Annotated in this window: 56 protein-coding genes and 2 riboswitches (1 of these 58 running past the window's edge); of the genes, 2 read left to right on the top strand and 54 right to left on the bottom strand. The window is 26.9% G+C overall.

Annotated features, from left to right (window positions below; all coding sequences use genetic code 11):
* The 14 genes from J2S18_RS11655 to J2S18_RS11590 all read right to left on the bottom strand — a co-directional run.
* On the bottom strand, positions 1-118 hold the 5' end (the start) of the coding sequence (locus tag J2S18_RS11655; protein WP_307487097.1) for a LacI family DNA-binding transcriptional regulator. Its footprint begins 902 nt before the window's first position; only the first 118 of its 1,020 coding nucleotides appear in the window; it begins with the start codon at positions 116-118; its stop codon lies off the left edge, out of view.
* Positions 119-319: 201 nt separating this feature from the next.
* Positions 320-1,327 carry a LacI family DNA-binding transcriptional regulator gene (locus J2S18_RS11650; protein ID WP_307487096.1) on the bottom strand — a complete coding sequence of 336 codons (1,008 nt, stop codon included), beginning with the start codon at positions 1,325-1,327 and terminating at the stop codon, positions 320-322.
* 41 nt (positions 1,328-1,368) lie between these two features.
* Positions 1,369-3,372 carry a heparinase II/III family protein gene (locus J2S18_RS11645; RefSeq protein ID WP_307487095.1) on the bottom strand — a complete coding sequence of 668 codons (2,004 nt, stop codon included), beginning with the start codon at positions 3,370-3,372 and terminating at the stop codon, positions 1,369-1,371.
* An 88-nt stretch (positions 3,373-3,460) separates the two neighbouring features.
* Positions 3,461-4,480, bottom strand: coding sequence for a sugar kinase (locus J2S18_RS11640; RefSeq protein ID WP_307487093.1), 1,020 nt, complete (start codon positions 4,478-4,480; stop codon positions 3,461-3,463).
* A 6-nt stretch (positions 4,481-4,486) separates the two neighbouring features.
* The gene (locus tag J2S18_RS11635; RefSeq protein WP_307487091.1) at positions 4,487-5,119 is read right to left on the bottom strand and encodes a bifunctional 2-keto-4-hydroxyglutarate aldolase/2-keto-3-deoxy-6-phosphogluconate aldolase; all 633 of its coding nucleotides are present in this window, start codon (positions 5,117-5,119) and stop codon (positions 4,487-4,489) included.
* Position 5,120: 1 nt separating this feature from the next.
* Positions 5,121-5,900, bottom strand: coding sequence for a 2-dehydro-3-deoxy-D-gluconate 5-dehydrogenase KduD (gene kduD, locus J2S18_RS11630; RefSeq protein WP_370873847.1), 780 nt, complete (start codon positions 5,898-5,900; stop codon positions 5,121-5,123).
* A 10-nt stretch (positions 5,901-5,910) separates the two neighbouring features.
* The gene (gene yajC, locus J2S18_RS11625) at positions 5,911-6,195 is read right to left on the bottom strand and encodes a preprotein translocase subunit YajC (protein WP_307487090.1); all 285 of its coding nucleotides are present in this window, start codon (positions 6,193-6,195) and stop codon (positions 5,911-5,913) included.
* A 5-nt stretch (positions 6,196-6,200) separates the two neighbouring features.
* A complete protein-coding gene (locus J2S18_RS11620) occupies positions 6,201-6,611 on the bottom strand; it encodes a PTS sugar transporter subunit IIA (RefSeq protein ID WP_307487089.1) in 411 nt (136 codons plus the stop codon).
* A 45-nt stretch (positions 6,612-6,656) separates the two neighbouring features.
* On the bottom strand, positions 6,657-7,469 hold the full coding sequence (locus J2S18_RS11615; RefSeq protein WP_307487162.1) for a PTS system mannose/fructose/sorbose family transporter subunit IID: 813 nt from the start codon (positions 7,467-7,469) through the stop codon (positions 6,657-6,659).
* Positions 7,459-8,253 carry a PTS mannose/fructose/sorbose/N-acetylgalactosamine transporter subunit IIC gene (locus J2S18_RS11610; RefSeq protein WP_307487087.1) on the bottom strand — a complete coding sequence of 265 codons (795 nt, stop codon included), beginning with the start codon at positions 8,251-8,253 and terminating at the stop codon, positions 7,459-7,461. Before J2S18_RS11610 ends, J2S18_RS11615 begins: the two co-directional genes overlap by 11 nt.
* A 76-nt stretch (positions 8,254-8,329) precedes the next feature.
* Positions 8,330-8,824, bottom strand: coding sequence for a PTS sugar transporter subunit IIB (locus J2S18_RS11605; RefSeq protein ID WP_307487086.1), 495 nt, complete (start codon positions 8,822-8,824; stop codon positions 8,330-8,332).
* 17 nt (positions 8,825-8,841) lie between these two features.
* Positions 8,842-10,032: a glycoside hydrolase family 88 protein gene (locus tag J2S18_RS11600; RefSeq protein WP_307487084.1), complete on the bottom strand. Its 1,191-nt coding sequence runs from the start codon at positions 10,030-10,032 to the stop codon at positions 8,842-8,844.
* Between the two features lie 23 nt (positions 10,033-10,055).
* Positions 10,056-10,886, bottom strand: a complete 831-nt coding sequence (gene kduI, locus J2S18_RS11595) for a 5-dehydro-4-deoxy-D-glucuronate isomerase (RefSeq protein ID WP_307487082.1) — start codon at positions 10,884-10,886, stop codon at positions 10,056-10,058.
* Between the two features lie 295 nt (positions 10,887-11,181).
* Entirely contained in the window at positions 11,182-12,567 is a 1,386-nt protein-coding gene (locus J2S18_RS11590) for a uracil-xanthine permease family protein (RefSeq protein WP_307487080.1), read from the bottom strand.
* 119 nt (positions 12,568-12,686) lie between these two features.
* Positions 12,687-12,788, bottom strand: a riboswitch (purine riboswitch).
* 207 nt (positions 12,789-12,995) lie between these two features.
* Here J2S18_RS11590 and J2S18_RS11585 point away from each other — a divergent pair.
* A complete protein-coding gene (locus tag J2S18_RS11585) occupies positions 12,996-14,099 on the top strand; it encodes a DEAD/DEAH box helicase (RefSeq protein ID WP_307487079.1) in 1,104 nt (367 codons plus the stop codon).
* Between the two features lie 86 nt (positions 14,100-14,185).
* Here the strand turns inward: J2S18_RS11585 and J2S18_RS11580 are convergent, their stop codons facing one another.
* Positions 14,186-14,524, bottom strand: a complete 339-nt coding sequence (locus J2S18_RS11580; RefSeq protein WP_307487077.1) for a hypothetical protein — start codon at positions 14,522-14,524, stop codon at positions 14,186-14,188.
* Positions 14,525-14,826: 302 nt separating this feature from the next.
* On the opposite strand from J2S18_RS11580, the gene J2S18_RS11575 reads away from it, so the two are divergent.
* Positions 14,827-15,330, top strand: coding sequence for a CarD family transcriptional regulator (locus J2S18_RS11575; RefSeq protein ID WP_307487161.1), 504 nt, complete (start codon positions 14,827-14,829; stop codon positions 15,328-15,330).
* Positions 15,331-15,445: 115 nt separating this feature from the next.
* Here the strand turns inward: J2S18_RS11575 and J2S18_RS11570 are convergent, their stop codons facing one another.
* From J2S18_RS11570 to J2S18_RS11380, 39 genes are all read right to left on the bottom strand, one after another.
* Positions 15,446-15,883, bottom strand: a complete 438-nt coding sequence (locus tag J2S18_RS11570; protein WP_307487075.1) for a hypothetical protein — start codon at positions 15,881-15,883, stop codon at positions 15,446-15,448.
* A gap of 213 nt (positions 15,884-16,096) precedes the next feature.
* Entirely contained in the window at positions 16,097-16,327 is a 231-nt protein-coding gene (locus J2S18_RS11565) for a TIGR04540 family protein (RefSeq protein WP_307487073.1), read from the bottom strand.
* 158 nt (positions 16,328-16,485) lie between these two features.
* Positions 16,486-19,236 (bottom strand): polysaccharide lyase family 8 super-sandwich domain-containing protein, encoded by a 2,751-nt coding sequence (locus tag J2S18_RS11560; protein ID WP_307487071.1) that lies wholly within the window; start codon positions 19,234-19,236, stop codon positions 16,486-16,488.
* 254 nt (positions 19,237-19,490) lie between these two features.
* Positions 19,491-20,492, bottom strand: a complete 1,002-nt coding sequence (locus tag J2S18_RS11555) for a LacI family DNA-binding transcriptional regulator (RefSeq protein WP_307487070.1) — start codon at positions 20,490-20,492, stop codon at positions 19,491-19,493.
* Positions 20,493-20,678: 186 nt separating this feature from the next.
* A complete protein-coding gene (gene rbsB / locus J2S18_RS11550) occupies positions 20,679-21,584 on the bottom strand; it encodes a ribose ABC transporter substrate-binding protein RbsB (RefSeq protein ID WP_307487068.1) in 906 nt (301 codons plus the stop codon).
* 20 nt (positions 21,585-21,604) lie between these two features.
* The gene (locus tag J2S18_RS11545; RefSeq protein ID WP_307487066.1) at positions 21,605-22,540 is read right to left on the bottom strand and encodes an ABC transporter permease; all 936 of its coding nucleotides are present in this window, start codon (positions 22,538-22,540) and stop codon (positions 21,605-21,607) included.
* A gap of 27 nt (positions 22,541-22,567) precedes the next feature.
* Positions 22,568-24,070, bottom strand: a complete 1,503-nt coding sequence (locus J2S18_RS11540) for a sugar ABC transporter ATP-binding protein (protein WP_307487064.1) — start codon at positions 24,068-24,070, stop codon at positions 22,568-22,570.
* Between the two features lie 14 nt (positions 24,071-24,084).
* Complete coding sequence (gene rbsD, locus J2S18_RS11535; protein WP_307487062.1) at positions 24,085-24,480, bottom strand: D-ribose pyranase; 396 nt, start codon at positions 24,478-24,480, stop codon at positions 24,085-24,087.
* A gap of 5 nt (positions 24,481-24,485) precedes the next feature.
* Positions 24,486-25,415: a ribokinase gene (gene rbsK, locus J2S18_RS11530; RefSeq protein ID WP_307487060.1), complete on the bottom strand. Its 930-nt coding sequence runs from the start codon at positions 25,413-25,415 to the stop codon at positions 24,486-24,488.
* Between the two features lie 200 nt (positions 25,416-25,615).
* Positions 25,616-26,785, bottom strand: a complete 1,170-nt coding sequence (locus tag J2S18_RS11525) for an ABC transporter permease (RefSeq protein ID WP_307487058.1) — start codon at positions 26,783-26,785, stop codon at positions 25,616-25,618.
* A complete protein-coding gene (locus J2S18_RS11520) occupies positions 26,778-27,674 on the bottom strand; it encodes an ABC transporter ATP-binding protein (protein ID WP_307487057.1) in 897 nt (298 codons plus the stop codon). Before J2S18_RS11520 ends, J2S18_RS11525 begins: the two co-directional genes overlap by 8 nt.
* A gap of 111 nt (positions 27,675-27,785) precedes the next feature.
* Complete coding sequence (locus tag J2S18_RS11515) at positions 27,786-28,130, bottom strand: cupin domain-containing protein (protein WP_307487055.1); 345 nt, start codon at positions 28,128-28,130, stop codon at positions 27,786-27,788.
* Positions 28,131-28,205: 75 nt separating this feature from the next.
* The gene (locus J2S18_RS11510; RefSeq protein WP_307487054.1) at positions 28,206-29,705 is read right to left on the bottom strand and encodes a cobyric acid synthase; all 1,500 of its coding nucleotides are present in this window, start codon (positions 29,703-29,705) and stop codon (positions 28,206-28,208) included.
* A 13-nt stretch (positions 29,706-29,718) separates the two neighbouring features.
* Positions 29,719-30,861: a hypothetical protein gene (locus J2S18_RS11505; RefSeq protein WP_307487052.1), complete on the bottom strand. Its 1,143-nt coding sequence runs from the start codon at positions 30,859-30,861 to the stop codon at positions 29,719-29,721.
* Positions 30,851-31,933 (bottom strand): threonine-phosphate decarboxylase CobD, encoded by a 1,083-nt coding sequence (cobD, locus tag J2S18_RS11500; RefSeq protein WP_307487051.1) that lies wholly within the window; start codon positions 31,931-31,933, stop codon positions 30,851-30,853. Before cobD ends, J2S18_RS11505 begins: the two co-directional genes overlap by 11 nt.
* Positions 31,934-31,935: 2 nt before the next feature.
* Positions 31,936-32,880, bottom strand: coding sequence for an adenosylcobinamide-phosphate synthase CbiB (gene cbiB / locus J2S18_RS11495; RefSeq protein ID WP_307487050.1), 945 nt, complete (start codon positions 32,878-32,880; stop codon positions 31,936-31,938).
* Between the two features lie 21 nt (positions 32,881-32,901).
* Positions 32,902-33,669: a cobalt-precorrin-6A reductase gene (locus tag J2S18_RS11490; protein ID WP_307487048.1), complete on the bottom strand. Its 768-nt coding sequence runs from the start codon at positions 33,667-33,669 to the stop codon at positions 32,902-32,904.
* Complete coding sequence (gene cobJ, locus J2S18_RS11485) at positions 33,669-34,394, bottom strand: precorrin-3B C(17)-methyltransferase (RefSeq protein ID WP_307487047.1); 726 nt, start codon at positions 34,392-34,394, stop codon at positions 33,669-33,671. The genes J2S18_RS11490 and cobJ overlap by 1 nt, the downstream gene beginning before the upstream one ends.
* Before the next feature lie 4 nt (positions 34,395-34,398).
* On the bottom strand, positions 34,399-35,388 hold the full coding sequence (gene cbiG, locus J2S18_RS11480; protein WP_307487046.1) for a cobalt-precorrin 5A hydrolase: 990 nt from the start codon (positions 35,386-35,388) through the stop codon (positions 34,399-34,401).
* 3 nt (positions 35,389-35,391) lie between these two features.
* On the bottom strand, positions 35,392-36,138 hold the full coding sequence (gene cobM, locus J2S18_RS11475; protein WP_307487044.1) for a precorrin-4 C(11)-methyltransferase: 747 nt from the start codon (positions 36,136-36,138) through the stop codon (positions 35,392-35,394).
* Positions 36,139-36,153: 15 nt separating this feature from the next.
* On the bottom strand, positions 36,154-36,819 hold the full coding sequence (locus J2S18_RS11470; RefSeq protein WP_307487043.1) for a cobalt-factor II C(20)-methyltransferase: 666 nt from the start codon (positions 36,817-36,819) through the stop codon (positions 36,154-36,156).
* Positions 36,820-37,401 carry a precorrin-6Y C5,15-methyltransferase (decarboxylating) subunit CbiT gene (gene cbiT / locus J2S18_RS11465; RefSeq protein ID WP_307487041.1) on the bottom strand — a complete coding sequence of 194 codons (582 nt, stop codon included), beginning with the start codon at positions 37,399-37,401 and terminating at the stop codon, positions 36,820-36,822. It abuts the gene before it with no gap.
* Positions 37,402-37,415: 14 nt separating this feature from the next.
* The gene (gene cbiE / locus J2S18_RS11460) at positions 37,416-38,018 is read right to left on the bottom strand and encodes a precorrin-6y C5,15-methyltransferase (decarboxylating) subunit CbiE (protein ID WP_307487039.1); all 603 of its coding nucleotides are present in this window, start codon (positions 38,016-38,018) and stop codon (positions 37,416-37,418) included.
* Positions 38,015-39,109 carry a cobalt-precorrin-5B (C(1))-methyltransferase CbiD gene (cbiD, locus tag J2S18_RS11455; protein ID WP_307487038.1) on the bottom strand — a complete coding sequence of 365 codons (1,095 nt, stop codon included), beginning with the start codon at positions 39,107-39,109 and terminating at the stop codon, positions 38,015-38,017. Before cbiD ends, cbiE begins: the two co-directional genes overlap by 4 nt.
* A gap of 8 nt (positions 39,110-39,117) precedes the next feature.
* The gene (locus J2S18_RS11450) at positions 39,118-39,741 is read right to left on the bottom strand and encodes a precorrin-8X methylmutase (protein WP_307487036.1); all 624 of its coding nucleotides are present in this window, start codon (positions 39,739-39,741) and stop codon (positions 39,118-39,120) included.
* Between the two features lie 49 nt (positions 39,742-39,790).
* Complete coding sequence (locus tag J2S18_RS11445) at positions 39,791-41,098, bottom strand: cobyrinic acid a,c-diamide synthase CobB (protein ID WP_307487035.1); 1,308 nt, start codon at positions 41,096-41,098, stop codon at positions 39,791-39,793.
* A gap of 19 nt (positions 41,099-41,117) precedes the next feature.
* On the bottom strand, positions 41,118-41,951 hold the full coding sequence (locus J2S18_RS11440; RefSeq protein ID WP_307487034.1) for a sirohydrochlorin cobaltochelatase: 834 nt from the start codon (positions 41,949-41,951) through the stop codon (positions 41,118-41,120).
* A 142-nt stretch (positions 41,952-42,093) separates the two neighbouring features.
* A riboswitch (cobalamin riboswitch) is annotated at positions 42,094-42,280 on the bottom strand.
* Positions 42,281-42,357: 77 nt separating this feature from the next.
* Positions 42,358-44,256, bottom strand: coding sequence for a tyrosine decarboxylase (gene tdc / locus J2S18_RS11435; RefSeq protein WP_307487032.1), 1,899 nt, complete (start codon positions 44,254-44,256; stop codon positions 42,358-42,360).
* The gene (tyrP, locus tag J2S18_RS11430; protein WP_307487030.1) at positions 44,240-45,676 is read right to left on the bottom strand and encodes a tyrosine-tyramine antiporter; all 1,437 of its coding nucleotides are present in this window, start codon (positions 45,674-45,676) and stop codon (positions 44,240-44,242) included. The genes tdc and tyrP overlap by 17 nt, the downstream gene beginning before the upstream one ends.
* Before the next feature lie 156 nt (positions 45,677-45,832).
* Positions 45,833-46,012: a hypothetical protein gene (locus J2S18_RS11425; RefSeq protein WP_307487029.1), complete on the bottom strand. Its 180-nt coding sequence runs from the start codon at positions 46,010-46,012 to the stop codon at positions 45,833-45,835.
* Positions 46,013-46,212: 200 nt separating this feature from the next.
* On the bottom strand, positions 46,213-50,568 hold the full coding sequence (locus tag J2S18_RS11420; protein ID WP_307487028.1) for a S8 family serine peptidase: 4,356 nt from the start codon (positions 50,566-50,568) through the stop codon (positions 46,213-46,215).
* 494 nt (positions 50,569-51,062) lie between these two features.
* Positions 51,063-52,007, bottom strand: coding sequence for a TRM11 family SAM-dependent methyltransferase (locus tag J2S18_RS11415; protein WP_307487026.1), 945 nt, complete (start codon positions 52,005-52,007; stop codon positions 51,063-51,065).
* A gap of 21 nt (positions 52,008-52,028) precedes the next feature.
* Complete coding sequence (locus J2S18_RS11410; protein WP_307487025.1) at positions 52,029-52,712, bottom strand: pseudouridine synthase; 684 nt, start codon at positions 52,710-52,712, stop codon at positions 52,029-52,031.
* Between the two features lie 132 nt (positions 52,713-52,844).
* Positions 52,845-53,225: a lactoylglutathione lyase gene (gene gloA, locus J2S18_RS11405; protein ID WP_307487023.1), complete on the bottom strand. Its 381-nt coding sequence runs from the start codon at positions 53,223-53,225 to the stop codon at positions 52,845-52,847.
* Between the two features lie 121 nt (positions 53,226-53,346).
* Positions 53,347-53,955, bottom strand: a complete 609-nt coding sequence (locus J2S18_RS11400; protein ID WP_307487021.1) for a manganese efflux pump MntP — start codon at positions 53,953-53,955, stop codon at positions 53,347-53,349.
* Positions 53,956-54,376: 421 nt separating this feature from the next.
* Positions 54,377-54,832, bottom strand: coding sequence for an arginine repressor (locus tag J2S18_RS11395; RefSeq protein ID WP_307487019.1), 456 nt, complete (start codon positions 54,830-54,832; stop codon positions 54,377-54,379).
* Between the two features lie 110 nt (positions 54,833-54,942).
* Positions 54,943-55,887, bottom strand: coding sequence for a carbamate kinase (gene arcC, locus J2S18_RS11390; protein WP_307487018.1), 945 nt, complete (start codon positions 55,885-55,887; stop codon positions 54,943-54,945).
* A gap of 177 nt (positions 55,888-56,064) precedes the next feature.
* A complete protein-coding gene (arcD, locus tag J2S18_RS11385) occupies positions 56,065-57,507 on the bottom strand; it encodes an arginine-ornithine antiporter (protein ID WP_307487016.1) in 1,443 nt (480 codons plus the stop codon).
* 72 nt (positions 57,508-57,579) lie between these two features.
* Positions 57,580-57,671: hypothetical protein (locus J2S18_RS11380; RefSeq protein WP_307487159.1), on the bottom strand; the 92-nt coding region annotated here is incomplete at its 5' end.

The raw sequence follows: 57,671 nt of genomic DNA, 5'->3' as shown, positions 1-57,671 counted from the left end.
CTATTTTAAGTTTTGTTTCAGTAGACATTCTATCACTTTTCCCATTTAGATAAAAAGATACTGTGGTTTTTGAAGTTCCAGCCATGCTCGCAATATCTTTTATTGTTATATTTTTCATTACATTCCACCTTTCAAATGCCTTTATAACAAGATTCAATTATTTTAAAAGGGTATTATTATAAAAAAAGCTATGAATTAAAAAATAATCTTAAATCCATAGCTTTTAGCTTAAAATAAATTAATTTTTCAGTAAATTTTCTAGATTACTTTCTAAATGAATTATTTATTCTAACGTGTTCTTATTTTATAAACCTAAGTTTTATTTTTTTAGGTTTGTTGATTCATTCCAGTTAATATTACAAGGAAAAATTAATGACTTAGAATCCTCTTTACATTCTTCTATCATATCAATTAAAATCCTTGCTGCATATTTTCCTTCTTCATATGTAGGCTGAGATATTGTGCTAATGGTAGGAGTTGCATATCTAGTCCACTCCCAATCATCAAATCCTATTAATCCTACATCATTTGGTATATCAAATTCTTGAGTTTTTATATAATCATAAGTTCTTTGAAGAACCTTTCCATTAATGGCAAAAATCAAGTTCTTTTTATTTAAATCTAAATTTTTTCTTACTGCTTTTTCAATATCATCTGACTCAATGTTATTATCTATTACTTCAACTTTATAGTTTATATTAAGTTTTTCTAAAGTATCTATAAAGCCATTTTTCCTCTCAAGTCTAGCCATTAAAAGATTAGGATCTTCTGTTATAAGAGTAAAATTATTATATCCTTTTTCAGCTAAATTTCTTACTGCTTCACTTGTAATATGATAATTATTTGTTTTTACGAAATTACCTTTAAACTCTTCATCAACAGAATCTAGTAATACTAATTTCTTTCCTCTAGCTTTTATCTTATCTATAAGCTTTGAAAATTTTGCAGTAGCTTGAACTATAAATCCATCTGCTCCCATATCTAGCATTCTATTAATATACTCTTCTTCATATTCAAAATCAAAATTACTGCTTCCAACAATTATTTGATAATCTTCTTTTCTTGCTACTTTATCTATTCCTTTTACTATAGTGCTACTAAATGGATTGCATATGTCAGCAACTACTACACCTATTAAGTTCATTTTTTTAGAGGTTAAACTTCTAGCCACAATACTTGGGCTATAATTTGTCTCTTTTATAACTTCCTCAATTTTGGCTTTTGTTTCCGCAGACATTTTTTCAAACTTTCCATTTAAATAAAAAGATACAGTTGTCTTTGAAGTTCCTGCCATGTCTGCTATGTCTTTAATTGTCACCTTTTTCATTATATTCACTCCTAAATCGGTTTACTGTCCTTTATAAATTATTAAGATTTCATCCTAATTCTAATGTAAGTTTCTCCAACTTTATGAAGAACTACAACTTTTCCATAAATAGGAACATCTTTATAATAATAAATTTTTCCTCCTTTATAAGTTTCTTTATTGAATACTATAACAATATATTCTTCATTATCAGATATGACAAATTCTTTTACTATAACTAAATCTTCATCTATTTTCTCCAAATTATTAAATTGATGTATTTGTCCGCTCTTCATTTTTATAGGACTATTTATAATGATATCATAATTCACATTAAAATTGTTGAATTTTATTTTTTTTACTATTTTTGAATTATTAGTAACTTCGTTATAACATTTTGATATTAGTCCATTTTTTCTTTCAAACATTTCCTTACTATATAACTTTAAAATATCTCCATTATTATCTAAGGAAACTTCTTTTTCATTAATTGAAACCTTAACTTCATTATCCAAGTTATATATACTTTCTAAAGTATGATTTCCACTGCACTTTACATCATTTACAATAAGCCAAATTCCCTTATTTATATATAATACCTTCCTATTTATTAAATAAGGTGTTCCATCCTTTAATGTAGATGTATAAGGCATTTCAACATAACTTATTCCATCTTTACTTTCAAAATAATTTTTCATAGAATCACCATAACTATGGTAGCTCCATGATTTATTTGGAACTCCATGGGGATCCCTATCTATAACACAAACATTATGTGCCTTATAGGATTTTAAATATTCTCTTAATGGATCTTCCTCTACATAAGTATATCTACCACAATCAACTATATATGGTTTACCATTATGATGAATTGATATATGTCCTAAATCAACATGACCATGACTGCTACCTAATGTGCCATTTTGAAGATAAGTAAAATTACTATTTTCATTAAAGCTATCCCTTAAATAAATATTTCCTGAATCTTTGAATATTTTATTTATTTCCTCTGGCTCTCTTTTATTTATCCTATTAAATTTTTCGTAGCCTTTTTTCCCTAAAGACCATATACTCATTAAATCCATATCTTTAAAGGCTGCCCCTTTTAAAAGTTCATTATTAAATAAAACTGCCCCTTTAACTATAACATCTCTAACATCTGTTACATCGCTATCTCCTTGTGCTTCTTGACTTGAATTTGGAGCTTTTGAATACATTAAGTATTCAATCATGCTATTAATTTTTTTATTAAAATCTTCATCTAATTTTAAATTTAATTTTTGACTATAATTAATAAGCTTCATTGAACAATTTATAACTTCCACATGATACATTAAAGATTGCTCCCAGTGAGATCCATCATCAAATACTTGCATTTCTATTTGAGTATATAATTCACTTTCTGCCCATTTTTTAAGTTCCTTATCTTCAAAAAATTCATCAAGCCATAAATATATAGATACTATTGAAGTTGTTTGTAAAACTCCCCAATTACTTAATGTATACTTCCCAATATAGGCATCTTTTAAATACTTAACTTGTTCTTTTATACTTAGTACTATTTTTAATATTTCATCATCATTTAACTTATTCTCACTTATTAAGTGTATTAATATTTCAATCCAAGCTAAACATCTTATTCCTGTATCTATAGTTCTTATTGTATTTCCACCTTTTATAGTAATTTCATTATTATCTATCCAATTAAATATAAACCATTTTAATTTCTCAATATATTTTTCATCTTTTTCTATATAATAAGCCATTAAAAGTTTATTTAAATATTCATGTCTATTAAGCATAAATATCCACTCATTATCACCATTTGGAGTATAGTTCCAGTTAAGTGGCTCTATTTTATATGGAATATTACATTGTTCCATATCCCAAGTATTATCAAATACAAATGAATTGTTAAGTAAAAGATTTGCTCCTATTAACTTTTTTTCATATTCTTCCTTTGTATTTTTTTCTATATAATCAATAACAAACTTTTTATCATATTCATTAAAGTAATTTTCAACTCTATCTTTTAAAACCCTTATTTCCTCACCATATTTTTTCATATATAAATCCTCCTAAACTTTTATATTATTTATAGTTTAGAAAAAGCTGCAAACAAGTTTCCTTGCCTGCAGCTTTTCTAGCTAGAACTTATCTATTTACACTACCTAAATTTTTATTACTAATTAAATTATTTACTTCATTAATCTTTGCTAAACTTACATCACCTTTTTGTGCATGTTTTAAAACTGCTGTAGCTATTCCAAATTCAACAACCTCATTTTTATCCTTTACATTATCATCTAATAATTGTCTAAGAACACCTGTTGCAAAGGCATCTCCACCACCAATTCTTGAAAGCATTTGAAATTCATACTTTGGTGATCTATAAATCTCTCCATCTGCAAATAATATTCCTGTTAAAGAATGAATATTTAATGAGTTTGCCTCTCTAAGAGTTGTAGCTACATACTTAACTCCAAGTTCTTCGGTCATATATTTAAACTTTTCTTTTAATACTAAGTCAGTAACAGCATCTTTTGAAGGATCTAATACTTTAAAGTTTTTTGTATCTTTTGTAATCCATCCAAAACATACATAGCTATCCTTAACTATAGGCTTTAATATTCTAACAAATTCATCATAATCTTTAAATAACTTAGTTCTGTAATTTAAGTCTACACTAACTTTAACTTTTCTTTTCTTAGCTTCATCTACAATTGTAGTTGCTAATTTTCTTGTTTTCTCTCCAAGTCCAAAAGTTATTCCTGAAACATGAAGTAGCTCTACATCTTGAAATATGTCATCAAAATTAAAATCTTCTGCATTTAATTCAGTAATTGAAGAATTTTCTCTATCATAAATTACATTTGCGCTTCGTGCACCATATCCTTCTTCATAATAATATAATCCAAGTCTATTTCCTTTTGTTATTATATTATTACAATCAACCCCATATGACATAAGAAAGGCTTTTGCTGAATTTCCTATTGTATTATCGGGTACTGCTGATATCATACTAGTTTCTACCCCTAAATTTTTAAGACCTATTGCTACATTAGCTTCTGCCCCGCCAAAACATATGTCAAGGTTTGTAGCCTGATCTAATCTTAAATTATTAGGTGGAGTTAATCTCATTAGTAATTCTCCTAAAACTAAAACCTTCCTCATTTTTAATTACCTCTTTATATCTTTTACTAATTTAATATATTTTTCTGTTTCTTTTTTAATTTTTTCTGGATCTTTTAATTTTGTTATAGCACTTCCTATACTAACAACTTCAGCTCCATACTTAAACCATTCACTAATATTATCATAAGAAACACCACCAGATACCATAACTCCAATATCTTTAATTGGTGCCTTAATATCCTTAATTATTGAAGGTTTAAAGGCAGATCCTGGGAATAACTTAACAATATCTGATCCCCATTCTCTAGCATCTAAAATTTCTTTAACTGTAAAACATCCAGGTATATATGGAACTCCATATCTATTACACATTATTGCAGTTTCCTTGCTAAAACATGGACTTACAATAAATTCAGCACCTTTTAATATTGCAACTCTAGCTGTTTCTGCATCAAGTACAGTACCTGCTCCAATTACAACATCTTCATTTTTATCACTAACTAAAGTTTTTATTACTTCATCTGCATCTTTAATTGTAAATGTAACTTCTACCACTTTACATCCACCATCTATAGCTGCTTTAGCTGCATCTATTCCTTCTTTTGCAGTATCTGCTCTTAAAACTAATACGAAAGCTTCTTTTTCTATACTATTTAATCTACTAATCTTCTTAATCATACTATCTTACTAACCATCCACCATCTACAGCGATAACGTGTCCATTTATATAGTCTGATGCTTTACTTGATAAAAATACTACTGTTCCCATAAGGTCTGAAACTTCTCCCCATTTTTCAGCTGGAATTCTTCCAAGTATTTCAGCATTTCTCTTTTCGTCAGCTCTAATTGGTGCTGTGTTAGCTGTCTTAATGTATCCTGGTGCAATTGCATTTATTTGTACATTATGCATTGCTAATTCATTAGCAAAAGCACGAGTTATTCCAACAACTCCATGTTTTGAAGCTGTATAAGGTGGTACAAACTTTCCACCTTGGAATGATAACATTGAAGCTATATTAATTATTTTTCCATGTCCTTGTTCTACCATTACCTTTGCAACTTTTCTTGAAAGATAATAAACAGCATTTAGATTAATATTCATAACTGCTTCCCAGTCTTCATCCTTATACTCAAGTAGAGGTGCTCTTCTTATAGTTCCAGCATTGTTAACTAATATATCTATTTTTCCATATTCTTTTAAACATGTATCAACTACTTCATTAATAGTTTCCTTTTTAGTTAAGTCTCCTTTAACAAAAACTATCTTTCTTCCTGCACCTTCAACTAGTTCTTTTACTTCTTGTACATTATCATCAAATGAAGTTACTAATAAATCTGCTCCTGATTTTGCTAATGCTTCAGCATAGGCCATTCCAAGTCCAGTATTTCCACCAGTAACTATAGCTACCTTACCTCTTAAATTGAAAAAATCTAATGAAAATTCTTTTAAATTGTTCATAATAAACCTCCTATTGTTCCTTTAAAGCTCCAATTATACTAGCTTTATCTATTTCTATTACTGTTTTTTCTGCTATTTCAAGCTTTACTATGTTTTTATTTATTCCTCTTATTCTTCCATAAATTCCTGATATAGTTACTATCTTATCCCCTATTTTTAAAGAAGAGAGAGCTTTTTCTCTCTCTTCTCCTTGTTTGGCCATTCTTTTTTTATTTATTAATGGCATAATCATAAGAACTACTACTGGATAAGCTGCAAATAATACTATTAACCATATAACTAATTTATTATCCATATTATTTAAGCTAAATCCTTTCTGCAGATAACTGATGCCATATCTCTAACGCCCTCTAATGAAGATCCAATTGTTTCTCTAATATCTTCATCAGTACTAATAACTACTGTTTTCATAACTATATCAAGTATACATCCAACTGATACTCCACCTATAACATACTGATTGTCACTTTCTTCGTTTAAAAGTACTTCTCTTGAAGTTATTTGGAAAGGTGCTCCCCCTGTAATATCAGCGAAAATTATTAAATCTTTGTTTTCTTTAACATATGCATTTATTTTTTCAGTAAATTGTTCATGTGTTAACTCTTCACTTAAATTTATAGCATCTATATTTTCGTCTACTCCAGTTAATAATTTTATAGCTGATTTTGTTCCTGTTGGGTATTCCCCATGTCCTACAATTAAAATCTTCATATATTCTACCTCTCTATCTACTACTATTGTGTTTATTTTTCTTAATTATGCTATTAATCCTAGAGCTGATCCTACAACTCCTAATACAATTGTTAATCCTACAACATGGTAAGTTGTCCATTTACGTTTTTTAATTAAATAGAAAACTAAAATTGTAAATAATGCTGGTAACAATGCTGGTGCTATTTTATCTACCATTTCTTGAATAGCAACTATCTTTTCTTTTCCATCTGGCATTGCTGCTGCATATTTAATTGGAATTGAAATCTTAACGAATGATACTGCAAGTCCTGAGATAACTGTAACACCTATCATACTAGCGATTTTTGAGATTTCTCCCATTTTTTCACTTAAAGTTTCAATAACGCTTGTTCCTAATTTATATCCCCATAAACCGGTTAACAACTTAATTGTAAGTAATATACCATTCATTGCTAAGAAGAATAGTAATGGTCCTGCTACTAATCCATCTTGAGCTAGTGATGCTGCAATTGTTGAGAAAAGTGGTGCTAAACAGAATTGTGATAAGGAATCACCTATACCAGATAGTGGTCCCATAAGTGCCATTTTTATACCTCTGATTTCATCAGCAGGTGTGTCTGATTCAAGCATTACTAGGTGTAAACTTGTTATAAATGGTAAGAAATGTGGGTTTGAATTGAAAAACTCAACATTATCATTTAAAGTTTCCTTTAAGCCATCCTCATTATTTTTATATATTTTCTTTAAAGCTGGATATAAAACATTTGCATATCCAAGTCCTTGATAATTTCCATAGTTAAATCCATTTTGTAAGAAATATGATCTTAGGGATGTTTTAACGTAATCACTCTTTTTTAAAACTCTATTAGATGCCATCTTCAAATACAACCTCCTCTTCTTCATTTCCTCCATTTGATCCACCGTTATGTTTAATTCTGAAGTATTCCATTAAAGCGAACATTGTTCCAATGAAAGCTACTCCCATTACTGGTAGATGTAAGTAAGCTACAGCTATATATCCAAGTAATACAAATGGTATTAATTCTGTCTTTGCCATAACTGATAAAATCATTGCAAATCCTACTGCTGGTAACATTTTACCTGCAACTGAAAGTCCTGTTATAAGCCATGCTGGTATAAGTTCAATTACCATCTTTAAGCCTTCTGCACTATATGCACCTGCAAAGCCTATTATAAATCCTACGATTGCAAATACTACTATAGTTGCATTTGCTGCTATTCTAAACTCTTTAAAGTTTTTCTTTTCTAAACCTTTACTTGCAAAAGCAGTTAATCCTGTTGCAAATGTATAAGTTGCTGTAATTAAGAATTGGAATGCTACTGCAAATGGGAATGATAATGCAAGAGCTGTTCCAGGAGTCATACCTTGTCCCTTCATAGTTATTGCCATTATTGCACCAACTATTCCAGGTCCCATTGGGTTTGGAGGAACTGTTCCACCTGCTCCAACACCGAATCCCATAAATGCTAGTTCTCCAACAGCACCCATTGCAAGTCCAGTAGGAATATCACCAAGAATAATTCCTACTCCAAATGATAAAATAATACATCGATTTGTATAAATACCTAATAACATACCTGATAAACAAAATGCTGTCCATAAACCTATCAAAGTACATTGAAAAATTGATATTTCCATTATTATACCTCCCATAATAAATTATGTTTATTATTACCTCCTAAAATTTCTTTTAGGAGGATTTTTTCATATTAAATTAATCTAAGTATTTTGTTATATCAACTTGAACTGCTCCGTCATTTCCAGATGGTGTAGTTTTTGTATTAAATATAACTCCATATTTTTCTGATAATTCTTTAAGAGCTTTTTTATCTTCTTTTCCTAAATAAATTGAACGAGTAACTTGCTCTTTTCCTTCAGCATTATGAATGTTTCCTAAATTTATTTCCTTAACTGGAACTCCACCTTCAACTAGCTTTAATGCATCTTCTGGAGTTTTGCAAACTATAAACATTTTTTGCTTTGGTGATGCTTTAAATATTACATCACAAGTGTGTTGTATTGAGAAAAATCTCATTGCAACTGACTTAGGTACTACTGTTTTCATTAGAGTTTGTTGAATTTTATCAGTACTAGCTTCATCATTAGCAACTATTACTGTATTAACTCCTAATGCATTTAACCACATTTGACCTTGTCCATGGATTAATCTTTGATCGACTCTCATCATTTCAATATTTGGTGTGTTCATTTATATCTCTCCTCTTTTTACCAATATAATTCCCAATCTGTATAAAATCTTATTAAAGCTTCTAAGTAATAATAGTCTCCCCATATATTACCTTCGTCTACTCCTTTACCTGAATGCCATGAATAAACTCCGTGTAATAAAACCGGTTCACCTTCCCCAATGTTAGGGTTTGTATAGTTTTCTATTAATGATCTTAGTATTGTATGCATTGCATATTTGTAAACTTCCTTATCACTATCAACTTCTGGAAGATACTTATTCATTTCATGCATACCACATACTGCAATGGCAGCTGCTGATGAATCTCTTGATTGATCATCTCCATCATTAAATATTAGATCCCAATAACAAATATTATCCTTTGGTAATCTATTTAAGAAGTAATTTGTCATTCCTTTATAAAGGTTAAAGGCATGTTCATTTCTTGTACTCTTATAATTTAATGGTATTCCATATACTCCCCATGCTTGTCCTCTTGCCCAAGCTGAATCATCATTATATCCTTGTCTAGTAACTCCCTTAATTGGTGTACCATCTTCTGGATTCATATAAAAAGTATGGAAAGCTGAGGCATCATCTCTAATTACATAGTTACATGCTGTTTCGAAATGGTTTTCAGCAACTTGTCTATATTTTGCATCATTTGTTTCATCTGTTGCCCAGTATAATAAAGGAATATTTAATAAACAATCTATTATAAATCTATAATGATCTTTATTTCCAAGTTCTCCCCAAGCTTGAATAAACTTTCCTTTTTCTTGATATCTTGTAATAAGTTTATTTGCTGCTTTTATTGAAGCTTCCTTTGCAATTTCTGATCCTGTTAACTTATAAGAACTAACACAAGATAATGAATAAAGGAATCCTAAATCATGGTGATCTAATTCAATATCCTTATCAACTCTATTTTTAAATGATAAAACATTTTTTTCAGCAAGTTCTTTATATTTATTTTCTCCTGTATATTCGTAAGCAAGCCATAATAATCCAGTCCAAAAACCATCTGTCCATTCTATGTTTTCAATAATTGGATATTTGTTTTCCTTTGTTGCTGAATATGGGAACTTATCTTTAAAGTATCCCATATTCACATCAATTTGCTTAATAACCTTTTCTATAGCTTGTTTAACTTCATTTTTTGTTAGGAGCTTTGTATTTAAAAATTCTTCTCTTTTTTTAATTGGTTCAACATTTATATTTTTAATCATATCTCTCTCCTACAATTAAGCTATTATTTTAATGTATCCATTGATATATGGTCCATATCATCAAAAGTTTGGTTTTCTCCACACATTCCCCAAATGAATGTGTAATCGCTTGTACCAACTCCAGCATGTATTGACCAGCTTGGTGATATTGTTGCTTGTTCATTCTTCATTACAATATGTCTTGTTTCTGTTGGCTCTCCCATTAAGTGGAATACTCTTGTATTTTCATCCATATCAAAGTAGAAATAAACTTCCATTCTTCTTTCATGAGTGTGACAAGGCATTGTGTTCCAAGCACTTCCTTCTTCTAATACAGTCATTCCCATTAATAATTGACAGCTTTCGCATACATTTGGATGAACATATTGATATATTGTTCTCTTATTAAGACTTTTTGCATCTCCAAGCTTAACTGGATTAGCTTTTTCTATTTCAATCTTAACAGTTTTATATTCTTTATGAGCTGGAACTGAATTTACATATAATTTTGCAGGATCTTCTGGATTTACTGATTTAAATTTAACTTCTTTATTTCCTTTTCCTACATATAATCCATCTCTTTTATTTAATTTATATTCAACACCATCAATAGTTACTATTGCAGCTCCACCTATATTTATTAATCCAAGTTCTCTTCTTTCTAAGAAATAGTCAACGCCCATTCCCTTACCTGCTTCAAGAACTAGTTCTTTATAAACCGGTTTGATACCTCCAAATATTATTCTATCAACATGACTATAAGTTAATTCAATATTGTCATCTACAAATATCTCTTCAACTAAATAATGTTTTCTTAATTCTTCTGTATCATATTTTTTTGAATCCTCTGGATGATTCGCATACCTATAATTCATAATTTCCTCCTTAAAGCTCTACTTAGTAAACCGTTTTTTATAAACCGTTTTACTTAGCTTATGACTATATTATATTTAGTTCTGTAAACATTGTCAATATATATTATACATATTTTTTTTAAATCCTGTACATTTTTTTTAATTTATGTATTCGTTTCAATTTTTTAATACATATTTTGTATTTCAATCAATTTAAAGGAATATTCTTTTTAAATTTTACTATGATTTTATAAAAAAGCATAAATAAAACTCTAGATATTTAACCTAGAGTTTTATTTTTATATTTCATTTTAAATTATACTTGTAGCTCATTCATATTTTCTTTATATTCTTCTTCTTTTTCCTCTCTTATTATATCAACCATAGGATCTTCTTGTTCTTCTTTAAGAACTTTATTTAAAATAAGTGCCACAATAGTTCCTGTTGATATTCCTGATGAAAAAATCATTTTAATTCCTTCTGGAAGTTGTGCTATAAATTCTGGTCTAAAGGTAACTCCAAGACCTAATCCAATTGAAGTTGCAATAATCAATAAATTTCTATTGTTTATTTTTATACTACTTAAAGTTTTTATACCAGCTGCTGCTATTGTTCCAAACATAACTATTCCTACCCCACCTAAAACAGGTTGTGGCATAATATTTATAAGTGCTGCAAATTTTGGAAAGAATCCAAGTAATACTAAAATTATTCCAGCCATCATTGCAACAAATCTACTACCATTTTTAGTAAGAGGAATTAATCCAACATTTTGACTAAAAGTTGTATTAGGGAAAGAACCTAAAAATCCAGCAATTAAACTTCCCACTCCATCTGCAAGTACTCCCCTTTGTATAATTTTATTTTCTGCTTTAACTTCTGTTACTTCACATATTGACGCTAAGCATCCAACTGTTTCTATAACAGTAACAAAATACGCTGGAATAAATGTTAATACATATTTCATGTTAAAATCCATTCCATATCCTAAAATGTTAGGAAGTGCAAACCAACTTGATTCTCTTACTAAAGTAAAATCCACCATACCTAATGGAATGCATATAATATATCCTACAGCCATTCCTATAAGTATTGATGCACTGCTTATCATTCCTTTTCCGTATCTATTTAAAAGTAATGTTATTATTAATACAAGCATTGCAATAGAAACATTTTTTAAATCTCCATAATTTGAGCTTCCTACTCCACCAGCTGCCCAATCAATTGAAACTGGTAGTAAAGTTAATCCAATTAAACATACAACTGTTCCTGTTACAATTGGTGGAAATAATTTCATTAAAGGTTTTATAAAGAAACTTAATATAAATTCTAATATTGATCCTAATATAGTAGCTCCAATTATTCCTGGAAGTCCTGCAACAGACCCTACTGCAATTGATGGTGCAACAAAGGTAAAATCCGTTCCCATTACACAAGGTACCTTTGCTCCAAAAGGACCAACTCCCCTTGATTGTATAACTGTTGCAATTCCAGATGCTAAAATTGAAGCGCTAAGTAAAGCAGTTGAAATAACTCCATTAAATCCTAGTGCATTTGATATTACAAGGGGTACTGCAATAATCCCTCCAAAGGCTGCAAAAATATTTTGAAATCCTAAAAGTATTTGTGCGCCTAAACTTGGCTTATCGTCAATACCATAGATAAGTTTGTACTCATTTGTACTTTCTTTGCTTTTTTCCATTTACTTCATTCCTTTAAAATATATTTATCACTGCTCTCATATTTTTAATTTTATAAAAAAAAACGCCTCAAATTAAATTTGAGGCGAATGATTTTAATAGTGTATAGCTATACTATATATTAAAACTAATTCTTCCTCGTAGTCTGCTAATTTACGGCTAGCAGGTAGAAACTTTCGGACCATATTTCCGACGATATACGAGCAGTTTCTATGATATGTTCTATATTATATCATAAAAATATATTTTTGGATTAAATTTTTAAATTATAATGAAAATATAATATAATTAGAATTAACTTAAATCTTATGATATTATTAAACAATCTAATAAATTAGATATAATTTAAACTAATATTAATTTTAAATTATTTAGAATTATTTAAAACATATCTAATAAATTAAATTATTACAAATGAAAGAGGAATTTTATGAACTTTAAAGACTTAAAAATAAATGATGAATTAATTAATATATTAAAAAAACATGGAATAAAAAATCCAACTCCAATTCAAGAAGAAAGTATTCCATTTATAATTGATGGAAAAGATATTATAGCTGAAGCTCAAACAGGAACTGGTAAAACTTTAGCCTTTTTACTTCCTATTTTTAAAAATATTTCTGTAAATTCACAAGGAATACAGGCACTTATTATATCTCCAACTCGTGAACTTGCTATACAAATAACAGAGGAAGCATCAAAACTTAAAGAAGGAAAAGACATTAATATATTATCAGCATATGGTGGAAAAGATATTGGATCACAATTAAAAAAATTAAAAAACAATATACAATTAGTTATTGCAACACCAGGCAGACTATTAGATCACTTAAAAAGAGGTACAATTAACCTTAAAAATCTTAAAACCCTTGTTATTGATGAAGCAGATCAAATGTTATTTATGGGTTTTAAAAATGAAGTTGAAGCTATAATGAAAGAAACTCCTAAAAAGCATCAAACATTATGTTTTTCAGCAACAATGGATTCTAAAGTAAAAAAGTTAGCTTATAGATACATGAAGGACCCTGTTGTTGTTACAATAAAAAAGGAAGAAATCACTCTTAAAAATATAAAACAAAATGTTGTAGAAACTACAGATAGGCAAAAAGAAGACTCACTATGTTCAGTTTTAGATTCTGATAATCCATTTATGGCTATAATTTTTTGTAGAACAAAAAGAAGAGCTGATAAATTAGAAATGGACCTTCATAGTCGAGGATATAACTGCAAAAAAATTCATAGTGACATACCTCAACCTAAAAGGGAAAGAATAATGAAATCTTTTAGAAATGCAGATATTCAATATTTAATAGCAACTGATGTGGCTTCCCGTGGACTAGATGTAACTGGTGTTAGCCATATTTATAATTATGATATTCCTGAAAATGTTGAAAGTTACATACATCGTATTGGAAGAACTGGTAGAGCATCTGAAGATGGGTATACTTGTATGTTTGTTGCTCCAAAGGATATGAAAATGTTAAATGAAATTGAAGATGCTATAAATTTTAAAATTCCTAGAAGATCCATATAAATTTTAATATTATATAATGTAGCTCTATTTTAAAATGTGCAAAGATTTTTCTTTGCACATTTTAATAAAAAACTATTTCTAATATACTATTTTAATTGCTTTAATTTTTCTAAATCTTCTTTTAATATACTTATATCTTCAAATTTAATATTTTTAGGATTAGTTGTTAATGGAAATTCTCTTACCCATATATTACCATCAATCTTTTCTACTTTGTTTACCTCTTTACCTGGATCCTCATCATAAACTTCTTCTATTTCACTATCTGATGTTAATATTACAATTCTTCTGCAAGGTTCTTCCTCTTCACCATAAATATTAAAAAAACTATTATATGTATCAAAAGATTTTACAGCTGTAACTAATTTAACTTGTAATCCTAATTCCTTTGCTGCTTCAACCACATTAATATAATTATCATTCATTGTAAATATCTCCTCTTTTTAAAATTTTTCATACATTTACTATAGCATATTATATTATTATTAGGCTATCTAAAATCAATACTCACCTAAAACATAAACTATTATTAAACCCTTTCTTTCCTTATTGTTTCCTATGTGAAATTTAATATAACATTATAAAATATTCCTTCATAATTTAACCAAAAAATATATTTATTTTTTTACTTTCCATTTAATTGACATTGGTATTTTAGTATGATAAAATAATAATTTCGCCAAATTGCAAAATATATGATATACTATTATTAGAAGGACATTTGGAGGTGCTTTATTTGTTTAATGTAGGCGATAAAATTGTTTATCCTAGTCAAGGTGTCGGAGTAATTGATGTTATTGAAGAGAAGGAATTCTCTGGTAAATTGCAAAAATATTATAAGATACATCTAATTAATAATAATCTAAAACTTCTACTTCCAGCTAATCGTTCTGAAATTTGTCACTTAAGATTAATAAGTGATTCTAACCACTTAGACAAAGTTCTTAATAATATTACTAAATTCACCACAAACTTAGAAGAATTAATTAGTAATAATTGTAAAATGAGATTGCAGAACAATACCCTAAAATTTAAATCTGGTACTTTAGAAGATTTTATTGAAGTTGTATCTGACCTTACAATAATTAGTAAGGATCATAATCTAAATACAAGTGAAAAACAAATGCTAAATACAACAAAAAAGTTTTTAATTAATGAAATAGGATTAAGCAAAAATATATCTAAAGACGAAGCAACAAATTTATTAAATAGTTCACTTGCTTTAATATAGATTATGTAAATATTAATACATTTCAGAATAAGTATAATAATTTATTATACTTATTAATTATTTAAACTAAAAAAAGTCTGTAGAAATATTTCTACAGACTTTTTTAGTTAAAGTATTATTGTTCAGTTTCTTCAACTGCCACTTCTTCTTCATCTTTTTTATTTATATCATTTAAGAATGAATTCAAATCCATAAAAGTGCTTTTTGCAAATTCTAAAAATACATCTTCATCAATTTCCTTAAATTCTCTACTATTAACAACTACTAAATCTCTCATTAAAAGATTAACATCAATTTTTCCAACAACTTTAGCAGCATTTGCACTTGTTAAAGCACTTAAAACACCTTCACATTCATTTCTATTATTTATAATAGCATTATTTGATTTAGGTAATTTTTCTTTATAATCTAATGTAATACATTCATAAAATTCACCATATTCATCATATACCTCTAAAGCTATATTATCAGTGTCTAAATATCTTTCCATTACACAAGTTAAATTTAAACCATCCCATTGAATTTTTTTATTAAATATTCTTATATTTGCCATACTAAATTCTACCTTCTTTCAAATATATATACTTTAATCTTAAGTGGATTTAAAATAATTTTCTCTAACTTTAAAAGAAGTTAGTTATACTCACTTAATTTATTTTTCTTTGCTTGTTTATTATACATTAAAAAAGAAGATTTTAAAAATATTTTTATAAACTTAGGCTTTTATTAAATCATCTTCAATATGTATTAGTCATAAACTTATAATCTAATTATTAGCCATTATTTTATCTATAATTTCTATTCTTTCATCCTCTAATATATTAGCTAACTTAACTGGCATATGTCCATCTTTGTATACACTATTTTTATTAGCATTAACAATTTTAGTTATTTTATCTTCTAACTTTTCATAAGTCATAAGATTATCTAAATATTGATCAACTAAGTCCTTTAAGCAGGTTGCTAATTCTTTTGGATTTTTGTAAACTACTCTCATAATGTACTCCTTCGTTTTTGTATTTTAGTTTTTTATGTCATAAATAACATAAACATTATATCATATTTATTATATTAATAATTTATATAGGATGTAAACATATTATAATAAAAATGTGTAGAAATTATCTACACATTTTATTATAAACCATTTATTATCTATTTATTTCTCTTTTTCTTGAAAATTGTAATTCCAGCTCCAACTAATGATGCTCCAATTCCAAGTATTCCACCCATACCAGCTGTAAGCCCTGTTGATGGAAGTATACTATTTGAAGATTTATCTTTAACTGAATTATTTGATTTTTCATTTTTATCTTTCAAATCATTAGATTTATTATTATTCTTATTTTCAACTACTTTAGATCCATTTGAAGTTTCATCTTTTGATTTACCTTTATCTTCATTATCTTTAGAATTTTCCTTTTTATTATCATCTAATTTAACAGCTAAATTAATACTTCTTCCACCTGCATCTTTGGTATTTACATCAAAGGAAATTTTTCCATCCTTTAATTTTACATTTGATATTCTATCATCTTTAGAAATAACTTTAGCTCCTGGCTTACTTATTTCTACTGAAATCTTATCTCCTTCAAATGTAGGATCAGATACTGCAATATTTAAAACCTTATCTTTATCCTCTTTAGTAATTATTGATGATTTTTTATTTGAAGTTATTGAACCTGACGTATTTTTCCCATCTGCCCAGAAGTTTGCTCCTTCTATATTTAAACCATTATGCTTTACTCCACTTACTTTATCATCATTTCTTAAAATTTCAATTTTAGAGTTTTTTGAATACTCTTCAACTTGTTTTTCTGACTTTCCTGGTAATAAAACATAACTATATTCTTTATTTTTTATATCTTTACCATGATTAATGTACATAGTTAAATAATTATTTGTTACTTCCTTATTTACTGATGAAGTTCCTTTATTTATATCTAACCAATTACCATTTCGTTTATCCCTTATTAAATTTATATCTTCTCCCTTAGGGAAATAATATCCTATACTTGAACCATTATTATTTCCTTGAAGATAGGCCCATTTTGCATTTTTAACTTCTCCTTTGTTTCCTAAGGAATTAACTTCTGTTTTGCCATTTACAACAAACTTATTTGATCCATCTTTCTTTATCTTTCTATTTTCTACTATTGTTTCTACTCCATAATTATCCTTATCTGTTATTCCAGAACCTAATGAAACAATTTCATCATCAAACATAAACCAAGATTTATTTGCAGTTAATGAATCATTTTTATTGCTTATTTTCATTCCAGAAACTCCATACTTTCCAAGTTTACTTCCACCTGACCAGTTACTATTTGTAAGTTCATAATAAACTTTATCTTGAAGAGATGATGCTGGGTCAACCCCTTCAAGTATCTTTTTATCTTCTCTTTTTCTCTTATCTATAGTTGTTCCTGGAAGTCTATATGGATCAACTGTTGGCCAAAAATCTTCTGAAAACTGAGTTAAATCATTATTATAAAGATATGTCATTCCATCCCCTTGGAACCAAGGCTTTAAGTTTTCTTTATTCATAAACTCATATTTACTAATTCTAGTTGAACTTCTTGAAATAGCTAATGAATAATTTGACCTTTCATGAATAGTCTTATCCATCATATTTAATTCATAATCATGATCTCCTTGCTTTGTTGGTACTATGCTATTATCCTTCATCATCTTATAAAATTTGTTTGTTGAATTTATTGACTTAAACTTTGTACCAAAATCGATTACATCAGATGCTTCATTAGCCCATTCCTTAACTAAACTTAATATTTTTCTTGATGTAACTTTATCAGAAATCATTGAAAGTTTCATCATACCTTCCATAATTCCAGAAGTTTTATTATATCCATTATCCTTTTCTCTTGATATTGATCTTCCACATACCATATCCATAACATAGCCTTTATAAACTATAGGGTCAAAACTTTCAAATATCCACTTATATATATTATCTTTATTTTCTGATTTTATAGTCCATGGTGTTCCTTCTAATAAATACATTAAATTTGAAACTTTATTTATTAAAACAGCCCCATAAGATCCAGTATAGGCTATTACTCCATGTTGCACATAAGAACCATCTGGATAAAAACCATCACCACTAGTTACATAATTAAAAACGCTTACAATACCATCAGATGCTTCCTTTATTTTTTTGGGATCCTTTGAAATAACTCCTTGAAGAAGCTTATTTAAACATGTATCTGCTAAATTAGCTCCAGTAAAATGTTTACCTCCTGGATCAATTCTTGGTATAAATTTTTGTATTGCATCCATATAATTTTTTATTTGTTTTTCTGATAGATCATCATACATTAATATAACTGCATCATTTAATCTTCCTGGTATACCGATTTGCCAATCCCACCAATTTCCATATTGTTCAACCTTATTATTGTATGCGTTTTCATTTATCCAATCTAAAGCATATATTATCTTTTTCTTAAGAGCTTCACTATGATAGTATTTATTGTTAGGTAAATTATAAGCCTTTGACATAGATATTACATTATCTAACATTTTAACTATTTCAGCTGGATTCTTTTTATAATTGCTATAATTTTTCCATAACCATTTGTTTTGCTTATCCATATTCATAGTTTGTAAAACTTTAGTAGTATTAGTTTCATAAGAAGATATTTTTTTAGCTATAACAGGATTATTTACATCAATTGTGTCTCCACCTGTTAAATCATTTTTCCATCTTAATCTAACCTTTTCAATTATTTCTCCTTGATTTTCTTTCTTTTCAGCAGAAATTTTTTTATCTTTACCATTTACAGTAGCTGCATTTACAGTAGTAGTTCCTAAAACACTTGTTACAGTCATTGTAGAAACTAAAGCTGTTAATACTAACATTTTTGTTATTTCTTTGCTTTTCCTCATAAAAAGCCATCCCCTTTTGTTAAATTTTATAGTAATTTTATAATCACATATTTAAATAATATTATATAGTAAACCGATTTGCAATATGTATTTACAAATTTAAAGACTTTTCTTATTGTTTTTTATTTATATAATTCTATGTTTTAAACTAGTATTGATTTTAGATATGACTTGTAAGATCAACCCTCAACTAAACCATAGACTTATATAAAAACAATAAAAGAGCACTTTATAAATGCTCCTTTTAATCATAATTATTTAACTGTACTTCTTTCAATAAGATAAGGTTGTAATTTTATTATTTTTTCTTTAATATCTTTTTTATCTATTAAATCTATAAGTAACTTTATTCCCTCTTCCCCCATCTTATATATTGGCTGTGCTATTGTTGTAAGTTCTGGCTCAATAAATTTACAAATATCTATATTATCAAAGCCTAATATACTTATATCCTCTGGTATTTTATATCCATTTCTAAGTAAATATTTTATTCCTCCAATTGCCATAACATCACTACTATAAAATATAGCATCAATATTTAAATTTTTCTTCATTAACTTTTCTGTAGCTTTAAAACCACCTTCTAAAGAAAATTCTTCCTCTATATTAAATTCCTTATTATAAATTCCAAATTCAATAACCTTTTCAATATAAGTTTTTAATCTTATATTAGCAGTTCTAAGTTCTTTATTTCCACCTATAAAGGCTATTTTTCTTTTATTTTTATTATAAAGATAATCCATTCCTAAATTTATTCCTTTAGCATTATCACAAAATACCCCATTAAAATTCTCAAAATTTTCTATAATTCTATCAACTATTACAAAAGGAACTCCTTGGCTTTCTAATAATTTAAAAGACTCACTTTTATCATCAATTGGAGCTATTATTAACCCATCTATAGCCTTACTCATAAGAAGTCTAATATGTTCTGCCTCTCTTTTTTTACTATTTAAAGTATTACATAATATTATACTATATCCCTTTTCTTCTGCTATCTTTTCCATACCCTTTGCCATTTCACTAAAAAATGGATTTTGAATATCTGGAACTAAAACTCCAATACTATAAGATTTTTTAGTAATTAAACTTTTTGCTAGATAATTTGGTATATAGTTTAGTTCTTTAGCAGCCTTAAATATTTTTTCTTTTGTCCCTTTTGATATATTATTTTCTTTATTATTAAGTACCATTGATACTGTGGTCTTTGAAACATTAACTGCTTTTGCTATATCCAACAATGTTGTCTTTTTCATATTTTCCCTCCCACAAGTTTATTATTAGAATTATACCATATTTTTCATTTATATGTTAAATTTTAAAATTATGTTTTAAACTAGTATTGATTTTTATAGAATTATGAAATTATTTTAATAATTAATTAAATTTTCATTAGTTAAATTTAAAAAGCCTGATTTTTTTAATTTCAGGCTTTTACTTTTTTATTTTGTATAAATTTTTAAATCTGCTGCTATATTATTTTTAACTTTTTCTCCCTTATAAATCTTTGCTGCAAGTTCCACTCCTAAAGCTCCAATTTCATCTGGTTGCTGTGCTATTGTAGCCTTCATTTCTCCTTTATCTACTGCCTCTTTAGCATCTTCATTACCATCAAAGCCAATTATCATAGTATTAAGACCAGCTACCTTTACTGCCTTTGCAGCTCCAAGTGCCATTTCATCATTATGAGCAAATACAACTTGTATATTAGGATCTCTTTGAATTATATTTTCCATAACTTGAAGTCCCTTTTGTCTATCAAAGTCAGCTGCTTGAATTGATATAAATTTAGCCTTCTTATCTTTATCTAAAATATTATGAAAGCCCTGTCCTCTATCTCTTGTTGCAGAAGCTCCTGGTATTCCTTGTATTTCAACTATATTTATATTTTTCTTATCCTTAAATTTATCAAGTACAAACTTTCCAGCCATTTCTCCACCTACAACGTTATCAGATGCTATATGGCTTGTAACAAAACCTCCATTAGCTTGTCTATCTAATGTTATTACTGGAACCTTTGCTTTATTTGCAACCTTTATTGTATTTACAACAGCATCACTATCTGTTGGATTTATAAGTAGTGCTGTTACTCCAAGTTGAATTAAATCCTCAACATTTGCTCTTTCCTTCGCTGGATCATTTGTTGAGTCTAAAACTATTAATTCAAACCCTAACTTCTTAGCTTCCTTTTCTGCTCCTTCTTTCATTGAAACGAAAAATGGATTATTTAAAGTTGAAAGAACCATTCCAATCTTTTTAGGGTTATCTTTTTTCATGCATCCAGTTAGTGAACCTAAAACTAACACTACAATTACAAGAATAGCAATTACTCTCTTTTTTATTCGCATATTTTTTGCCTCCCTAAATTTTATTTCTTTCTACTTTTTTTATCTAATAATACTGCTATTAATATAACTAATCCTTTTACTATTGATTGATAAAAAGGTGAAACATTCATTAAGTTTAATCCATTATTTAATACACCTATTATTAAAGCACCAACTATTGTTCCTGAAATTTTACCTTCTCCACCTGATAGAGAAGTTCCTCCAATTACAACAGCTGCTATTGCATCAAGTTCAAATCCTGTACCTGCATTTGGTGATGCAGAACCTATTCTACTAGTTATTATAACTCCTGCAATTGAAGCTACAAAACCTGATATAACATAAGTCATAACCTTTATTTTATCTGTATTTATTCCTGATAGCTTTGCTGACTCTTCATTTCCACCTAAAGCGTATAAATATCTTCCAAATCTAGTTTGTGATAATGCATATATTGAAATTATTGCTATTATTATTGTTATAATAACTGGAACTGGTATAAAGCCTAACTTTCCATTACCTATTTCTAAAAACTTTTCTGGCAATTTAGATATTGGAGTTCCATTTGTAAATACTAAAGTTGCTCCTCTAAATATTGTCATTGTTGCAAGGGTTACTATAAATGCTTGTAATTTTCCCTTTGCTATTAATATTCCATTAACTAGTCCAATTGCTATTCCAACTATTGAAGCTACAATTATTGCTAAAAATATATTTCCAGTTGATTTAATTATTGAAGCTCCAAGGGCTCCACTAATTGCAAGGGTTGAGCCAACTGATAAATCAATACCTCCTGTTAATATAACAAAGGTCATACCTATTGCAATAATTGCATTAACTGAAACCTGTGTAAATACATTTGATATATTTGCTAATGTTAAAAAGCTTGGTGTTACAAAAGTTATAATTATACATAAAAGCACTAATCCAATTAAAGATTTATATTTATCTAAATATTCCTTGTAGTTTTCCTTCATAAGAAATTCTCCTCTCACCTTTTAAAATTAATTTACTCCAACTGCTAATTTCATTATTTTTTCTTGTGTTGCCTCACTTCTTAATACTTCTCCAGTTATATGCCCTTCACTCATAACCATTATCCTATCACTTATTCCAAGAACTTCTGGCAAGTCTGAAGAAATTATAATTATAGCTTTTCCACTTTCTTTAAGCTCATTTAAAAGCTCATATATTTCCTTCTTAGCACCAACATCAATACCTCTAGTTGGCTCATCTATTATTAAAACCTCGGGTTTAAGCATAAGCCACTTTGCTAATATAACCTTCTGTTGATTTCCTCCACTTAAATTTTTCATTAACTGCTGTGGATTTGGTGTTTTAATTCTTATCTTATTTATGAATTCATTTACATCTTCCATTTCACTTTTTTTGTTTAATCCTCCAAGTTTATTCTCATAACTTTGAAGATTTGAAATAGTCATATTATCTGCTACTGATAAACCTAAAACACAGCCTTCTTTTTTTCTATCCTCTGAAAGATAACATACTCCATTTTTTATTGCCTCTTGTATGCTTCCTCCCTTTAATTCTTTTCCATTAACTTTAACTGTTCCACCACTTTTTTTGTAAGCTCCAAATATAGTTTTTGCAAGTTCTGTTCTTCCAGATCCCATAAGCCCTGCAATTCCTAATATTTCTCCCTCTTTAACATTAAAGGTTGCATCATAAACTCCCTTTTTAGAACTTAAATCTTTAACTTCTAAAATAACCTTTCCTTTTTTTGTTTCTCTATAAGGAAATTGATCTTCTATCTTTCTTCCAACCATCATTGTTATTAACTTATCATTATCTATATCTTTAACCTTTGCATTTCCTGCATATTTTCCATCTCTTAAAACTTCAACTCTATCGCAAATTGCAAATATTTCTTCCATCCTGTGTGATATGTATATAATTGCTATTCCTTTTTTCTTTAAACTTTCTATTACTTTAAATAACTGTTTAGTTTCAACATCTGTAAGGGCTGTTGTCGGTTCATCCATTATTATTACTGCTGCATTTTTAGTTAATGCCTTTGCAATTTCAATCATTTGCTTTTCCCCAACATTTAAATTTGAAACAAGCTCCTTTGGATCTACATTACAACCTATTTGATCCAAAAACATTTTACTTCTTTCTTCTAAAAGCTTCTTATTTATTTTTCTTGTTCCTTTACTTATTTTTTCATTTCCAAGAAATATATTTTCGCAAACAGTTAAATTATTAATAACGCTAAGTTCTTGATGTATTATTGTAATTCCTAATTCTTCAGCAGCTTTTATTCCTTTAATATTTACCTTTTCTCCTTGAATAAATATATCTCCACTATCTTTTTCATATACACCACTTAGTATTTTCATAAGAGTTGACTTTCCTGCTCCATTTTCACCCATTAAAGCAGTAACCTCTCCTCCATAAGCAGTTATATTAACATTGTCTAGAGCCTTAACACCAGGGAATGATTTACTCACTCCCTCCATTTTTAACATTGGTTTTTTTAAACCCATAGTAACTCCTCCTTTTAAAATACAACTCCTGACTTTAAAATAATATTTGCATAAGGTGTTTGTTCTCCTGTTCTTATTACAGCCTTGCAATTTTTAAGTTCCTCTTTTAATCCTTCATGACTTAAAAATGTTATTTTAACATCTCCAATTTCCTTTTTTATTTCTTCAAAAAGTTTTGTACTTATTTTTTCTGTTTCTTCTGCTATAATTACTTCCTCTATTTCAAGTTCTAAAAGTACAGCTTTTAATGTATCTAAAAATGTAGGTAAATTTTTAATTAATGCTAAATCTATTCTCTGTACATCCTTTGGTATAGGTAATCCACAATCTCCTATAGCTAAAGAATCTGTATGTCCCATCTTTGATATTACTGTTCCTATTTCACTATTTAATAATTTTGTCTTTCTCATAAATGTTACTCCTCTCCATAAACTTCAATTACTTCTTCTATTTTCGCAATTGAAGGTTGTGCTCCTTCCCTTTGAACTGTTATTGAAGAAACCTTGTTACCAAATTTAACTGCCTTTAATAAATTTTCAAAACTTAAATTTTCTGTATTAAGTTTAAAACTTAAACCTCCAATAAAACTATCTCCTGCTGCTGTTGTATCTATTGCTTTAACTTTAAAAGCTGGTACTACTTGTCCATCATCTTTACTTATAACAGCAGCTCCCTTTTCTCCTAAAGTTATAATTACAAACTTAACACCTTTTTTTAATAATTCTTTAGAAGCTTTTTTAGCTGTTTCTAAATCATTAACCTTTATTCCTGTTAAAACTTCTGCCTCTGTTTCATTTGGAATAATTATATCTGTATATTTTAATAATTCATCATTTATTTTTTTAGCTGGTGCTGGATTTAAAATAGTTATAATATTATTTTCTTTTGCTATTTTAAAAGCTTTTAATGTACAATCTTCTGGAGTTTCAAATTGAGATATTAATATATGGCTTTTCTTTATTTCCTCCTTAGATTTTTCTATTTCCTCTTCATTTAATGTCATATTTGAACCTGAAATAACAACTATTGAATTATTTCCATTATTATTTACTGTTATCATAGCCATACCTGTAGGTTCTTTATCATCTTCAAATATTAAATTAGTATTTATTCCTTCTTTTTCTAATAATCCTTTTAATATTTCTCCATTATCATCTTTTCCTATTTTCCCAATCATTGAAACTAAATTACCAGATCTCTTTGCAGCAACTGCTTGGTTAGCTCCTTTGCCACCTGCTATTTTTTCAAAGGATTTTGAAAGTATTGTTTCACCTTCCTTTGGCATTTCATTAACCTTTATAACTAAATCCATATTTATACTTCCAAGTACACAAACTTTGTTCATATTTTTCATCCTTCCTACTAAATCGTTTCACTAAATCGATTAACTATATAATAATATACTTGTAAACGTTTTTCAATATATTTTTAAAATTTTTATAAAAAAAACTGTCACATTAATTCTTTAATGCAACAGTCCATTTATATTTACGAAAAAACTAAATACTAAGTTTATAGTAAATAATGAAAATATTTTCATTGAAATTATTTTTTATATTTCAAATTTCCAGAAAATAATTTCAATAAAGATAATAATAATATAATCCAAATTATTAAAATAAATAAACTCGAATTATAGTTTATGTATGTACATCCAGTTAAAATAGGATATTTATTAGTTATTATATCAATTGGATTATTTAAAAAAACAAAGAATACACTTAGTATTTTCATTACTCCTGTTTTTGCTAAAAATGAATTTATAAATAAAGCTATAACTGGAGTTAAGACAGTTATTATTAGTGAAATTATATTATTTTTAGTTAATAAAGATATAAGTGTACAAAATAATACAGTACAAATTATAAATAAAACTTGAAAAATTATAGCTTTTATTAAAAGATTACCCACACTAATATATGTTGAAGTGTCAGGCAATGCTGAAATATATTGGTTATAGGATTGGTTTAATATTATACTATTTTCAAACTTTGGATTTACAAATATAGGAGTTTTATAATTACCAAAAGAATATATAATCCCAGAAATAATAAATACAATTAAATCAAATAATAAAAAAGTAGATACTAATAATATTATAGCAGCAAAAGCTTTGCTAAAAATAATTTTACATTTTTGAATTGGTAATAATAAAATAGTTTGTATATTATTATTAGAATACTCATTTGATATAATATCAGAAATTGTAATAGAAATTATAAAAAACATAAAAAAAGTACTCATTATATATATGAAAGTTGTCAAAAAATCATAACTATTAGAACTATATTTAGAAGTTGGTTTTATATTATTATTTATTAATACATTATTCATCTCTATTCGTGTATTTGAAATACCTTTTTCTGTTTTATTTTCATTTAATTTTTTAGTTTCTAGTAATTTATTTTGCTCTTGTAAAGATTTCTTCCAATTAAAATTTTTATTTTTTAAATTATTATGATTATTAATCATTGACTCTAATTGATTGATTCGTTTCTCTATAGGAAGTTTATCTTTACTATCATTTTTTAAATGAGAATCTTTTTCCTTTAATTGATTAAGTGTATTTATATCCTTATTTAAGGAGTAATTGCTAGTTTGAAAAAAACATAAAGAAATAAGACCAAAACTTAACAATGACAAAATTATTATCAACATCATTAATTTTTTATTTTTTATTAATTTAAATAATTCATTTTTTACTAAACTAATCATTATAATCCCCTTCCATTAAATTTAAATATTTTTCCTCTAAACTTTTTTCTTTAATAATAATACTAGATAAATTAATATCATTATTAATTAAAAAACTTAAAAATGAAGTCAGTCTTTTGTTTTCACATATTATTTTTATTTTCTCATTAGAAATTTCAAAATTAATTAATTTTAAATTATTGTTTTTAATTAAATTTTCAATATTATAGATTTGGGAAGAAATTAAAATTTCTTTACATAATTGATTTTTTATACTTTGAATAGATTTTATTGTTCCATTTTCAAGAAATGCAACTTCATCACAAATCTTTTCAATTTCATCTAATTTATGAGATGAAATAAATACAGAAATATTTTTTGTTTTAACTAATGTTTTTAACATATTTCTAAATTCTATTACACCATTAGCATCTAAACCATTTGTAGGTTCATCTAAAATTAATATTTTTTTATTTCCTATTATAGCTTGAGCAATACCTAACCTTTGTTTCATACCTAAAGAAAAGTTTTTTACTTTTAAACTATTTGTATATTTTAAACCTACTAAATCTAATACTTTATCCACTTCATTTTCATTAATTTTCTCTATTCTTGCTATTTGCATTAAATTTTCTCTAGCAGAGAAAAAAGAATAAATTTTTGGACTTTCGATTAAAGCGCCTAAATTTTTTAAAGCTTCTATTCTATTTTCATTTATATTTATATTATTTATCAAAACTTCACCCTTATCAGGTTTAATTAAACCACAAATAATTTTCATTGTAGTACTTTTACCTGCACCATTTGGGCCTAAAAAACCAAAAATTTCATTTTCTTTTACTTCTAAGTTTAAGTCTTTAAGTATTTCTTTATTATGTATTTTTTTATAAATTCCACGTAATTTTAACATAAAATCCTCCCTTTTTTATCCTATAAATAAATTATACATCTTTAAAAACAAAAAAAAGATTTAAATTAAAATTTTTAATTTAAATCTTTTTTAAATATACTTTTAACTATTTTATTTATACTCAGCTCCTGCATTTGTTTTAGTTACTTGGACTGCAATCATTTCTTCAACAGTTCCATTAATGATTTCATGCCATTCTCCTGTTTTTACAAATACAGTGCTTCCTTCATTAACATCATATCCTTTATCATTAACTATCATCTTGCCTGAGCCTTTTAAGAAAATAAATATTTGCTCTCCAGCTGGATGTCTATGCTCCTTTAATACTTGGTTAGGCTTAAAATAATAAACTTCTGATGTTATATCTTCTCCTGCAAAAACTGGTACTTTAGGTACTACATTATTATTGTACTGTTCTAATGTTCCATCTAATAAATGTTTTTTTATAGCTTCCATAATATAAACTCTCCTTAAATAAATTTATTCTACATATAATTAATTTTTATCTTAAAGAGGTAATATTATTCACTATTAAAATATTATTTTTTCTAATTTTTCTATATCTATATTTTCTTCTAAAAGTTTTGCCAGTTTATTATATTCATTGTTCTTATGCTCTTTATAAGAATAATGCTTTTTACTATTAAGTTCTATATTATTTTTCTTTCCTATATAATTTAGTAACTTTAAATTAAATTCATCAGAATCAAAAATTCCATGAAGATAAGTTCCAACAACTGTTCCCTTTTCATTAACTGATCCAACAATTCTATTATTTTCATCACAAATAAAAGGTATTATTTCATCATCATATTCATTAACTCCATTATGTATTTCATAACCTTCTAATTTTATACCTTCAAATTCTTCTCCAAAAGGTGTTTTTCCATTAACTTTTGCCTTAATTTGAAGAGTTGTTTTATCTTTATTAAATTTAGTTTTAAACTTTAATAAAGCTAATCCTTCTTCTTCTGATACATTTCCTTCTATTTGGTTATTATCTATAACCTTTTCTCCAAGAATTTGATAACCACCACAAACTCCAAAAACTAAAGTTCCTTTAGAATTTAACTCCTTTATTTTATTAAAGATTCCATTTTCCTTTAATATTTTTAAATCTTCAATAGTATTTTTACTTCCAGGAATTATTATCATATGAGGGTTTTTAAGGTCATTAATATTATTAACATACCTTACATTTAAATCCTCATTTCTCTCTAAATTATTAAAATCAGTAAAATTAGACATATGAGAAAGTTTAATTATAGCTATATCTATTTTTCCTTTATTATTGCTGTTATTTTTTAATATTTTTTCACTTACTCCATCCTCATCTTCAATATCTAATTTACAGTGGGGCATAACACCAAGAACTGGAATATTTATTATATCCTCTAATTGTTTCATGGCATCTTTAAATAAATCTACTCTTCCTCTAAATTTATTTATTATTACACCTTTAACTCTCTTTCTGTCCTCTTCATCTAATAACATAATAGTTCCAACAACAGAGGCAAAAACTCCACCTCTATCTATATCAGCTACTAATATTACAGGTACATCTGCCATTTTAGCCATTGCCATATTAGCTATATCAGTTTCTTTTAAATTAATTTCAGCACAGCTTCCTGAACCTTCAAGTACTAATAAATCATATTTATCTTTTATAGAATTATAAGTATTTAAAACTTCCTTTTTTAATTCTTTATTTATTTCTTTATACTTATAGGCATCCATTATAAATTTAACTTTTCCATTTACAATAACTTGAGTCTTTCCTCCATTTGGCTTTAAAAGTAATGGATTCATAAAAGCCTTTGGCTTTATATTGCAAGCCTCTGCCTGAACAACCTGTGCTCTTCCCATTTCAAGTCCATCCTCTGTAACAAAAGAGTTTAAGGATATATTCATAGCCTTAAATGGACAAACCTTTAAAGATTTATTAGTAAAATATCTACAAATTGCCGCAGCTAATGTACTTTTTCCTACTGATGAGGCTGTTCCAAGTAACATTATTCCTTTAGATTTCATCTTATCAATCCTTTTAAATAAAAATTAAGTTTATTAACTCTTTACTTTCACTATGAGAATTTATGTTTTTCTCTTTAGAATTTAATAGCAAAAATTCTCCCTTTCCTCTTTCATGATTGCCAGTTAATGAATTAGTTATATGATCTCCTGTTATTAATAAAGAATAATTATATTTTTTATTAACCTCTTCTACTAATGGATTAATTAATTCCTTAAATATTTTTTCTAAAAATAAGGCTTTTCCTATAGTATCTTTTCTATGAGCTATTTCATCACAGCCATTTATATGTATAAGTAAAAAGTCTAAATCATTTAAGTTTTCCTTAGCCTTATTAAATTTTTCTATTAATGAAGTGTCATAATCTCCTGTTGATTCCTTTAGCTTTATCACCTTTAACCCTAGTGATTTACCCATTCCTTTTACTAAATCAATTCCTGAAATCACTCCCCCATTTATATTATACCTTTCAGTTAAAGGAGCAATTTCTGACCTTTTAGAAAGTCCCCAAGGATATAACATCAAACCTTCATAACCTAAGCTTTTAAAATAATTATAAGAAAACTTTATAAATTTAAGTAATAAATTTAAGCTTTCACTATTTTCTCCCTGCATTTTAGGTAATATATACTTTATATATTCTCCTACATTGCTATGAGGTTTTAAAAATACTATATTATTTAATTTTTCATATTTTTCATTTACAAAAAGTAAATTTCTATAAGCATCACAATGAAGAAGATTAAAATATTTATTAAACTCCCTTTTATCTTTAAGGTTATCTATAAATTTACTAATAAGTAAATCCATATCCTTTGTAGATAATCCCCCTGTAAAATCTATTAATCTTCCATTATTAACTTTTACTAAATTGCATCTTAAAAGGGATTTATCTAAATTCAGGTTATATCCCCTTGATAAAGCCTCAAAATAAGCTCTTTCATATATTTTATTTTCCTTTGGCGAATATCCCAAAATATTAAATATACAATTTAAACTGTCAACATCATATTCTAATAGGGAGTTATCTACTTCTCCTCTATAAAAAAAATTACTTTTCTTTTGTAATTTTTCAAAATTTAAGTTTATAATATCTTTTATTTCACTTGTATTTTCAAAATATCCATCTAAAATTATTAAAACTTTTTTATCTTTCATTATTAAAAACCTTATTTAATGCATTTATTATTTTATTGTTTTCTATCCTTGTTCTAACTGCAATTCTATAAAACTTATTATCTAACCCTTTATAATTATTACAACTTCTAATTAAAATCCCATACTTTAAAAGTTCTTCCTTTAAATCTATATTTAAATTTATCTTAAAAAATATAAAATTAACTGATGGCTTAAAAACCTTTATATTATCTATATTTTTTAAATTATTATATAAATATTCCCTTTCACCATTTACATAATTAATACTTTCTTTTTTATAGTTTTCTTCTTTTAATCCTTTTGTTGCTGCAATTTCTGCTAATGTATTTACATTCCAAGACATGGTAACTTTATTTATTTTATTTAATAATTCCTTATTATTTGTAACTCCAAAACCTATTCTAAGACCTGGAATTGCATAAAACTTAGTTAAAGATTTTATAACTATTAAATTATCATATTTGCTTATTAAATTAAGTACTGAATATTTTTCTTTATCTTCTACAAAGTCTAAAAAAGATTCATCAAGGGTAACATAAATATTTAATTCCTTTGCCCTTTTAATTACCTTTTCTAAATAATCTTTTTTTGTTATAACTCCTGTTGGATTATTAGGATTACATATAAATAAAAGGTCTAAGCTTTCATCTAATCTATCTATTAACCTTTCATTTAATTTAAAGTCCTCTTCTTCCTTTAATAAAAAATATTCTATATTTCCATCTATACTTTTAAGGGCTTCTTCATATTCTGAAAAAGTTGGAGCTAAGATAAGTGTATTTTTAGGTTTCATGCCTCTAACTAAATTAAATATACATTCAGCTGCCCCATTTCCTAAAAATAAATTTTCTATATTTATTCTCTCTGATTTAACTATTTCTTCTTTAAGTGAAAGATAAGTTATATCTGGATAATGTATTATTTCTTCTATACTATTTATTATTGAATTTTTTATATTTTCATTAAGTCCTAATGGATTTATATTTGCTGAAAAATCAGTAATTTCATCCTTACTTATATTATATTTTCTACAAATTTCATCAATATTTCCACCATGAACAGATTTTTTCAAAATTAAATCACCTCTATAATCTTGCTTATTATACAAGCTACTATAACTCCTAGAAATGAAGTTAAATATAATATTTTGTTAGCTAAATCTACATCTTTTAAAGTTATTTTCTTTAATGGATCTCCTATTTCAGGTTTTTTTACTAATTTACCAAAATAATAATTTGCTCCTCCAAGTCTTATATCTAAAGCTCCTGCTACTGCTGATTCTGGATGAGCACTATTTGGACTTGTATGATTATTTTTATCTCTTTTGTAAATTTTAAAGGCATTTTTATAATCTAATCCTAATAAAAATGCAGCTATTATAATTAGATATGAAGATAACCTAGCTGGTATATAATTAAATACATCATCAAGTTTTGCAGGAAAATATCCAAAATCTTTATACTTATCATTTTTATATCCAAACATAGAGTCCATTGTATTTACTGCCTTATATAAAAACATAAGTGGTGCTCCAAATATTCCTCCAAAAAATAATGGTGCTATTATTCCATCTGATAAATTTTCTGCTACAGTTTCAATAACAGCCTTTGTTATTCCCTCTTCATCTAAACTTTCTGTATCCCTTCCAACTATGTAAGATAATTGTTTTCTAGCTCCATTAATATCATTTTTTCTTAAATATTTTATTACCTTTAAACCTTCAACCTTTAATGCTTTTGTAGATAAGCAAAAATAAATAGCTATTCCACTATAAGCTATTGAAAGATATGGACTTATAATCCCAAGTCCCTTTATTATAAAAATATTTAAGAAAAATACTATTAATACAACAGTAAGCCAAGTTAAAAGACCTGCTAATTTAAGTTTATTTTTAAATATTTTTCTAAATATATTTTCACTAATCTTTGCAACTTTTCCAATTCCCCTAATTGGGTGGAAAGGATTTTGGGGATCTCCTATTATTAAATCCCCTATGTATCCTATTATTATTTCAATCATATTAAAGCTCCTAATTTACTTTTAAAATTTATAATTATTTACTAAATAATTAACTAATTCTTCTTCTTTATAAAAAGTATTTCCATATTTTATTTTAGGCTTTTCTATTACTATAAGCTTTATATTTTTATCTATTGAGGCTTTAAGTTTCTCCTCTACCCCTCCAGCTAATCCACTATCTTTAGTTATTATTGCCTTTGCATTATATTGATCTATAAATCCCATATTCATTTCATAGCTTACAGGACCTTTCATGGCTATAATATCAGAAATGTTAACTCCTAAATTTATTATTTCTTCAAGTATTTTAGGTGATGGAAGCACTCTATGAATAATTCTATTTTGGCAATTTAAATTAATAATGTTTTTTATATTTCTACTTCCAGTTGTATTTAGTATATTTCCTGGAACTTTTTCTAAAACTTCCTTTAATTCATAATAGCCTTTAATTTTTATTATATTTTCACTATTTGAATTACTAAGTATTCCTTCTCTTTCATAGCGAATATAATCTATATTTGTTTCCTTTGAAGCTTCCATTGCATTTTTACTAACCTCTGTTGCATAAGGATGAGAGGCATCAACTAACACCTTTATATTAAATTCCTTTATTAAATTTATTAATCCATCCTTATCTAGCGGCTTAGTATTTAAATGTTTCATCTTATAACTTTTAAGTAATTCTCCACCATACTCTGTAGCTGTTGAAACAACTATTTTATCTGTATAATTATTTATACTTTTTAATATTTTTTTCCCTTCAGAAGTACCTAATATAAATCCAATCATTACTTTTCCTCTATTTTATATCCTCTAGGTGTTATAAATTTATTATCCTTAATATAACTTTTTGAATTTCCAACTATAACAATACTCATCATATCAACTATTTCAGTATCAAATTTATCTAAAGTTGTTATAGTATAACTCATATCATCTCTTAAGGCATTTTTTACAACAGCAATAGGAGTATTATCTTTTCTATAATTTCTAATTATATCTAAACATTCCTTTAAATATTCTGGTCTACCTTTACTTTTTGGATTATATAAAGAAATTATAAAATCTCCTTCAGCTGCAAGCTTTACTCTCTTTTTAATTTCTTCATAAGGTGTCATTAAATCACTTAAACTAATATTACAGTTATCGTGCATAAGTGGCGCTCCAACTACAGAACCTGCTGCACTTGATGCTGTAAGCCCTGGAACTATAATAACCTCTTCATCCTTTTTAAGTTCTAATATAAGTCCAGCCATTCCATATATTCCAGCATCTCCAGTACTTATTAAACAAACATCTTTATCCTTAGAAAGCTCTAATGCTTTTTGGCATCTTAAAACTTCCCCTCTCATACCTGTTTTATAAACTTCCTTACCGTCTATTAAATCTTCTACCATCTCTATATATTTTGTGTATCCAACTATAATATCACAATTTAATATTGTATCTCTTGCCTTCATTGTCATATGTTCAAGACCACCTGGTCCTATTCCTACTACATATAATTTTCCCATTAATTTATTCTCCTTTTTTGTTTACTATTTCTTCTCCAATTGAAAGAGTCATTCCTTCATATTTTATTTTCTTTAAAGTAACTTCTCCACCTAAAAGATGTACAGTAGGCTGGCAAACACCTTTAACTCCTACTGTTTTAAATACAAAATCACTTTCTTCATAGTTACAATCTACAGAATTTATTTCATCTTTATTAAAAGTTTTAAATTCACAATTAAAATATTTTGCAAGGTCTATTATTGCCTGTTCATTTTTTTTAACATCTATAGAACCTATAATTTTAACTGCTCTTTCATCATAATTATTTTCTTTTAATGTTTTAAGGACAAATTTTTTTAATTTATTGCTATCTGTATCTTTTCTGCATCCTATACCTAGTATTACATCTTTTCTTAGAAGTCTTAATATATTATCTTCATTTTTATTATCTAATTTATTTGTAATCCAAAGGGTATTGTTTTTAACTTCTCTAGTTTTTATATATCCCTTTGGTAATTTTATTAATTCCTTATCATCTTTAAAGTAAACTTTATTACCATTTACAAGAAGAGAGGCAATATTTTTGCATACATTTAAATTATCTATAATTAAATTATTATTTTTTGCAATCATATCTGGAGCTTCTAAGTTCATTCCATCTGTAGCTGTTGTTATAACTGGAGTATTATTTAATATACTAGAAACTTTAAGAGTTAACTCATTTGCTCCCCCTAAATGTCCACTTAATAAACTTATAGTAAAGTTATTATTTACATCAACAACAACTATTGCAGGGTCCTTTGATTTTCCTTTTAAATATGGTGCAGTAAGTCTTATAGCAATTCCTGTAGAACTTATAAATATAATTCCTTCAAGATTTTCCATAAAATCTTTAGTTACATTTTTTAAATCTAGATTTTCTCTAGATTTAAAAAATACTTTACCATTAAGTTTTTCATTTATCTTTTCAGCTATTTTGTTCCCCTTTTCTGTAACGCTAATAACTCCAATCATATTTTACTCCTTAGCGTCTCTAAACATATGAGTGAAGGATTTATCATATAATTTACTCTTTTCATACTGACAATTTATAAAGTCTCCAACTAAAATTTGAGCACACTTTGTAATTCCAGCTTCCTTTACCTTTTCACTTATATCATCTAAAGTTCCAAGAATTGCTCTTTCATCTTCCCAAGTTGCTCTTTCAACAACTGCAATGTTAACATTTCTTCCATATCCACGTCTAAGTTTAGCTACAACCTTATCAATCATTGAAATAGATAAGAATATTGCCATTGATGCTCCAATACTTGCAAGCTTTTCTAAATCTTCTCCCTCTGGAACTGGAGTTCTTCCCTCTACTCTAGTAAGTATTACTGTTTGAGTTATACTTGGAAGGGTAAATTCTTTCTTTATAACTGAAGCTGCTGCTGTAAAAGAGCTTACTCCTGGAATAACTTTATATTCAATATTATATTTATCAAGTTCATCCATTTGCTCTTTTATTGCTCCATATATTGCAGGATCTCCTGTATGTAATCTTACTATAACCTTATCCTTATTTTCTTTCATAACATCTATAACTTCATCTAATGTCATCTTAGCTGAATTATATATTTTTGCTGAAGGTTTGCAAAACTTTAAATGCTCCTTAGAAACTAATGAACCTGCATATATAACTACATCTGCCTTTTCTAAAGTTTCTCTTCCCTTTACTGTTATTAAATCAACATCTCCTGGACCTGCTCCTATAAAATAAACCATTATTTTTTCCTCCTCTTAAGCTCTACTTGCAATAATTAAAGACATATATTCTCTTGAATTTATTATATCTTCTTTATTTTCTAATATTCTTTCGCCTTCTCTTCCAACTTTATGTACACATACATAATCAAAGCCCTTTTCCTCTAAAAAGTTTACAACTTCCTCTTCTCTTCTATATACCTTCATTATTACAACATACTTTTCATCCTTTATATCAGTAACTCTAGCTGCTGGTAATATTAAAAGTGGTTCATTTCCTATAACAAGTGTTCTATTAACTAAACTAGCTGCTGCACAAAAAGAAGTTACTCCAGGTATTGTACTAACTTCTATTCCACTTTCTTTCATATGCTTTAACATATGAATATATGTACTATAAACATAAGGGTCTCCAATAGTTAAAAACCCTACTGTCTTTCCCTTTTCTATTTCACTTCTTATATATTCATAAGCTTCCTTAGACTTTATAACTCTATCCTTTTTCCCCATTGGAAAGTGTTTTAAAACAACTTCACAATTATCTTTTATATAATCCTTTGCAACTTCTAAGGCAACACTTTCTGCACCTTCTACTGCAACTGGTGCTACAATAATGTCACATTCACTAATAGCCTTTACTGCCTTTATTGTTAAAAGTTCTTTATCTCCAGGTCCTACACCTATTCCATATAATTTTGCCATTTATTTATTTTCTTCCTTCCTGCATTCAACTATAAATATTGGATTATTTGCTATAAGCATTAAACTCTTACCTTTAGATTTACTTACTTGAAGCATTGATACATCCACTTTATATCCTAAATTTTCTATTACTAAAATTGCTTCATAAACATTTTTTAAAGTTATAAAGTTCATTACAATTTTCCCTGAATTTATAAGCAATTTATCTGATAAGTTTATAATTTCTTCTAAACTTCCACCAGAACCTCCAATAAATATAGAATTAAATTTCTTTTTATCCTCTATAAATTTATTTAAATAGTTTATTGCATCTCCTTCAAATAGTTCTATATTGCTGCAATTAAACTTTTCTATATTTTTTTTTGTAACTTCTATAGCATCAATATCTTTTTCTATTGAATATACTTTTCCTTCAGTTACAATTTTAGCACATTGAATTGAAATTGACCCTGTTCCACTTCCAATGTCTAATATATTAAAATCTTTTTCTAAATCAAGTTTAGAAATTGAATTTATTCTTATATCTTCCTTTGTCATTGGACAATTTCCTCTTATAAATTCTTCATCCTTTATAAACTTCATAATTTTCTCCTTTATTAAAGTTTTTCAATTATTACAACTGATAAACTATCATAATTTTCTAATCTTAAAACCTTTGGATCTCCTACAGTTATTTTTTCATCATCATAGGATAAATTTTCTCCTATTGTAACCTTTGCCTTAATATTATTTTCACATAATATTTCACATAATCTACTTGGATTGTTTATTTTATCTGTAAGCCAAATAGATATATTATTTTCTTTTACCTTAATTAAAAATCCCTCTTCCCTTCCATGAAGACTTCCTAAATAGGCATTACTCCACATAACTCCTACTTTACTAGTTAAATATTGAAAGGAACTAATTCCGGGTATTATTTCTATAGGATTTTTTATTTTATTCTTTAAATAATTTGTTATTCCATAAAATGTTGGATCTCCTGATGCTATTACTGAAATATTTAAATTTTTATTTTCTTCTATTTTATTTAATATTTCTTTTAAAGACTTTACTATTATTTTTTCTTTTTTTATAAAATCTATAGAAGAAATAGCTCTATCAAAGCCTATAATCTTATGACTTTTATTTAATATTTCTTTAGCCTTTGGAAGAATATATTCATAATTCCCAGGTCCAATACCAACTATATAAATCATATATTATCCTCCTTTAATGAGCTCCATAATAATTTTGGATTAGAAGGATCGTAATACATTACAACATCACAATTTATTTCATTGTAAGTATATAATTCTAATCTCTCTTTTATTTTAATTCCTATATTTTCATATAAATTATTAAAGCCTTTTCCTAATAATTTAACAGCACCCTCTGAAGTTTTTTGGTTTAAAACTTCCTTTACAAGGGAAATATCATATCCAAGTAGTGCAAGTTCTAAAGCTATAACTTCAAGTCTTACATCACTTACTCTACTATGGGTATTAAAACAGCCATAGGCTACCTTACTAATTTTCCCTATATGTCCTACTAAAATTATATCTTTTATTTTTAAACTAGCACAGCACTCTAGTGCATAACCTACGTAATTTGAAATAATTACTGTTTCATTTTCTTTAAATCCAAGTTCTTTGCATAACCTTTCTCCCATATTTCCAAAAGTTAATACAAGTCTTTTATTATTTAAAGCCTTTTGATTTATTTCTAGTTTAACTGATGCTTTTAAGGCATCCTCTGACATTGGATATACAATTCCTGTAGTTCCAAGAATAGATATTCCACCTACTATTCCAAGTCTTGGATTAAAGGTTTTTTTAGCAACCTCTTCACCCTTTGGTACTGAAATTGTTATTTCAACACCTTTATTTTCTGGCAATACACTTAATACTTCTCTTTTTATACATTCTCTTGGAACTTTATTTATTGCAGGTTCTCCCTTAGGAATAAAAAGTCCATCTTTTGTTATAATTCCAACACCTTTGCCACCCTTTAATGAATATCCTTTTTCAATAATTTTAGCTTCAGCCCATATATCTATTCCAGTAGTTGCATCAATATCATCTCCGCCATCTTTAATTATTGAACAAGCTACGAAATCTTTTCCTCTTTTTATTTCATTTATTTCTAAATTGAGTTTTATTCCCTTTGGAGTATCAATTTTAACTGACTCAATTGTTTCATTATTAAATAGCATAAATGTTGCTGCTTTAGCTGCAGCTGCTGCACAGGAACCTGTTGTATAACCGCATCTTAACTTTTTCCCATCGCTTTCAACATATAAATCAAGCATATTTATTACTACCTTTCATAAAGCATGTACATAAGAGCATTAACAATTGCAGTTGCAACAGTACTTCCACCTTTTCTTCCTTTAACTCTTATATAAGGAATCTTTAAAGAATCTAATCCTTCCTTACTTTCAGCAGCTCCAACAAATCCAACTGGAACAGCAATTATAAGCTTTGGATTTGCTTCTCCACTTTCTATAAGTTCTCTTAATTTAAAAAGAGCTGTTGGTGCATTTCCAAAAACAAATATATCAACACCTTCTTTGCATGCCTTCTCAACTCCTGCCATTGAACGTGTTATTCCTCTTTCCTTTGCTAGAGTATGTACTTCATCTAAATTAACATAGCAAATTGCATCAGAATTTAATGCCTTTAAGGCTCTTTTATTTATTCCTGATAAAATCATATTAGTATCAGTATAAAGCTTTCCTCCATTTTTAAATACTTCCTTTGCCTTATCTATAGCACCTTCACTTATTTCTAATAAATTTTTATATTCAAAATCAGCAGTTGTATGTATAACTCTCTTTACTATAAGAAGTTCTTCCTCTGTAAAATTATGTTCTCCAAGTTCACTTCCTATAATTTCAAAACTTCTTTTTTCTATTCCCATAGGGTTCTTTATATAATCCATATTAAATTTAGAGAGAACTTAACTATTCTCTCTAAAATTCACCTACCTTTTAATAATTTTTATATCCTATAACTTCTTTAAAAAATTCAATATTTCCTAAAAAATTAACATGAGGATAGCCAGCTATAACATTATTTTTTTTATAACCACAGCTCCACTCACTTTTATTACCTAAATAATTTTCTTTTTCTACCTTATATACTTTATTTTCTTCTAAGTTAACTTTGGATTTGTGAAATTCGTGACAATTAATGCTATAACAAGCCTCTTCATTACATAATGTTACCTTTGCATAACCAAACCTTTGAAGCCTTTTTGTCATTTCACTATTTCCTTTAAAAAAGCCTACCATATCATAACCTTCAATATTTTCTGTTAGATACATAAGACCTCCACACTCTCCAAAACATCCCATTCCATTATCTAAAGCAGTTTTTATACTTTTTCTCATAGATTCATTTTTAGAAAGTTCCTCTTTAAATATTTCAGGATAGCCTCCTCCAAAATATAAAAAGTCTAAATTCTTCGGTAATTCTTTATCCTTTAATGGACTAAAATAAGTAATCTCTCCTACTTCTTTTAAAAGTTCTAAATTTTCCTCATAATAAAAACTAAAAGCTTTATCTTTAGCAACGCCTATTTTAATCCCTTTGTTTTTAAGATTATAATTCATTCCTTTAGCTTTATATTCTTTAAATTCATCTATTAATCCATTTAAATTTATATTTTCCTCTAAAAGCTTACTTGCATAATTTATTTTTTCTCTTAAATTATCAACTTCAACGCTTTGAACTAATCCAAGATGTCTACTTTTTAGATTTAAGTTTTCATCCTTTGGAATAAATCCAAAAACTTTTAAATTACAATTTTTCTCTATGGCAGCCTTTAATAAAGTATAATAACTTTCACTTATTGAATTTAATACTACACCTACAATGTTTGCCTTTTTAAAATTAATTAAACCATTTAATTCAGCACATAAAGTAACGCTTTGAGCACCTGGAGTAATTACTAAAAGAATTGGCATATCATTAAGCTCTTTAGATACATGATAAGTTGATCCAAAGGTATCAATGCCTTTTCCATCATATAATCCCATAACTCCTTCAATTACTCCAAGGTCTCCTTTTCCTTTGGAGTAGGTATGTTCTACTCCATCATTTCCCATTAAAAATATATCTAAATTTCTTGATGGCTTTCCTGTTATAAACTTATGAAAAGCTCCATCTATATAATCTGGTCCTACTTTAAATCCTTGAACATCAAAACCCTTTTTAATTAAAGAATTCATTAAAGCTAATGTAAAAGTTGTCTTTCCTCCACCACTTCTATTTGAAGCAATAATTAAAGATTTCATGTAAATCCTCCTTATATACTTATTTAGCTATTTTTCTAGTTTCACCTAAACCTAAGTAAGTATCATTAATCATATCCTCTACATGATCTAAATATATTTTTCTAAATTCTTCCTTTTCTCCTAGTCCATGTATATATGCCTTAACTTCTATTCCATTACTTTCTAATATTGACTTCCATGAATCCTCTTCATCTGAAGCCATATCATTTTTAACATGATCCCCTGCAACAACCATTAATGGAACTAATCTTATCTTTTTTATATTTTTCTTTTCAATTCTCTTTAAAACACTATCTAATGTTGGATAACCTTCTACTGTTCCAACAAAAGCTCTCTCATAGCCTTCATCATAAAGCATTGCTTGAAGTGCACCATATACTGCATTAGAGTAATGACAACTTCCATGTCCAAATAAGATTACTCCTTCATCTTCATTACATTCTAATAATTCACTTATACTATCTATAAATATTGAATAATCATTTGGAAGTTCTCCCTCTCCTTGATAGAAAAATATAGGTCTTCCAAACTTCATAACATTAAATTGCTTTTCAAATTTAATTACATTACCTTTAACATAATCATATTCTTCTCCTGGTATTATGTGAAGTGGTTGAACTAAAACTTCATCATAACCTGACTCTTTTAATTTATGTAAAACCTTCTCTGGAGTATCAATCTCTATATTATGTACTCTTTTTAACTTATTTATTATCATATGAGATGTAAAGGCTCTAAAAATATCATAATCTTTAAAATTTTCCTTTATTTCTAATTCAATTTTTTCAATAGAATTTTCTAGTGCATCTAAATGACTTGTCCCGAAACTTACTACTAATATTGCTTTTTTCATATTTCACCTCTAAAAATTAACTAAATTTTAGGAAATCATAAAAAGGCACTCTTATTACTAGGAATAAAAGTGCCTTATATAACACAAGATAAAAATTTTAAAACTTTCATCAAATATTTATCTATTTTACTTCCCTCCGAAGAATAGCTAATAACTATAGGCAGGTTTCCTGACTTAAGGGTCATCCTAATTTAATCCTTCCCAAATATTTATATTTAGTGGTTATTTTAAATTAGTAACCTTTTACAGTAGCGGGGGCTGTAATGGAATTTCACCATTTTCCCTTTTAAAATAATTAAAATTTATTCACCTACAATTAAAATATTTAATTTTACTATTTCTCATTGGTTAATTATATATTATAATTCTTTTTTATTCAATAAATATATTTTATAAGATTTTTCCTTTAAAATTCTTTGCTTTTAAGAATATTTTCAAGTTTTTCAACTATTGCTTTATCCATTTTTTTCATATATTCATCAAATACCTTTTCACAATTTAAAAATGGTGATAGCACACAAGCTCTTAATATAGTTACCTTTTTAACTTTATCCCATTCTTCTTTTGGAATACTACAGCCTTCAACAAAATTAAGTGGAGAATCCCCATAATCTTCAAAGGTAAAATCAGTGTGAGAAGTTAAAAAATCATTTACATATAATTGTTCTTTAACATAGGAAGCTTCTTCATAAAAATCATGATTTAAATCATTCATTAATTTTAAATCTTTATTTCCTCTAATGTTAAAGGCAAAGTCAACCATATTAAAATCTGGTAAAACTAAAGGATATATATCTACTATTTTATCTCCAATATTATAGGATTTTTGTTTTTTTATTTTTTCATATAATTTATAGGCTCCTTCATTTCCAGCTCCAATAAGTTTTCCATAGCCAGTTATATTAAGGGGTAAAACTTTATGTGCAGTCCAAACAGAAGCTGCTGTTGCACCTGCCTTTGAACCTTCAAGCATAAAAGCTCCAAGAAGGGATGGAATATCTGCTCCCTTTTCAAATACATAAGTTGCAAAATAGGATATAGAATCTCTCATTCTCTTATCCTTTATTATTATTCCTCCTGCTGAATATGGTATATATCCCATTTTATGTGGATCTATTGTAATAGTATCTGCTTTTTCCATTGCTTTAAAGGCATTATAAACATCCTTTGATGGCCATGGTGTATTATTATCTAATATAGCTCCATGTTCTAACATTTTATTATGTAATTTATCCTCTTCAATAAAAGAATAATCTTCATCTAAAAATATAGATCTAGCATAACCACCATAGGCAGCATCTACATGTATGTAAAAATTTATTCCATTCTTTGAAAACTCATCTCTTATTTCAGAAATTTTATCAATATGGTCAACTGCTCCCTCTTCTGTTGAACCTACAACTCCTACAACTCCAAGTATTGGAATGTTATTTTTTGTAAATTCATCTATAGTTTTTCTAAGTTCATCCATATCCATTCTATAATTGTTATCAACCTTTACTGGAACAACTGATTCAACTCCAAGGCCTAAAATATCTGCTGCCTTAAGCCATGAATAATGTTTAGTTTGAGGTATTAACCACTTTCCAAGTTTTCTTATTTTATCTCCCATACCTCTAGCTGAATGTTCTTTTATTTCATCTAACTTATCTCCTGCCTTATCCATTAAATCAAGTATTTCACAAACACTTAAATTTAAAAGTTCCCATTCTGATTTTCCTTCCACAAGTTCTGGAGTAACTTCTTTCATTGCAATAGGAATAGATTTAATATTTCTTGCATACCATAATCCTTCATAGTTTGCTATGGAACCATCAGCACATATATGTCCCCATCCATTTTTATTAAATCCAACAAGAGTACAAAAATCTTCTCCAACATCCTCTTCCATTTGTGATGTTGCAGGTGAAGATTCATAGGCAACATTATTTCCGTTATATAACATTGCTGCAAAATAACCAAGTAATGCTGGCATTAAAGTTTCTGAATTCATATGTCCTAAAAATCTTGGTGAATGCCAAGGAACAGAACCAGCTCTAAGTTTAGAAGAAAGATCAATTAAAACTTCCTTCATTCTATCCTTACTAACTATGAAGCTTTCCTTACGCTCATCTGATACTTTTATTATAGTATCATCTTCTGGATGATAATTTTTTCTCCACTCTGCATGATCATTAAATAATCTTAAAAGACTTTCCTCGAAAATATCTTCATTTTCTGATTTAGGCCCTAAGAACATAGCTTTTAAATTAATATCTTCATTATTGTAAGTGTTATCAGTTCCTTTTTTAATGTCCTTTTCCATCTCTTACTCTCTCCTTTTCAGTCTTTTTCCATGAATCCTTTTTAAATGCAAATATAATTAATGGTGAAATAAAACATATTAAAGTTCCTATTACTTGGAAGGAAATATACATTACATCCCCTGACTTTGGAATAGAACTTGGTGGTATAAGACTTACAGCAATTGTGATAACTACTCCAACTAATGCTAATATACAAGTAACCCACATTCCAAATTTCCCACCTGGAATAGTAAAGGCTCTAGGTACATCTGGTTTTTTATATTTTAAAATAATTTCTGCAAGAATTATAAAAATATAAACTACACTATATAAAATAGTTGTTAATATAAGAACCATAAAGAAACTATTATTAACATCTGGAACTACCACATATAAAATAGCTACTAATGATACAACTATTGCTTGAATCAAAACAAAAGCAATTGGCACATCACGCCTTGTTCTCTTTTGAAATATTGGTGGAAGATTTCCCTCCTCTGCAACTTTAATCATAGCCTTTGAAGGTCCAAGAACCCATGCACTTAATTGTGCAAGTACTCCTAATGCTATCATTGCTGCTATAATATTTGTAAGCCATGGAACTCCAAGTTCATTAAAGTATAATTGGAAAGGCTGAGTTATATTTGATAATTCTATCTTATCTGATGGTATTGCATTTGCTTCTGTAAGTCCTGCAATAAGGTTAAATACAATAAGAAGTCCCATTGAAACAAATACTGATATTGGATAATTTCTTCTTGGATTTTCTATATTATTTGCATGAACTGAAGCAATTTCAAGTCCAGAAAATATAAATATTATTCCTGCAAAAAATGATAATTTATCAAAAGAACCTAAACTAGGTATTGCACTTTGCATATTTAGTGGACCTAAATATACATTTCCATGTTTCATTGTCCACCATATTCCAAGTAAAACTAATGCTATAAAAGGAATATAAATACCAACTACAGCTCCTATACTTCCAACAACCTTACCCATATCAAATCTAAAATTTAATATAGTAACAAGCCAGTAAGAAACTAAAATTATTATGAATATAAATATATTATTTTGTGCAAGACTTGGCTTTCCAATGGCATAAGCTAGCATTACTCCAACTGTTGAACTAACCATAACCATACCAAAAAATAATTGAACCCATAAAAGCCATGCAGTTACAAAAGCCCACTTTTCCCCTAAGGCTTCCTTAACCCATACTTGGGCACCACCTTCCTTTGGCCATCCTGTTGCAAGTTCAGCTGATATTAAAGAAATAGGTATTGCAAAAAGTACTGCAGCACCTATCATAAAAAATATTTGTTGCCAACCAACAATAGCTAATGTGGGAACACTTCTAACACTTCCATAAAAAGCAATGCTTATTCCTATAAGCTGAAATAAAGTAAGCTTTTTATTTCTATTTTCTAAATCTCCCATTTTCTTCTTCACATCCTTTTTATTTTCTTTTGTTAGCTAAGCCTATTATGTGCTACATTTAATTCTTTAATACAATATAATAATTTCCTCTTATAGAAGATAATATTAATTTATAAAAATAAAAAAGGGCAACATTTCTATTACCCATTTTTCAAATTATATAATTCTACCTATTCTATCCAAAGCTTCTCTAATTCTTTTAACTTCAATAACTGTTAATTTAGTAATCTTGCTAATTAAATTATCATCCATACCCATTTTTATTGCTGTTTTTGTAGCTTCTACTACCTCTTCTTCATTATTTTCAAATGGTGATTTATCTATATTTTGCCTCATAATAAAACCCTCCTAATTTTATATTATTCTCTATAAAACTAATTTTTAATGTATAATATTTTAAAGTAATTTTTATTAAATAGTATTTACTATATTATTATGATTTATTATTTTTTAAGGTTCTAATAAAGAGATTAAATTATCCATTTTAAAATCCATAAAAAAATAGGCAGTATTTTATTACTGCCTATTTAATAGTATTAAAAATCTTCTAAAGAATTAAAGTCTATAAATACCATTTCAGTTATTTTTATTCTTATTGTTCCTGTAAACTTATTATTTTTGCTATTCCAATTTAAATTAATATATTTTTCATCTTCTCCATTTAAATTTTCTATTTCACCATCTTTAGTTATTTTTAATTTTCCCTCTTCAAATTTAGGATTTTTTGAATCTATATTTATAAATTCTCCCTTTTCATCCTTAATAGGATTTTCACTTTCCATTCCAAAAGGTTCAAATTCTACTTTTTGATCCTTTGCTGTTACATCTAAATCTTTTATATCTTTAAATGCACTTAAATCTATAATTTTATTTTTTGATACATCAAGTTTTTTAAGATTTTTTATATTAGCTAAGCTATTTATATTACTTAAGTCATTATCTTTAATTATTAAATTTTCTAAATGGTCTATTTTTGATATAGAATCTATAGCTAGTCCATCTGTTTTTGTTATACTTAATGTTTTTAAAGATTTAATTCTTTTAAGTATTGAAAAATCTCTAACTCTTGTTTCCTTTAAATACAAGTTTTCTATGTTACTATGTTCTAATCCTTCAAGGCTAGATACAAACATAAGTGGTTTTTCTAAAGTTCCAAGAGATTTTATTTTATTTAAATCATTTCTATATATATTAGAATATTCTGGTTTATTAAGCTCCTTATTAATTGCTTTTCTTAAATTTCTGTCTTTAATATATATAACATTATTTTTTAATCCTTTTTCTATATAACTATTAGAGATTTTTATAGTTATATCTCCACTAATAGTATTTGATTTAAAATTAGTTTTATATGAATTTTCTCTTAAAACATCTTTCATGTATATTTTCCCATTTCTAAAGGATATGTTTTCAGTATCGTAAATTCTTATACTTCTATAGGATTTATTTCCTTCTGCACCCTTTATTGGATTTTCTAAAATATCTTTATCTGTTTCTATTATTATACTTTGATCAGCTAAATTATATTTTTTTACATTTCTATCTAAAATATTTCTAGCATCACTAATATTATTTTTTGATAAATCTAAATAATCTAATCCCTTTAAATCTCCTAAAGCACTTATATCCTTTAATCCATTATTTTGAAGGTTTAATTTCTTTAAATATTTTAAATTTTGTATTCCTTTTTCCTTATTAAAGAAACTACTATCTTTACTATTTTTTATTGATACTTCCTCTAAATTATTAAGATTATAAAGATATGAAAAATCATCTATATTAGAATCTTTAACATATAATTTCTTTAAGTTCTTAACATTTTCTAATCCTTCTAATGTTTTCACTCCATATACTAGTGAATTTTCATCTCCAATACTTTCAATAGTTTCTAAGTCTTTAAGAGTTATTTCTTTTACTTTTTTGCTTGGATGCTTTTTATTTAATTCATTTAAAATAGCCTTTCTTAAATTATAATCCTTTATATTATATTCAAAACTATCTTCAAACTTTTCTTTTTCTAAATCTATAACTGTTTTTTCTTCCTTATTAAAAGCCCAATCCTCTAGTACTATTTTTATTTTATTTTTATCTATATTTTCAGGAATTGTTATTTCATCACCAGAAACTTTTAAATTATTTTCTTTACCATTTTCATCAGTATAATATGCTTTTATACTTCTAATTCCAGAACCTTCATCATCATATTTTATTTTCAAAACATTATCCTTAAGTTTTGCATATTTAAATTCTGGTTTTTTAGTATCTAGTATTACTTCTGAATCATATACTTGTGCTTTATCTTTATTTTCTAGCTTTTTATCAAAAACATCAGGCTTTACTTTAATTTCAAAGTAATATTTTCCATCTTCAAGTTTTTTACCTTCATTAAATCCAAAACCTAAACCATTGCCTTCATTAGGTTCTGTATCTACATTTTTCCCTTTTCCATTCCATGATAATCCATATTTAGAGCTTACCTTACTCATTCCTCTTAAATTTCCAAAGAAGTTTTTCTTTCCCTTTATAGGTCCAAATATTGATCTTTTCTCTATGTTCGTAAATACTTTATTTGTTTTTTCTTTATCTGAATAAACATTAATTTCTAAATTTTTATAATTTCTTAAAGCTACAAAATTAACCTTTAATTCATCTGCTCTTCCATCTCCATTTGGTGATATTGCTATTTTTCTTTTGTCAAAAATTCTAGAATTATTACTATCATATTCACCTAATACAATATTTTTTCCATCAACTTTTCCACTAAAATGTGTAAAGTCATTTTCTTTATCTCCATAATATATAGGCTTATCATTATTACTAGTTTCATATATTGATTTTTCAATTACTGGAATATCACTCCAATTTCCTTTAAATCCAACAAAAGGTATACTTATTTTTGGAGTATTTAATGATTTATCCTTTAAAATTAAAAATCCTTCAACATAATATCCATTTGGCATTAATTCTTTTAGTTCTTTATCAAATTTAGATATATCTATTTTAATATTATGTTCTTTACTACTATTTTTGTTAACCTTTATTGATCCTTCTTTTCTTTTTATTAAATTTCTAGGATGTAAAGTCATTTTTCCATTCTTTACTTCATCTGTATTTACAACTAATTCAACGTCATAATTTATATCTTTATCATAATTATTTATAATCTTTGTATTTAATTCAAAAGTATTATCTTTTATTTCTTTTAAATTAATCTTTGATTCATCTGTTTTACTATTAACAATTATTGCCTTTCCTTTTAAAGCTTCATTAAGATTTAAAATACCAGCGCCTTGCTTTCTTGGTGATGAATAAGTTTTTGTTATGTTATCTATTTGAGGTGTTGCTGTACTCATTAATATATTTTTTATGTACTTTTGCTTATTTTCTCCTGAATATCTTTCTATTTCTTTAGAATCAGTTAATTTTTGATTTAATAAAGCTATAGCTCCTGTAATTTGTGGTGTAGACATACTAGTTCCATTTGCATAAGCATATCTATTATCATTTACTGGCCCTAATACATTTCCACCAGCTGCAGTAATTTCTGGCTTAAATCCAAATTGTGGTGAAAATCCCCATGAAGAAAATTCACTTAATTTTGAATTTCTTAAGTTTTCATTCTCTTTAGAATTTGACTCAAGTTTTAAATTAGAATTACCATTTTCCTTTTTAATTTCTATTCCAGCTTTATTATTTACCATAATAACAGGGATTATATCTTGTAAATTTTCAAGTTTTTCTAAATTATTTCCTGAAGATACTAAAATTATTCCTTTACCAAAATTATCAGAAACAATTTTTATTCTTTTATTTATTTCCTCTATTTTATTTTCTTTATTCTCTAAATCTCTTAAGTTTATTAATACAACTTTATCTTTATATAACTTTGAACCTTCCTTATATTCTTTATATTCAAAGTTTTTATCTCTTTCAAAAATATTTTTTGTACTTTGTTCTACATAATCAAAAGATTTATTTATATTTCTTTTATTAAACTTATCCTTCATAATAAGTTTTGGATTTTCCTTTTCCGTTGCTTCTCTAGCAGCTACTGAAAAAGCATATTTACTAACTGAAGGTGCTGAAATAACTCCATAATCTGGCGAATCTGCCTTAGGTGTTGATACACCCCATCCAAAATATCCATCATTTCCTGCTGCTATATTTACTACTATTCCTTTTTCAGAAGCTAATTTTAAAGCATTTTCTAATTTTTCTGGAATATCTGCTTCACTTCCTGCTTGAATACCTAAACTAATATTTATTGAATCTGCTGAAAGTTTTACTGCATCATTTATAGCCTCTGTAATTTTATCAAAACTTCCACCTTGATTATTTCCATCTGAAAACACCTTCATTAATAAAAGTTGAGCCTCTGGTGCAACTCCCTTAAATTCTTCACCATTTCCTGCTGCTACCCCTGCAACATGAGTTCCATGAGAATTTGAATCATTTATAACATTATTATCTGAATCTGAATAATCTCTAACAAAAGGTATTTTTTCATTTAAATATTGACCTTTTATACCTTCTGTCTTCATTTTATTTTCTATCTTTTCTTTAGTCCATTTTATTTTCGAATTATCAGTAAGATTAAAATCTTTATGATTTGTATCTACTCCAGCATCAATTATTGCAATAACTCTTCCCTGACCTTTATAACTACTTATTGATTCTTCAATAAAATTTTTATTAATTCTACTAATTGGATTTGAAGTTAAATCTAATTTAGGTGAACTAATATTATTTTTATTAATAGGAAAATTATTACCTTTAATATTAAATGTAGAAGCATTGCCTAAAACAGACGGCAGAGCAATAGTAGTAGCTAATAAAGCAAGTGTTACCTTACTTTTCTTGTTAACCTTTTTTATATCCTTTTTAATCTTCATATTTCCCCCTTATTTCAATAGTTTGACTTTTAAATTTTTTGATAGTCAAAATTTATCACAATTATTTTTTAATTTCAATTATTTTCTAATATTTTTAATGTTATATTAAGGTTTCTTTAAATATTTATTAACAAGGTGAAATTTTTACTTTATTTATTTAAATTATATTTTTTTAATCATTTCAAAATTTAAAAAGATAATTCTTATCAAATGATTATTTTTATCATTTATAAATTAAAAATTTCTCATTTTAATGTAAAGTTATTTTAATTATTTTCTTATAATATAAATTTAGAATTTAATAAGAGGTAATTTAAATGAAATTGAAAGATGATGGTTTTTTATAACTAAAGTATAGTAATAAAATTTTTAATATATATTATTAAAATACTATACATAAAAAAAAGCAAAATAATAATCCTATAAAGACATTAAAATGGTATTAAAAACAGACCATTTTTCTAATAGGTTTATCATTTTGCCTTTTTCTTTATTTATATACATACATTTATATATCTTTTAAAATTATTTTTACAAATAATTCCTTTGTCTATTATATTAAATCCTTCTCCTTCTATCATATCATCCATATTTTCAAAAGTGATTATTATAGCTTTTTTAGAAATTCTACGTGTAGTTTCAATTATTTTTCTTTGAAGTTCTGGAGTTGTCTTTGTAAAAAGACCATAAGGCATATCTAAAATTGCTACATCATATTGATCCTTTATATTATGCATATCACCTTTTACAATATTAACTTCATATCCTAAAGCTTCCATATTTCTTTTAGCATTAAAGGCTATTTGCTTATTAATTTCATATCCTATTATATTAACTCCCATAGATATTCCTTCAATAACAACAGTTCCAACTCCACAACAAGGATCTATAACCTTCTTATTTATATTTTCTCCTACTGCTATATTAACTAAAGCTCTAGCCACTTTTGTACTCAATGCATTAGAATAAGAAAATGGTTTCTTATTATGTTTTAGAAAAAGCAATTCATTTTTTTCATAAATTCCAAAAATCCACTTATCTTTTAACTTCATAATAGCTAAATTAACTTTAGGATTATGCATATCTGGAATTCCTTTTATAACTAGTCCTATCTCCCTCATGGAATTTAGTCTTTCTTTATAAGAAATATTATCATTTTCTAATGATTTAATATAACATACTTTAAAACCTTCAAGGGCTAACTTATCTTTAATTATATTTTCTATTATATTATTTAAAGATTCTTCAATATAAATAACCTTTATACATTCTTTAATAAATGGACTTCTTGAAGGATTAATGTATAAACTTGAAAAAAATTCTCTATCTTTTATTGCTTTTCCAAATAGATATTTCATTTCCATATTACATAAAGATTCATCACCTTTTTGATAATTTATTGCATAAAAATATTTTTTATTTTCTTTATTATAGTCCATTAAAATTATACCTCTAATTAATTATTTAGAATTTTTAAGTTCATTTACTTCGTCTTCTGTAAGATTACGAAATTCACCCTTTAAAATTCCATCAATATTTATATTCATAATTCTTATTCTTTTAAGATATTTAACCTCATATCCTAAAGCTTTACTCATTCTTCTGATTTGTTTATTAAGTCCTTGAGTTAAAATAATATTAAATGTATCTTCATTTATTCTTTTAACTTTACAAGGTCTTGTTTTTGTATTAAGTATTTCAACACCATTTGACATTTTTTCTATAAATTCATCATTAAAAGGCTTATCTACAGTTACTATATATTCTTTTTCATGATTATTTTCTGATTCTAAAATTTTATTTGCAAGTTCTCCATCATTTGTCATAATTATTAATCCCTGAGATTCCTTGTCCAGTCTTCCTACTGGGAAAATATATTCTTTATAATTCATAAAGTCTAATATATTGTCTTTTACATCCCTTGCTAAAGTTGTAGTTATTCCAGTTGGCTTGTTTAATGCAATATATATTTTATCCCTTTTCTTTAAAGGTTTATTATCTAAAAGTATATTATCTGATTCCTCAACCCATTGCCCTTTTGTTGCAAGTTCTCCATTTATAATTATTCTATTATCTTCTATAAATTTATTAGTTTCTTTTCTAGAACAAATTCCATAATTACTAAGTAATTTATTTATTCTCATTAAAATTTTTCCTTTCACTACTTTAAGATTTCTTAAATAGTGTAAAATATTTTATTTAAAGTTTCAATATAAAGTAATCATTCATAAAAAAAGACTGATATAAAAATATTTAATCAGCCTTTTTTATAAAATTTAATTTCTTATAACCTCTATTTTGTAGCCATCTGGATCAGTTACAAAATAATATTTAGGTTTTTCTCCTGGTAAGCCTTTAAGTTCAGTAACATCATATCCTAAAGCAATATGTTTATTTCTCATTTCTTCTAAATTATCTACACCAACAGCAATATGACTAAATCCATTTCCTATTTCATAAGGTTTTTCTGGATTATAGTTATAAGTTAGTTCAATTTCATATCCACCTATTTTATTTGATACATATACAAGAGTAAATTTATGTTCTAGAAATTCCTTTCTTCTTGTTTCTATAAACCCTAAGCCTTCCTTATAAAACTTCAAAGATTTTTCTAAATCCATTACTCTTATACATGTGTGTAACATTTTAGTTGACATTTTCTCCACTCCTTTATTTTTATTTTTATATTTATTATTTAAACTAATTTCTATACTTATAAATTTATCCTACACATATATTATATATTATAAAATTTCAAAATACTGTTAAATAAAAAATTTATCCTATATGTTCTAATAATATATTTATCCCAATAATTATTAAAATTACTCCTCCAACTATTTCTGCATATTTTTGAAGAATACATCCAAGCTTTTTTCCTACAAATACTGCTATTATACATAAAATAAAAGTTACTAAAGCAATAATACTAATTGATGGAATTATACTAATATTTAAAAATGCAAAACTTACTCCAACTGCTAATGCATCTATACTTGTTGCAATAGCTAATATAATTAAATTTTTAAAATTGAATTCTTTATTATCCTCTAAACTTTCAACACAAACTTCTTCCTTTACACTAACATTATTATTTAGACAACATTCCTTTTTGCTTTTAATTGATTCATAAATCATTTTACCTCCAATTGCTCCAAGAAGTATAAATGCAATCCAATGATCAAAAGATTCAATATATCCTCTAAACTCCCTTGCTGCCATCCAGCCTATTAATGGCATTAATCCTTGAAACACTCCAAAAAGTAATGCTATCTTTAAAGCATTTTTCCACATATTTTTTCTTAAAGTTATACCTTTAGCTAAGGCTACTGCAAAGGCATCCATAGATAATCCTATTGCAGTCATAAAAATTGATAATAAATTCATATAATTTCTCCTTCTTAATTATTTTAATAATAAAATCATTCCTTCCACTATAAGTTTTACTATATTTATAAACTTATCCAAAGATTTGACCTTATTATAATTTACTAAAGAATAAAAAAAGACTTATGCGCAGCACAAACTACGCATAAGTCTCGTTATTTAATATTAAGCCAGAACTTTAAAGTTCAATATGTTGACCTAATAACTCTTTACAATTTATGAGCTAACTACTCCCTTATACAAAAACTATATATTAAAATTACTATATGATAATAACAAACTTTTTTAATTTAATCAAACTTTAAATAAAAATAAAGAATATAATAAGAAAGCTCTTATTATATTCTTTATTTTTAGGATTGTAATTTTATTATGTTTTGGTATATATATATTCTTAAAAAAATAAGAATTAATAAAGTATTTAAAGTCTTAAATCATTTAATTCTTTAAATACGTGTTTTGCATATTCATTACTTCTACATAAAACTAATACGTTATTATTACTTGCAACTGTTCCAGCTATTCTCTTATCATCTAATCTATCAATTAATTCTCCTACAGCTGCAGCCATGCCATTCATGGTCTTTACTGATATAAAATAATCTTGTATAAAAATTCTTATAACTGCGTCTTTAAAAACATTTTGACATCTTTTCCCCACATCTTCTTGTGTTATTCTTATATATCTATATTGTTTATTTCCTGATGGTTTTCTAATTATATGCATTTCCCGCAAATCTCTTGATAATGTAGCTTGTGTAACATTTATTCCCCGCCGTCTTAACTTAAAAACAAGCTGGTCCTGTTTCTCTATATTCTCATTATTTATTATATTAAGAATCTCTTCCCGTCTTCTGTTTTTTAATATGTTTTCCATAATTCATTACTCCTTTTTATAAAATAATATTTAAGGTACTAAGCTTAAATCCTATATAAAATCATAGCTTAGTACCTTAAGCTACTTTTAGTGATATATTTTATTTATTACTATTTAACAATTTTAGTTCCTGATTTTCCAACTAAAGCATCATTAGCTCGGCTAAGGGATGCAATAATTGCAGCTCTATTTTCTCCTGACTTAACAAACTTCTTACAAGCTTCAACCTTTGGAAGCATACTTCCTGGAGCAAATTGTCCTTCTTCAATATATTTATCTACTTCTTCAAGATTTATTTCTTCTAATGCTTTTTGATTTGGTTTATTAAAGTTTACACAAACTCTATCAACAGCTGTAAGTATTAAAAGTACATCTGCATCTAAAATTTCTGCAAGTTTTTCAGCAGCAAAGTCTTTATCTATAACTGCTGGAACTCCAACTAAATCATTTCCTTCTTTTATTACTGGAATTCCACCGCCTCCGCAAGCTACTACTACAAAGCCATCTGAAACCATTTTTTCTATAATATTTTTTTCAACTATATCTAAAGGTTTTGGTGATGCAACAACTCTTCTATATCCACGTCCTGCATCTTCTTTCATTACATAGCCTTTATCTTTTTCAAGCTTTTCTGCTTCTTCCTTACTATAGAATGAACCTATTGGTTTAGTAGGATTTTTAAACCCATTATCATATTTATCTACAACTACTTGAGTTACCATAGTTCCAACTGATTTTTGAATATTTCTATTTTTTAATTCTTCTAAAATAGAATTTTGTAAATGGTAACCTATATATCCTTGTGAAAATGCTCCTACAACATCAAATGGGAATAATGTGTTATTATTGTCTGCTTGATATGCAGCTTCTAAACTTGCTAATATTTGACCAACTTGTGGTCCATTTCCATGTACTATTGAAACTTGATGTCCAGCTTCTATTAAATCAACTACTGATTTAGCTGTTTCTTTACAAGTTTTAAGTTGACCTTCTGCACTTTTATCTTTTGGATCTGCTTGAAGAGCATTTCCGCCTAATGCTAAAACTATTTTCATTTTTTGTCCTCCTTAATATTGTGTGTAAACTATTTTTTATTTAATATTTCCTAAATTATTTTATCTTTTGTTCATTTGAAATTTATCTTTTGTGTAGTATAATCTTCATCTTTTGTAAATCTATATTTTATCTTCTGTAAATTTACCCCTTATCTTTTGTATTATTTATATAAATTATTAAACCTCTATTAAGCCATTTACTAACATGTATATTGCTATAACTGCTGCAACTAATATGAATATAGCAAGCCATATATCTTTACTTGTAAATACTTTTTCATTAGGATTTTTTTCTTTTTTTGCTTTATAATAGAAAATAATTCCTATTGCATAAAGTATTGCACAAAGAAGCAAGTATCTCAATCCTGCTGCATATACAAGCCATATTGCATATATTGTTGCAATTGTTGAACATATCTTATCTTTAGTTCTTCCAGTAGGATTTACATCATAAGTTTCTCCTGAATATGAAAGCTTCATAGCATACATTGCACTTAGAAGATAAGGAACCATTATTGCTGTACTAGATACTGAATATAATGCTTGATAAGTTCCTTCTGATACTAAAGTTAAGATTAAAAATACTTCTACTAAAAGATTTGTTATTATTAATGATGCTATTGGTGCACTATTTTCATTTGATTTTGCAAAGACTTTAGGCAAAACGCCATCTTTAGCTGCAACAAATGGAATTTCTCCAGATAATAAAGTCCAGCCAAGTAATGATCCAAATAAAGAAATTATTAATCCTAAATTAATAAGTGCTGCACCCCATTTTCCAACTGCAAATTCTAAAACGTAAGCCATTGAAGGATTTTGCAAGTTTGCCAAATCTATTCTCTTCATAACACCAAGTGACATTAATGAAATTAACATATAAATGCATAATGTTCCTATTAATCCTATAACAGTTGCTTTACCAACATCACTTTGTTTCTTAGCTCTACCAGATACAACAACTGCACCTTCAATACCTATGAAACACCATAATGTTACAAGCATTGTATTTTTAGCTTGATCTATTACACTACCTAAATCAGGACTTCCCCAGAATTCAAATGTGAAATTATCAAAGTGGAATGCAAATATTACAGCTACTATAAATACAAAAATAGGTACTAATTTTGCTATAGTAGTTACTAAATTAACAAAGGCAGCTCCACTGACTCCTTTAAATATTAATAAAGCAAAAGCCCATACTAATATAGAAGCCCCTATAACTGAAGCTAAGTTGTTACCTTCTCCAAATATAGGAAAGAAATATCCAACTGCTCCAAATAATAATACTGCATAAGAAACATTTCCAATCCAAGCACTTAACCAATATCCCCATGCTGAATTGAAACCTATGTAATCACCAAAACCAGCTTTAGCATAGCTATATACACCACCGCTTAATTCTGGTTTTCTGTTTGCTAACATTTGATAAACAAAAGCAAGTACTATCATACCAATACCAGTTATAACCCAACCTAAAATAATTGCGCCAGTTCCTGCTCCTCTTGCCATGTCTGATGGTAAATTAAATGCTCCACCACCAATCATGGATCCAACAATTAATGCAGCCAAAGAAGCAAATCCAAGATTTCTTTCTTCACCAGTTGATTGTTGTTCTGACATAATACTCACTCCCTATTTAGTTTATTTGAAAAATATTAGTCGGCTATTTATGAATTAGCCGACTAATGTTAATTATTTTCCTGCAGTTGCAACCATTACGGCTTTAATAGTATGCATTCTATTTTCAGCTTCATCGAAAACTACTGAATTTTTACTTCTAAATA

Origin of the sequence: Eubacterium multiforme, from assembly GCF_030813415.1 — a bacterium.
Classification (GTDB): Bacteria; Bacillota; Clostridia; order Clostridiales; family Clostridiaceae; genus Clostridium; species Clostridium multiforme.
This window is presented reverse-complemented; position numbering and strand designations above follow the sequence as displayed.

Bases quoted from the DNA above. Each gene is read 5' to 3' on its own strand.
- J2S18_RS11645 (WP_307487095.1), bottom strand. From the start codon at position 3,372: ATGAAAAAATATGGTGAGGAAATAAGGGTTTTAAAAGATAGAGTTGAA.
- yajC (WP_307487090.1), bottom strand. From the start codon at position 6,195: ATGGATAATAAATTAGTTATATGGTTAATAGTATTATTTGCAGCTTAT.
- rbsB (WP_307487068.1), bottom strand. From the start codon at position 21,584: ATGCGAATAAAAAAGAGAGTAATTGCTATTCTTGTAATTGTAGTGTTA.
- J2S18_RS11565 (WP_307487073.1), bottom strand. From the start codon at position 16,327: ATGAGAGTAGTTTACAAAAATCCAAAAGAATTAGCAACCTGCTTAAAG.
- cbiB (WP_307487050.1), bottom strand. From the start codon at position 32,880: ATGATTGAAATAATAATAGGATACATAGGGGATTTAATAATAGGAGAT.
- J2S18_RS11450 (WP_307487036.1), bottom strand. From the start codon at position 39,741: ATGGATTATATAAAGAACCCTATGGGAATAGAAAAAAGAAGTTTTGAA.
- J2S18_RS11540 (WP_307487064.1), bottom strand. From the start codon at position 24,070: ATGGGTTTAAAAAAACCAATGTTAAAAATGGAGGGAGTGAGTAAATCA.
- J2S18_RS11590 (WP_307487080.1), bottom strand. From the start codon at position 12,567: ATGGAAAAAAGCAAAGAAAGTACAAATGAGTACAAACTTATCTATGGT.
- tyrP (WP_307487030.1), bottom strand. From the start codon at position 45,676: ATGGGAGATTTAGAAAATAGAAATAAAAAGCTTACTTTATTTCAGCTT.
- J2S18_RS11650 (WP_307487096.1), bottom strand. From the start codon at position 1,327: ATGAAAAAGGTGACAATTAAAGACATAGCAGACATGGCAGGAACTTCA.
- J2S18_RS11410 (WP_307487025.1), bottom strand. From the start codon at position 52,712: ATGAGAATAAATAAATTACTTAGTAATTATGGAATTTGTTCTAGAAAA.
- J2S18_RS11420 (WP_307487028.1), bottom strand. From the start codon at position 50,568: ATGAAGATTAAAAAGGATATAAAAAAGGTTAACAAGAAAAGTAAGGTA.
- tdc (WP_307487032.1), bottom strand. From the start codon at position 44,256: ATGGAAAAGGACATTAAAAAAGGAACTGATAACACTTACAATAATGAA.
- J2S18_RS11560 (WP_307487071.1), bottom strand. From the start codon at position 19,236: ATGAGGAAAAGCAAAGAAATAACAAAAATGTTAGTATTAACAGCTTTA.
- J2S18_RS11640 (WP_307487093.1), bottom strand. From the start codon at position 4,480: ATGAGGAAGGTTTTAGTTTTAGGAGAATTACTAATGAGATTAACTCCA.
- cbiG (WP_307487046.1), bottom strand. From the start codon at position 35,388: ATGATTGGAGTTATTAGCGTTACAGAAAAGGGGAACAAAATAGCTGAA.
- J2S18_RS11470 (WP_307487043.1), bottom strand. From the start codon at position 36,819: ATGGCAAAATTATATGGAATAGGTGTAGGACCTGGAGATAAAGAACTT.
- arcD (WP_307487016.1), bottom strand. From the start codon at position 57,507: ATGTCAGAACAACAATCAACTGGTGAAGAAAGAAATCTTGGATTTGCT.
- cbiT (WP_307487041.1), bottom strand. From the start codon at position 37,401: ATGAAGTTTATAAAGGATGAAGAATTTATAAGAGGAAATTGTCCAATG.
- J2S18_RS11610 (WP_307487087.1), bottom strand. From the start codon at position 8,253: ATGGAAATATCAATTTTTCAATGTACTTTGATAGGTTTATGGACAGCA.
- J2S18_RS11580 (WP_307487077.1), bottom strand. From the start codon at position 14,524: ATGAATGATAATTATATTAATGTGGTTGAAGCAGCAAAGGAATTAGGA.
- gloA (WP_307487023.1), bottom strand. From the start codon at position 53,225: ATGTCAACTAAAATGTTACACACATGTATAAGAGTAATGGATTTAGAA.
- arcC (WP_307487018.1), bottom strand. From the start codon at position 55,887: ATGAAAATAGTTTTAGCATTAGGCGGAAATGCTCTTCAAGCAGATCCA.
- cbiD (WP_307487038.1), bottom strand. From the start codon at position 39,109: ATGCTTGATTTATATGTTGAAAGCGATGGGAAAAAGTTAAGATGCGGT.
- J2S18_RS11425 (WP_307487029.1), bottom strand. From the start codon at position 46,012: ATGAGGCAAAATATAGATAAATCACCATTTGAAAATAATGAAGAAGAG.
- J2S18_RS11510 (WP_307487054.1), bottom strand. From the start codon at position 29,705: ATGAAATCTAAAGGAATAATGTTACTTGGAACAGCCTCATCAGTAGGA.
- J2S18_RS11440 (WP_307487034.1), bottom strand. From the start codon at position 41,951: ATGAAAAAAGCAATATTAGTAGTAAGTTTCGGGACAAGTCATTTAGAT.
- J2S18_RS11555 (WP_307487070.1), bottom strand. From the start codon at position 20,492: ATGAAAAAGACAACATTGTTGGATATAGCAAAAGCAGTTAATGTTTCA.
- J2S18_RS11525 (WP_307487058.1), bottom strand. From the start codon at position 26,785: ATGATTAGTTTAGTAAAAAATGAATTATTTAAATTAATAAAAAATAAA.
- J2S18_RS11600 (WP_307487084.1), bottom strand. From the start codon at position 10,032: ATGATTAAAAATATAAATGTTGAACCAATTAAAAAAAGAGAAGAATTT.
- kduD (WP_370873847.1), bottom strand. From the start codon at position 5,900: ATGAACAATTTAAAAGAATTTTCATTAGATTTTTTCAATTTAAGAGGT.
- J2S18_RS11570 (WP_307487075.1), bottom strand. From the start codon at position 15,883: ATGGCAAATATAAGAATATTTAATAAAAAAATTCAATGGGATGGTTTA.
- J2S18_RS11490 (WP_307487048.1), bottom strand. From the start codon at position 33,669: ATGATTGGATTTATATTAGGTACTTCTGAAGGGAAAAAAATATTAAAA.
- cobJ (WP_307487047.1), bottom strand. From the start codon at position 34,394: ATGGGAAAATTATATGTAGTAGGAATAGGACCAGGTGGTCTTGAACAT.
- J2S18_RS11515 (WP_307487055.1), bottom strand. From the start codon at position 28,130: ATGGAAGCTATAAAAAAACATTTATTAGATGGAACATTAGAACAGTAC.
- J2S18_RS11635 (WP_307487091.1), bottom strand. From the start codon at position 5,119: ATGATTAAGAAGATTAGTAGATTAAATAGTATAGAAAAAGAAGCTTTC.
- J2S18_RS11520 (WP_307487057.1), bottom strand. From the start codon at position 27,674: ATGTTAAAATTACGTGGAATTTATAAAAAAATACATAATAAAGAAATA.
- cbiE (WP_307487039.1), bottom strand. From the start codon at position 38,018: ATGATTTATATAGTTGGTATTGGACCTGGGAATTATGAATATATTCTT.
- cobM (WP_307487044.1), bottom strand. From the start codon at position 36,138: ATGGTTTATTTTATAGGAGCAGGTCCAGGAGATGTTGATTTAATAACA.
- J2S18_RS11505 (WP_307487052.1), bottom strand. From the start codon at position 30,861: ATGAAAGATAAAAAAGTTTTAATAATTTTAGATGGATATTTTGAAAAT.
- J2S18_RS11415 (WP_307487026.1), bottom strand. From the start codon at position 52,007: ATGGACTATAATAAAGAAAATAAAAAATATTTTTATGCAATAAATTAT.
- J2S18_RS11545 (WP_307487066.1), bottom strand. From the start codon at position 22,540: ATGAAGGAAAACTACAAGGAATATTTAGATAAATATAAATCTTTAATT.
- J2S18_RS11605 (WP_307487086.1), bottom strand. From the start codon at position 8,824: ATGAACACACCAAATATTGAAATGATGAGAGTCGATCAAAGATTAATC.
- J2S18_RS11615 (WP_307487162.1), bottom strand. From the start codon at position 7,469: ATGGCATCTAATAGAGTTTTAAAAAAGAGTGATTACGTTAAAACATCC.
- kduI (WP_307487082.1), bottom strand. From the start codon at position 10,886: ATGAATTATAGGTATGCGAATCATCCAGAGGATTCAAAAAAATATGAT.
- J2S18_RS11585 (WP_307487079.1), top strand. From the start codon at position 12,996: ATGAACTTTAAAGACTTAAAAATAAATGATGAATTAATTAATATATTA.
- rbsD (WP_307487062.1), bottom strand. From the start codon at position 24,480: ATGAGAAAGACAAAATTATTAAATAGTGAAATAGGAACAGTAATATCA.
- J2S18_RS11395 (WP_307487019.1), bottom strand. From the start codon at position 54,832: ATGGAAAACATATTAAAAAACAGAAGACGGGAAGAGATTCTTAATATA.
- J2S18_RS11400 (WP_307487021.1), bottom strand. From the start codon at position 53,955: ATGAATTTATTATCAATTTTTATGACTGCAATAGGATTATCTATGGAT.
- J2S18_RS11445 (WP_307487035.1), bottom strand. From the start codon at position 41,098: ATGAAATCTTTAATTATTGCTTCAAATAGAAGTGGTGGAGGAAAGACA.
- J2S18_RS11620 (WP_307487089.1), bottom strand. From the start codon at position 6,611: ATGAAGATTTTAATTGTAGGACATGGGGAATACCCAACAGGAACAAAA.
- rbsK (WP_307487060.1), bottom strand. From the start codon at position 25,415: ATGAACAAAGTTTGTGTACTTGGAAGTATAAATATGGATTTAGTTATA.